60 protein-coding genes (1 of these 60 running past the window's edge) are annotated in these 54,222 nt (G+C 73.0%); 29 read left to right on the top strand and 31 right to left on the bottom strand.

Features of this window, described 5'->3' with window-relative positions:
• Positions 1 to 222: 222 nt before the first annotated feature.
• The 3 genes from HQQ78_RS12315 to HQQ78_RS12305 form a co-directional block, all read right to left on the bottom strand.
• Positions 223 to 1,080, bottom strand: a complete 858-nt coding sequence (locus HQQ78_RS12315) for an NAD-dependent epimerase/dehydratase family protein (protein WP_173153583.1) — start codon at positions 1,078 to 1,080, stop codon at positions 223 to 225.
• Positions 1,077 to 2,090 carry a prolyl aminopeptidase gene (gene pip / locus HQQ78_RS12310; protein ID WP_173153580.1) on the bottom strand — a complete coding sequence of 338 codons (1,014 nt, stop codon included), beginning with the start codon at positions 2,088 to 2,090 and terminating at the stop codon, positions 1,077 to 1,079. Before pip ends, HQQ78_RS12315 begins: the two co-directional genes overlap by 4 nt.
• A gap of 118 nt (positions 2,091 to 2,208) precedes the next feature.
• The gene (locus HQQ78_RS12305; protein ID WP_056043763.1) at positions 2,209 to 2,634 is read right to left on the bottom strand and encodes a DUF1810 domain-containing protein; all 426 of its coding nucleotides are present in this window, start codon (positions 2,632 to 2,634) and stop codon (positions 2,209 to 2,211) included.
• 126 nt (positions 2,635 to 2,760) lie between these two features.
• Here HQQ78_RS12305 and HQQ78_RS12300 point away from each other — a divergent pair, with 126 nt between their 5' ends.
• Positions 2,761 to 3,918: a GNAT family N-acetyltransferase gene (locus HQQ78_RS12300; RefSeq protein ID WP_173153577.1), complete on the top strand. Its 1,158-nt coding sequence runs from the start codon at positions 2,761 to 2,763 to the stop codon at positions 3,916 to 3,918.
• Between the two features lie 42 nt (positions 3,919 to 3,960).
• Here the strand turns inward: HQQ78_RS12300 and HQQ78_RS12295 are convergent, their stop codons facing one another.
• Positions 3,961 to 4,638, bottom strand: coding sequence for an SIMPL domain-containing protein (locus tag HQQ78_RS12295; RefSeq protein WP_173153574.1), 678 nt, complete (start codon positions 4,636 to 4,638; stop codon positions 3,961 to 3,963).
• 51 nt (positions 4,639 to 4,689) lie between these two features.
• A complete protein-coding gene (locus HQQ78_RS12290; RefSeq protein WP_173153571.1) occupies positions 4,690 to 5,403 on the bottom strand; it encodes an alpha/beta hydrolase in 714 nt (237 codons plus the stop codon).
• A gap of 98 nt (positions 5,404 to 5,501) precedes the next feature.
• Between HQQ78_RS12290 and HQQ78_RS12285 the strand changes: the two genes are divergently transcribed.
• A complete protein-coding gene (locus HQQ78_RS12285) occupies positions 5,502 to 6,050 on the top strand; it encodes an NUDIX hydrolase family protein (protein ID WP_056043756.1) in 549 nt (182 codons plus the stop codon).
• Positions 6,051 to 6,191: 141 nt separating this feature from the next.
• Entirely contained in the window at positions 6,192 to 7,115 is a 924-nt protein-coding gene (locus tag HQQ78_RS12280; RefSeq protein ID WP_173153568.1) for a hypothetical protein, read from the top strand.
• A 90-nt stretch (positions 7,116 to 7,205) separates the two neighbouring features.
• Here HQQ78_RS12280 and HQQ78_RS12275 read toward each other — a convergent pair whose 3' ends face one another.
• Both HQQ78_RS12275 and HQQ78_RS12270 read right to left on the bottom strand, forming a co-directional pair.
• Positions 7,206 to 9,083 carry a DEAD/DEAH box helicase gene (locus HQQ78_RS12275; RefSeq protein ID WP_216844333.1) on the bottom strand — a complete coding sequence of 626 codons (1,878 nt, stop codon included), beginning with the start codon at positions 9,081 to 9,083 and terminating at the stop codon, positions 7,206 to 7,208.
• A 444-nt stretch (positions 9,084 to 9,527) separates the two neighbouring features.
• A complete protein-coding gene (locus HQQ78_RS12270; protein ID WP_159827916.1) occupies positions 9,528 to 9,911 on the bottom strand; it encodes a hypothetical protein in 384 nt (127 codons plus the stop codon).
• 145 nt (positions 9,912 to 10,056) lie between these two features.
• Here HQQ78_RS12270 and HQQ78_RS12265 point away from each other — a divergent pair, with 145 nt between their 5' ends.
• Positions 10,057 to 10,389: a hypothetical protein gene (locus HQQ78_RS12265; protein WP_159827914.1), complete on the top strand. Its 333-nt coding sequence runs from the start codon at positions 10,057 to 10,059 to the stop codon at positions 10,387 to 10,389.
• An 84-nt stretch (positions 10,390 to 10,473) separates the two neighbouring features.
• Here HQQ78_RS12265 and HQQ78_RS12260 read toward each other — a convergent pair whose 3' ends face one another.
• Complete coding sequence (locus HQQ78_RS12260) at positions 10,474 to 11,073, bottom strand: DUF1684 domain-containing protein (protein ID WP_371740496.1); 600 nt, start codon at positions 11,071 to 11,073, stop codon at positions 10,474 to 10,476.
• A 251-nt stretch (positions 11,074 to 11,324) separates the two neighbouring features.
• Here HQQ78_RS12260 and HQQ78_RS12255 point away from each other — a divergent pair, with 251 nt between their 5' ends.
• The gene (locus tag HQQ78_RS12255) at positions 11,325 to 11,828 is read left to right on the top strand and encodes a nucleoside deaminase (protein WP_159827910.1); all 504 of its coding nucleotides are present in this window, start codon (positions 11,325 to 11,327) and stop codon (positions 11,826 to 11,828) included.
• Positions 11,829 to 11,937: 109 nt separating this feature from the next.
• Here the strand turns inward: HQQ78_RS12255 and HQQ78_RS12250 are convergent, their stop codons facing one another.
• Positions 11,938 to 12,426: a hypothetical protein gene (locus HQQ78_RS12250; protein ID WP_173153562.1), complete on the bottom strand. Its 489-nt coding sequence runs from the start codon at positions 12,424 to 12,426 to the stop codon at positions 11,938 to 11,940.
• An 87-nt stretch (positions 12,427 to 12,513) separates the two neighbouring features.
• Here HQQ78_RS12250 and HQQ78_RS12245 point away from each other — a divergent pair, with 87 nt between their 5' ends.
• On the top strand, positions 12,514 to 13,110 hold the full coding sequence (locus HQQ78_RS12245) for a hypothetical protein (RefSeq protein WP_173153560.1): 597 nt from the start codon (positions 12,514 to 12,516) through the stop codon (positions 13,108 to 13,110).
• A 48-nt stretch (positions 13,111 to 13,158) separates the two neighbouring features.
• On the top strand, positions 13,159 to 13,464 hold the full coding sequence (locus HQQ78_RS12240) for a DUF427 domain-containing protein (protein WP_123571331.1): 306 nt from the start codon (positions 13,159 to 13,161) through the stop codon (positions 13,462 to 13,464).
• Between the two features lie 228 nt (positions 13,465 to 13,692).
• Here HQQ78_RS12240 and HQQ78_RS12235 read toward each other — a convergent pair whose 3' ends face one another.
• The 8 genes from HQQ78_RS12235 to HQQ78_RS12200 form a co-directional block, all read right to left on the bottom strand.
• The gene (locus HQQ78_RS12235; protein WP_123571330.1) at positions 13,693 to 14,337 is read right to left on the bottom strand and encodes a CGNR zinc finger domain-containing protein; all 645 of its coding nucleotides are present in this window, start codon (positions 14,335 to 14,337) and stop codon (positions 13,693 to 13,695) included.
• Between the two features lie 73 nt (positions 14,338 to 14,410).
• A complete protein-coding gene (locus HQQ78_RS12230) occupies positions 14,411 to 14,866 on the bottom strand; it encodes a SprT-like domain-containing protein (protein ID WP_056043729.1) in 456 nt (151 codons plus the stop codon).
• Positions 14,867 to 14,887: 21 nt separating this feature from the next.
• Positions 14,888 to 16,144, bottom strand: a complete 1,257-nt coding sequence (locus HQQ78_RS12225) for a hypothetical protein (RefSeq protein WP_173153558.1) — start codon at positions 16,142 to 16,144, stop codon at positions 14,888 to 14,890.
• A 152-nt stretch (positions 16,145 to 16,296) separates the two neighbouring features.
• A complete protein-coding gene (locus tag HQQ78_RS12220) occupies positions 16,297 to 17,505 on the bottom strand; it encodes a sorbosone dehydrogenase family protein (protein ID WP_173153556.1) in 1,209 nt (402 codons plus the stop codon).
• 198 nt (positions 17,506 to 17,703) lie between these two features.
• Entirely contained in the window at positions 17,704 to 18,108 is a 405-nt protein-coding gene (locus HQQ78_RS12215; RefSeq protein ID WP_123571326.1) for a flagellar assembly protein FliW, read from the bottom strand.
• Positions 18,105 to 18,989: a flagellar hook-associated protein FlgL gene (flgL, locus tag HQQ78_RS12210; RefSeq protein WP_173153554.1), complete on the bottom strand. Its 885-nt coding sequence runs from the start codon at positions 18,987 to 18,989 to the stop codon at positions 18,105 to 18,107. Before flgL ends, HQQ78_RS12215 begins: the two co-directional genes overlap by 4 nt.
• A gap of 3 nt (positions 18,990 to 18,992) precedes the next feature.
• Entirely contained in the window at positions 18,993 to 20,417 is a 1,425-nt protein-coding gene (gene flgK, locus HQQ78_RS12205) for a flagellar hook-associated protein FlgK (protein WP_371740452.1), read from the bottom strand.
• 1 nt (position 20,418) lies between these two features.
• Positions 20,419 to 20,922: a flagellar protein FlgN gene (locus HQQ78_RS12200; protein WP_056043714.1), complete on the bottom strand. Its 504-nt coding sequence runs from the start codon at positions 20,920 to 20,922 to the stop codon at positions 20,419 to 20,421.
• A gap of 468 nt (positions 20,923 to 21,390) precedes the next feature.
• Here HQQ78_RS12200 and HQQ78_RS12195 point away from each other — a divergent pair, with 468 nt between their 5' ends.
• The 5 genes from HQQ78_RS12195 (at position 21,391) to HQQ78_RS12175 (ending at position 25,533) form a co-directional block, all read left to right on the top strand.
• Positions 21,391 to 22,212, top strand: a complete 822-nt coding sequence (locus HQQ78_RS12195) for a sigma-70 family RNA polymerase sigma factor (RefSeq protein ID WP_056043710.1) — start codon at positions 21,391 to 21,393, stop codon at positions 22,210 to 22,212.
• A 116-nt stretch (positions 22,213 to 22,328) separates the two neighbouring features.
• Positions 22,329 to 23,153, top strand: a complete 825-nt coding sequence (locus HQQ78_RS12190) for a flagellin (protein ID WP_274598573.1) — start codon at positions 22,329 to 22,331, stop codon at positions 23,151 to 23,153.
• A gap of 190 nt (positions 23,154 to 23,343) precedes the next feature.
• Positions 23,344 to 24,732: a flagellar filament capping protein FliD gene (gene fliD, locus HQQ78_RS12185; RefSeq protein ID WP_173153550.1), complete on the top strand. Its 1,389-nt coding sequence runs from the start codon at positions 23,344 to 23,346 to the stop codon at positions 24,730 to 24,732.
• Positions 24,732 to 25,208, top strand: coding sequence for a flagellar export chaperone FliS (fliS, locus tag HQQ78_RS12180; protein WP_173153547.1), 477 nt, complete (start codon positions 24,732 to 24,734; stop codon positions 25,206 to 25,208). Before fliD ends, fliS begins: the two co-directional genes overlap by 1 nt.
• On the top strand, positions 25,198 to 25,533 hold the full coding sequence (locus tag HQQ78_RS12175; RefSeq protein ID WP_173153544.1) for a hypothetical protein: 336 nt from the start codon (positions 25,198 to 25,200) through the stop codon (positions 25,531 to 25,533). The genes fliS and HQQ78_RS12175 overlap by 11 nt, the downstream gene beginning before the upstream one ends.
• A gap of 29 nt (positions 25,534 to 25,562) precedes the next feature.
• On the opposite strand, the gene HQQ78_RS12170 is transcribed toward HQQ78_RS12175, so the two are convergent.
• On the bottom strand, positions 25,563 to 27,092 hold the full coding sequence (locus tag HQQ78_RS12170; protein ID WP_123571320.1) for a CitMHS family transporter: 1,530 nt from the start codon (positions 27,090 to 27,092) through the stop codon (positions 25,563 to 25,565).
• Positions 27,093 to 27,382: 290 nt separating this feature from the next.
• Here HQQ78_RS12170 and HQQ78_RS12165 point away from each other — a divergent pair, with 290 nt between their 5' ends.
• Positions 27,383 to 29,374 (top strand): ATP-binding protein, encoded by a 1,992-nt coding sequence (locus HQQ78_RS12165; protein WP_371740453.1) that lies wholly within the window; start codon positions 27,383 to 27,385, stop codon positions 29,372 to 29,374.
• A complete protein-coding gene (locus HQQ78_RS12160; protein WP_173153541.1) occupies positions 29,371 to 30,102 on the top strand; it encodes a response regulator in 732 nt (243 codons plus the stop codon). The genes HQQ78_RS12165 and HQQ78_RS12160 overlap by 4 nt, the downstream gene beginning before the upstream one ends.
• A 7-nt stretch (positions 30,103 to 30,109) precedes the next feature.
• Here HQQ78_RS12160 and HQQ78_RS12155 read toward each other — a convergent pair whose 3' ends face one another.
• The 5 genes from HQQ78_RS12155 to HQQ78_RS12135 all read right to left on the bottom strand — a co-directional run bounded on the left by HQQ78_RS12155 (position 30,110) and on the right by HQQ78_RS12135 (position 33,800).
• A complete protein-coding gene (locus HQQ78_RS12155; RefSeq protein ID WP_173153538.1) occupies positions 30,110 to 30,652 on the bottom strand; it encodes a hypothetical protein in 543 nt (180 codons plus the stop codon).
• Between the two features lie 3 nt (positions 30,653 to 30,655).
• Positions 30,656 to 31,084, bottom strand: coding sequence for a hypothetical protein (locus HQQ78_RS12150; RefSeq protein WP_173153535.1), 429 nt, complete (start codon positions 31,082 to 31,084; stop codon positions 30,656 to 30,658).
• Positions 31,085 to 31,203: 119 nt separating this feature from the next.
• Positions 31,204 to 33,063, bottom strand: a complete 1,860-nt coding sequence (locus HQQ78_RS12145) for an alpha/beta hydrolase (RefSeq protein WP_173153532.1) — start codon at positions 33,061 to 33,063, stop codon at positions 31,204 to 31,206.
• On the bottom strand, positions 33,060 to 33,434 hold the full coding sequence (locus HQQ78_RS12140) for a DUF6507 family protein (protein ID WP_173153529.1): 375 nt from the start codon (positions 33,432 to 33,434) through the stop codon (positions 33,060 to 33,062). Before HQQ78_RS12140 ends, HQQ78_RS12145 begins: the two co-directional genes overlap by 4 nt.
• A 90-nt stretch (positions 33,435 to 33,524) precedes the next feature.
• Positions 33,525 to 33,800 (bottom strand): hypothetical protein, encoded by a 276-nt coding sequence (locus HQQ78_RS12135; RefSeq protein ID WP_173153526.1) that lies wholly within the window; start codon positions 33,798 to 33,800, stop codon positions 33,525 to 33,527.
• Between the two features lie 192 nt (positions 33,801 to 33,992).
• Here HQQ78_RS12135 and HQQ78_RS12130 point away from each other — a divergent pair, with 192 nt between their 5' ends.
• The 12 genes from HQQ78_RS12130 (at position 33,993) to HQQ78_RS12075 (ending at position 44,929) form a co-directional block, all read left to right on the top strand.
• Positions 33,993 to 34,337 (top strand): flagellar basal body protein, encoded by a 345-nt coding sequence (locus HQQ78_RS12130; protein ID WP_043596821.1) that lies wholly within the window; start codon positions 33,993 to 33,995, stop codon positions 34,335 to 34,337.
• Positions 34,337 to 34,732 (top strand): flagellar basal body rod protein FlgC, encoded by a 396-nt coding sequence (locus HQQ78_RS12125; protein ID WP_043596823.1) that lies wholly within the window; start codon positions 34,337 to 34,339, stop codon positions 34,730 to 34,732. The genes HQQ78_RS12130 and HQQ78_RS12125 overlap by 1 nt, the downstream gene beginning before the upstream one ends.
• Entirely contained in the window at positions 34,732 to 35,088 is a 357-nt protein-coding gene (gene fliE, locus HQQ78_RS12120; protein ID WP_123571316.1) for a flagellar hook-basal body complex protein FliE, read from the top strand. Before HQQ78_RS12125 ends, fliE begins: the two co-directional genes overlap by 1 nt.
• A complete protein-coding gene (fliF, locus tag HQQ78_RS12115; RefSeq protein WP_123571315.1) occupies positions 35,088 to 36,779 on the top strand; it encodes a flagellar basal-body MS-ring/collar protein FliF in 1,692 nt (563 codons plus the stop codon). The genes fliE and fliF overlap by 1 nt, the downstream gene beginning before the upstream one ends.
• Entirely contained in the window at positions 36,776 to 37,831 is a 1,056-nt protein-coding gene (fliG, locus tag HQQ78_RS12110; RefSeq protein ID WP_173153523.1) for a flagellar motor switch protein FliG, read from the top strand. The genes fliF and fliG overlap by 4 nt, the downstream gene beginning before the upstream one ends.
• Positions 37,832 to 37,971: 140 nt before the next feature.
• Entirely contained in the window at positions 37,972 to 38,709 is a 738-nt protein-coding gene (locus tag HQQ78_RS12105; protein ID WP_173153520.1) for a FliH/SctL family protein, read from the top strand.
• A gap of 62 nt (positions 38,710 to 38,771) precedes the next feature.
• Positions 38,772 to 40,130 carry a FliI/YscN family ATPase gene (locus tag HQQ78_RS12100; RefSeq protein ID WP_173154884.1) on the top strand — a complete coding sequence of 453 codons (1,359 nt, stop codon included), beginning with the start codon at positions 38,772 to 38,774 and terminating at the stop codon, positions 40,128 to 40,130.
• On the top strand, positions 40,130 to 40,588 hold the full coding sequence (locus tag HQQ78_RS12095) for a hypothetical protein (protein ID WP_192122984.1): 459 nt from the start codon (positions 40,130 to 40,132) through the stop codon (positions 40,586 to 40,588). Before HQQ78_RS12100 ends, HQQ78_RS12095 begins: the two co-directional genes overlap by 1 nt.
• Positions 40,585 to 41,355 carry a C40 family peptidase gene (locus HQQ78_RS12090; protein WP_371740454.1) on the top strand — a complete coding sequence of 257 codons (771 nt, stop codon included), beginning with the start codon at positions 40,585 to 40,587 and terminating at the stop codon, positions 41,353 to 41,355. The genes HQQ78_RS12095 and HQQ78_RS12090 overlap by 4 nt, the downstream gene beginning before the upstream one ends.
• Positions 41,352 to 43,154 carry a flagellar hook-length control protein FliK gene (locus HQQ78_RS12085; RefSeq protein WP_173153517.1) on the top strand — a complete coding sequence of 601 codons (1,803 nt, stop codon included), beginning with the start codon at positions 41,352 to 41,354 and terminating at the stop codon, positions 43,152 to 43,154. Before HQQ78_RS12090 ends, HQQ78_RS12085 begins: the two co-directional genes overlap by 4 nt.
• Before the next feature lie 12 nt (positions 43,155 to 43,166).
• Positions 43,167 to 43,613 (top strand): flagellar hook assembly protein FlgD, encoded by a 447-nt coding sequence (locus tag HQQ78_RS12080; protein WP_052505459.1) that lies wholly within the window; start codon positions 43,167 to 43,169, stop codon positions 43,611 to 43,613.
• Between the two features lie 146 nt (positions 43,614 to 43,759).
• Entirely contained in the window at positions 43,760 to 44,929 is a 1,170-nt protein-coding gene (locus tag HQQ78_RS12075; RefSeq protein WP_056043669.1) for a flagellar hook protein FlgE, read from the top strand.
• A gap of 173 nt (positions 44,930 to 45,102) precedes the next feature.
• Here the strand turns inward: HQQ78_RS12075 and HQQ78_RS16435 are convergent, their stop codons facing one another.
• The 8 genes from HQQ78_RS16435 to HQQ78_RS12035 form a co-directional block, all read right to left on the bottom strand.
• On the bottom strand, positions 45,103 to 46,473 hold the full coding sequence (locus HQQ78_RS16435; RefSeq protein WP_216844331.1) for a reverse transcriptase family protein: 1,371 nt from the start codon (positions 46,471 to 46,473) through the stop codon (positions 45,103 to 45,105).
• Between the two features lie 475 nt (positions 46,474 to 46,948).
• The gene (locus tag HQQ78_RS12065) at positions 46,949 to 47,218 is read right to left on the bottom strand and encodes a DUF4190 domain-containing protein (protein ID WP_054146307.1); all 270 of its coding nucleotides are present in this window, start codon (positions 47,216 to 47,218) and stop codon (positions 46,949 to 46,951) included.
• Positions 47,219 to 47,331: 113 nt separating this feature from the next.
• A complete protein-coding gene (locus tag HQQ78_RS12060) occupies positions 47,332 to 48,096 on the bottom strand; it encodes a YitT family protein (protein ID WP_173154875.1) in 765 nt (254 codons plus the stop codon).
• Positions 48,097 to 48,334: 238 nt separating this feature from the next.
• Positions 48,335 to 48,925 carry a hypothetical protein gene (locus HQQ78_RS12055; RefSeq protein WP_173153514.1) on the bottom strand — a complete coding sequence of 197 codons (591 nt, stop codon included), beginning with the start codon at positions 48,923 to 48,925 and terminating at the stop codon, positions 48,335 to 48,337.
• Between the two features lie 559 nt (positions 48,926 to 49,484).
• Positions 49,485 to 50,093 carry a hypothetical protein gene (locus HQQ78_RS12050; RefSeq protein WP_173153510.1) on the bottom strand — a complete coding sequence of 203 codons (609 nt, stop codon included), beginning with the start codon at positions 50,091 to 50,093 and terminating at the stop codon, positions 49,485 to 49,487.
• On the bottom strand, positions 50,090 to 50,812 hold the full coding sequence (locus tag HQQ78_RS12045; RefSeq protein ID WP_173153507.1) for a hypothetical protein: 723 nt from the start codon (positions 50,810 to 50,812) through the stop codon (positions 50,090 to 50,092). Before HQQ78_RS12045 ends, HQQ78_RS12050 begins: the two co-directional genes overlap by 4 nt.
• Positions 50,809 to 51,921 (bottom strand): hypothetical protein, encoded by a 1,113-nt coding sequence (locus HQQ78_RS12040; protein ID WP_173153504.1) that lies wholly within the window; start codon positions 51,919 to 51,921, stop codon positions 50,809 to 50,811. Before HQQ78_RS12040 ends, HQQ78_RS12045 begins: the two co-directional genes overlap by 4 nt.
• 137 nt (positions 51,922 to 52,058) lie before the next feature.
• Entirely contained in the window at positions 52,059 to 52,346 is a 288-nt protein-coding gene (locus tag HQQ78_RS12035) for a hypothetical protein (RefSeq protein WP_173153501.1), read from the bottom strand.
• A 241-nt stretch (positions 52,347 to 52,587) separates the two neighbouring features.
• Between HQQ78_RS12035 and HQQ78_RS16430 the strand changes: the two genes are divergently transcribed.
• The 3 genes in view from HQQ78_RS16430 to HQQ78_RS12020 are tightly spaced (at most 2 nt apart) and all read left to right on the top strand, a layout consistent with a single transcriptional unit that may run on beyond the window.
• The gene (locus HQQ78_RS16430) at positions 52,588 to 52,995 is read left to right on the top strand and encodes a flagellar FlbD family protein (protein WP_173153498.1); all 408 of its coding nucleotides are present in this window, start codon (positions 52,588 to 52,590) and stop codon (positions 52,993 to 52,995) included.
• Positions 52,996 to 52,997: 2 nt separating this feature from the next.
• Positions 52,998 to 53,843, top strand: coding sequence for a motility protein A (locus tag HQQ78_RS12025; protein WP_056043640.1), 846 nt, complete (start codon positions 52,998 to 53,000; stop codon positions 53,841 to 53,843).
• Positions 53,840 to 54,222 carry the start of a flagellar motor protein MotB gene (locus HQQ78_RS12020; protein WP_173153494.1) on the top strand. The gene runs 664 nt beyond the window's last position, so 383 of the gene's 1,047 nt are visible here — the first part of the coding sequence; it begins with the start codon at positions 53,840 to 53,842; the stop codon falls past the right edge of the window. The genes HQQ78_RS12025 and HQQ78_RS12020 overlap by 4 nt, the downstream gene beginning before the upstream one ends.

The raw sequence follows: 54,222 nt of genomic DNA, 5'->3' as shown, positions 1-54,222 counted from the left end.
CTCCGCCCTCGAGGACGCCGCCCAGCGAACGAGCCCCGCGACGCCACGCGGTGCCCCATTCGCTGGGCGGCGTTCTCGCGCGCGAGGCGGACGAGGCGGACGAGGTGACCCCGTCCCGCCCCAGTTCGCACCGGCGGGCGTGGGCCCACCTGGCCCGCACCTGCGGGCGTAGGTCCGACAAGCCCGCATCGCCTGGCCCGTCCGAGCCGGGCCGGGCCCGGCTCAGGGGTGCCGCACGCCCTCGCCCGCGATCACGGCCCGGTACCCCTCGCGGAAGGTCGGGTACTCGAAGGTGAACCCCGTGCCGCGCAGTCGTGCGTTCGACAACCGCTTGTCGCCGCCCGCCTGACGACCCCGAGGAGGCGCGCTCGGCGGCACGGGCGACCCCAGTTCGTCGGCCACGAACGTCAGCACGTCGTCGAGCCTCGACGGCTCGTCGTCGACCCCCACGTACAGGACGTCGGTCGGCGCCGAGGTGGTGGTGAGGTGCACGATCGCGGCCGCCGCGTCGTCACGGTGGATGCGGTTCGTGTGGGGAGAGCTGCCGGCCGGCTCGGCCAGCCGCGCGTCACCGTCGCGCACCTGGGTGATCAGTCGCTCCCGGCCCGGGCCGTAGATGCCGCCGAGGCGCAGGACGATGCCGTCGGGACGACGTGCGTGCAGCAGGGCCTCGGCCTCGAGGATGACCTCGGCCGTGGGGGAGGCCCCGGTCGCCGGGGTGGTCTCGTCGACGACGCTGCCGTCGTCGACGTCGTACACGGCGGTCGACGAGACGAACAGCACCCGGGCGTCGGCGGCCCCCGCCTCGTCGAGCGCGTCGAGGACGTTCCGCAGGCCGTCGACGTAGGACGCCCGGTAGGTGTCGACGTCGCGGGACCCGGCCGAGAGGGCGACGACGACGATCTCGGTGTCGGCGGGCAGCGTGGGCCGGGTGGCGCCGAGGTCGATCGACACGCCGTCGATCGACGCGGGCAGCTTCTCGGCCGAGCGACGAAGCCCGAGGACGTGGTGCCCCAGGGCGGCGAAGCGCAGGGCCGCCTCGGTGCCGAGGTCGCCGCAGCCGGCGAGGACGACGGTCATCGGCTCGCCTCGTCATGCGAGAGTGGCGACTCCGACTCGGACTCGGACTCGGACGCGAACCGGTCGGTCGCCGAGATGAGCGCGTCGAGGATGCCCGGCTCGTCGAACGCGTGGCCGGCGTCGTCGACCAGGACGAACTCGGCGCCGGGCAGGGCGGCGTGCAGGTCGAAGGCCGTCGTCGCCGGTGTGCACAGGTCGTAGCGCCCCTGCACGATCACCGTCGGGATGTGCGAGACGAGGTGTGCGTCGCGGATCAGCTGGCCCTCGTCGAGGAAGCCGCGATGGACGAAGTAGTGGTTCTCGATGCGGGCGAAGGCCAGTGCGAACGCCGGGTCGGAGTACCGCTCGACCAGGTCGGGGCGGGGCAGCAGGGTGATCGCCGAGGCCTCCCACGACGACCAGGCCACGGCGGCGGGCCCGTGGACGGCGGGGTCGGGATCGGCGAGGAGTCGCGCATAGGCCTCGATCAGCCCGCCGGGGCGCCGCTCGTCGGGGGGCACCGGGGCGAGGTAGCCCTGCCACCGGTCGGGCAGGACGTTCGACGCCGGGCCCTCGTAGAACCAGTCGAGCTCGCTCTGGCGCAGGGTGAAGATGCCGCGCAGCACGAGCTCGGTGACGCGGTCGGGGTGGGTCTCGGCGTAGGCGAGCGCGAGGGTCGAGCCCCACGAGCCGCCGAACACCTGCCAGCGGTCGATGCCCAGGTGCTCGCGCAGGGTCTCGAGGTCGGCCACGAGGTGGCGGGTCGTGTTCGTCGAGAGGTCGGTGCCGAACGTGCCGGCGTGGGGTGTGCTGCGACCCGCCCCACGTTGGTCGAGCAGCACGATGCGGTACCGGTCGGGGTCGAACAGGCGGCGGTGCGCGGGTGACGACCCGCTGCCGGGCCCGCCGTGCAGGAAGACCACCGGCTTGCCGTCGGGGTCGCCGCATTCTTCCCACCAGACCTGCTGGCCGTCGCCGACGTCGAGCAGGCCGGAGTCGTGGGGTTCGATCTCGGGGTAGAGCTGGCGCATGCGGACGAGCGTAGCCGGGGGAGCCGACACCGGCAGGGGAGGCGCGGCGCCTGGGGGCGACGACCCGCGCCTCCTCGTCCGGGGAGGAACCGTCGCCGACGGACGGTCGCGGACGGGCTCAGAGGCGGGCGACGGTCAGGTCGTCCTCGACGCCGTCGAACCATCGATCGAGCACGGCCCGGAACTCGGGTTCGGCCGGGTCGGCCCGCGCGAACAGGGTCATCGACGAGCGCAGCTTGAGGGCGTCGATCCCGCCCATCAGCTCGCCGGCGCTCGCGGCGTCCGCCCGGGCCGCGACGCCCGCCGCCTCGCGCAGGCGCGGGCCGAGCAGGGGATGGGCGAGGTAGGCCCGCGCCTCGTCGAGCGATCGGATCGCGTAGGTGCGGTCCATGCCGCTGCGGCCGAGGCCGGCGATCTGCGGGAAGACGAACCACATCCAGTGCGAGGTCTTCCGCCCGCGGCGCAGCTCGGCCAGGGCCTGGTCGTGGGTGCCGCCGGCGTCCTGCGCGTCGACGTACCGTCCGAGGTCGAAGGGATCGCTCATCGCCCCGTTCTACGCGCCGCGGATCGAGCCGTCTCCCCCCTGGCGCGGAGGCCGAGGACGGCGCTACCCTGGTCGGCTGCCCTGCCGGGCGGCGGACCACGTCCCCGCCACGACCCCGGAGCCCCCGTGACCGACATCGTGATCGATGAGATCGTCGTGCCCGACACCCTCGAGCCCCGCTCCGACGCCGGAGCCGACGCCGATGCCGGCCACGACGCCGACGCCGACCGCGCCGACCGCGCCGACCGCGCCGCACGCGTCGCCGCCTACGTCGAGGCCATCGGCCTCGAGAACGCCGTCCAGGCCGAGGTGCTCGGCTTCGGCGACCTCGACTTCGGCCCGGCCGAACAGCTGCCGCAGTGGCACGACCGGTTCACGCCGCGGCGGCTGTTCGTGGTGCGGTCCGGTGGTCGCATCGTCGGCCAGGCCACCTACGAGACGCTCGCCGACCCGGCCGTCACGACCTGCTGGCTCTGGGTCGCCGTCGACCCCGAGCACCGCCGCCGGGGGCTCGGCACGGCACTGCTCGACCACGTCGAGGCCGTCGCCCGTGCGGCGGGCAGGACCGACGCGATCTCATTCGTCGCGTCCGGCCAGGGCTCGCGCCCCGACCCGGGCGACCGCCTCGAGGCCTCGACCGGTCACGGGTGGGTGCCCCGCGCCTCCTCGGAGGTCCGGTTCGCGCTCTCGCGCGGCTACGCGCTCGGCCAGGTCGAGCGCATCAGCCGCCTGCCCCTGCCGGTCGACGAGGAGGCGCTGGCCGCGATCCGCTCCGAGGCGCTCGCCGCGGCGGGTGACGAGTACCGCGTCCACACCTGGTCCGGCCCCACGCCTCCGCGCTGGCGGTCCGACGTCGCGGCGATGGCGACCGCGTTGAGCACCGACGCACCGATGGGCGACGTGCCGGAGCCCGAGGACGTCTGGACCGTCGATCGCCTGGTCGAGGCCGAGCAGCGACGCGCCGCGAGCGGGCGGGCCTCGCTGACCGCGGCGGCCGAGCACGTGCCGACCGGCCGACTCGTCGCGTGCTCCGACCTCGCGGTGCCCGACGACGCGTCGCGGCCCGCGATGCAGCAGATGACCCTCGTGCGGCGTGAGCACCGCGGGCACCGGCTGGGCTGGCTCGTCAAGGTCGCCAACCTGGACCGACTCGTCGTCGAGAAGCCGGGACGCCCGTCCGTGCTGACCTTCAACGCCGAGGAGAACCGGCCCATGCTCGCGGTCAACGAGGCCGTCGGGTTCGTGCCGATCGGCGTCGAGGGAGTGTGGCACCGGCTGCTGTGAGGCGGGAGGCGGGCCTGCCGGTCGGTCGTGCCCGGAGACGGGTCAGGCGACGAAGTCGGCGCTGACCTCGGCGGTGACCTCGATGTCGTCCGGGTGCAGGTCGAACGTCACGGGGCCGCCCGACGAGAACGTCGCGACGGCACGGGCCAGGCCGAACGGGCTGCCCACACCGGGAGCGCCGGGCCGCAACCCCGGCTCGAAGACCGACTGCAGCGTCGGCCGACCGAGCCCGAGCGCCTCGGCGTAGTCGCCGGCCCGGGTGACCGCGTCGGCGATCGCGGCGACCCGCACGGCCTTCTCGACCTCGGGCCGACGGTCGTGGCTGAGCGACCACTCGATCCATTCGACGGTGACGCCCGGCTCGACGGCGACCTCGCCCACCCACGACGCCAACGCGTCGAAGTCGCTGAACCGCACGTCGACGGCGGCCCGGGTGCGGAACCGCACCACCGAGGAGGCGCGGGTCGCGTCGGCCCCGTCGCCCCGGTCGGCCGTCGCCTCGGTCTCGATCGCGACCGTGACGCTCTGTGCGCTCCACCAGGTGGCGGCCTCCTGGCGGCGCCAGGCCGTGGCCTGTTCGGTGAGGCGGGAGTGCACCGCCGCGGTGTCGCGGACGACCGCCTCGCGGTCGTCGCCGTCGAAGCCCACGGTGAGGTGGACGACGCCGCGCTCGGCACGGTGGCGGTGGGTGGCGGAACCGGACACCGAGAGCGTGGCCATCGCGCGCCTCCTTCGTTCGTCGGGTGGTGCGGGGCCGGGGGGGCCCGGTGGTCAGTCGGCGGAGGCGGCCTCGTCGGCCACCACGGAGGCACCGCCGTCGCCCACCGGCACGGCGGTGACGCGACCGATGAACGCGTTGAGGTCGTCGAGTTCTTCTTGCGAGATGCCGTGGGCCAGCCCGGGGTAGACGGTCTGCTCGGCGTCGGCGTGCGTCTCGAGCCAGGCGGACGTGCGCTCGACGGCGTCGGCGGGGATGACCTGGTCGACGTCACCGCGACCGTAGAAGACGGCGGGGCGGGCGGCCGTGACGGCGTCGTCGCGTGCGGCCGCGCGCTCGAGCGTGGCGTCGTCGCCCGCGGCGGGGACCACGAACCCGGCGAGCACGGCCGCGAACGCGAACCGCTCGGGCGCGTGACGGAGCAGCTGCAGCGAGAGCGACCCGCCCTGCGAGAACCCGAGCAGGCTGACGAACGGATGGTGCGCCCCGAGCGAGTCGAGCCAGGCGAGCACGGCCTCGGCCGCGTCGTCGACGGCGCCCGGATCGGGTGCGCCGGGAGTCGACAGCGGGTACCACGAGAACCCGTCGCCGTGGGGCAGCGGTGCCCGCAGCGACGCGACCACGAACTGCTGCGGCAGGTAGGGGGCGAGCGCGATCAGGTCGCCCTCGTGCGAGCCCACGCCGTGCAGCAACACGAGCAGGGGACGCCCGTCACGCTCGGCCTCGACGGCGGACCACTGGACGAGGGACGGGTCGATCTGCACCATGGGCCGAGCCTAGCGACGGGTGCCGACATCGGGGCCGGTGCTGTTCGCCCGTAGCGTCACGTCACGCGATCGGGCCCCCGAGCCGGTAAGAATGGCCCATGAGCTCCGTGCGGACACCCGACCCCGACCCCAATCCCGGCTGGCTCTCGGAGGACGAGCTCTTCCAGGCGCGGCAGCACCTGCCGATCCTCTACGTCGAGGCCGTGCCCGTGCGGACCGACGGCCTGGGGGTCGTGACCGAGGTCGGGGTGCTGCTCCGCGCCTCCGACGAGGGGTCGATCTCGCGCATGCTCGTGTCGGGCCGGGTGATGTACGGCGAGAGCCTGCGCACCGCTCTGTTCCGCCACCTCGAGAAAGACCTCGGGCCGATGGCCTTCCCCCAGCTGCCGCCGTCTCCGGTGCCGTTCCAGGTCGCCGAGTACTTCCCGCTGCCCGGTTCGTCGGTCTACACCGACCCGCGTCAGCACGCGGTGTCGCTCGCGTACGTGGTGCCCGTCACGGGCACGTGCGACCCGCGGCAGGACGCCCTCGAGCTCACCTGGCTGACGCCGCACCAGGCCGCCTCCGACGAGGTCGCCGCCGAGATGGAGGGCGGGCGCGGCACCCTGCTGCGCAGCGCCCTCGCCTCCGTCGGCGCCCTGCACTAGCGGCGCTCGCAACACCCCCGACGCGGCGTGACACCCTCGGATCGCGGGGTGTCTCGCCGGTTCGGGGGTGTCGCTCAGCGCCTCTCCACAGGCGAGGAGGTGCGGGCCGCGTCCCTGACGGCGCTCGGCCAGGCTGGACCGATGCGCGACACGTCAGGCCTGCTCATCCGTCGGTCCCGGCTCGTCGACGACGGCCTGGATGCCTCGTCCATCGAGCGGGACGCGCGACGTGGCCTCGCGGTGAGGCTCGCCGCCGGCGTGTACGTCCGGACGGACGACTGGCGGTCGCTCGGCCCGGCGTCGCAGCACACCGCCCGCGTGCACGCGGTGCTGCCCCGGCTCGGACCGGACGCCGTCGTCTCCCACGAGTCCGCCCTCGCCGTCCGGGGGTTTCCGCTGCTGGGCGAGTGGCCTCGGAGGGTGCACGTCGTGGCACGTCAGCGCGCTCGCGACAAGGTGACCGGGTCCGTCCACCAGCACGCGGCGCCCCTCGGCGACGGCGAGATCGACACGGTCGACGGGCTGCCCGTGGTGGGTGCCGCCCGCGCGGCCGTCGACAGCGTGCGCCGGCGCGACCTGCGCGGGGCGACCGTCGTGCTCGACCACGGGCTGCACGCGGGTGCGTACGACCGGTCCGCACTCGAGGCCGCCCTGGCCGCACGGCCCGGGGTGCCCGGGCGTCGTCGGGCAGCGGTCGCCGTCGCCTTCGCCGATGAGCGGTCCGAGTCGCCGGGTGAGTCGCTGAGTCGGGCGGGCATGAGGGCCGCCGGGCTCACGGGGCCCGAGTTGCAGGCCCGGTTCCCGGTGACGGGCCCCCTCATCGGCTTCGTGGACTTCTGGTGGCCGCAGTTCGGCATCATCGGTGAGTTCGACGGCGAGGTGAAGTACCGCGACGAACGGATGCGGGCCGGGCGCAGCCCCGAGCAGGTCGTGATCGACGAGAAGCGGCGCGAGGACGATCTGCGAGCGCTGCCCGGCGTGCGCACGGTCGTCCGATGGACCTGGGGCGACGCCCTGCGCACCGAGCCCATGGTGCGGGCCCTCGCGCGCGCCGGGGTGCGCTGAGGGGGCTGGCAGCGCAACACCGCCGAACCGGCGTGACACCCTCGGATCAGAGGGTGTCACGCCGGTTCGGGGGTGTGGCAGCGGGTCGGGTCAGCGACCGCCGCGCTGGCCGCCGCCGGTGCGGGCCTTGCCGCCGACGAGGCCGCCGACCTTGAGCGAGCCGGGACGGCCGCCCTCGGACGAGGCGCGGCGTCCGCCGCTGCGCTGGCCGTCACGCTGGCCGCCCTCGCGCGAGCCGCCGAGCGACGCGGCGAACTCGGCCTGGTCGTTGCGGACGGCGTTGGTGCGGCTCTGGCCGCCGTCGCTCTGGGTGCCGCTGCTCTGGACGCGGCGACCGGTCTGACGGGTACCACGGGTCTCGTCGCGAGCACCGTCGCGCGTCCCACGGGCGTCGTCGCGGACGGGCGTGGACGAACCGCGGCCCGACTCGGTCGAGTAGAAGGTCGAGGCGCCACCGCGGGGAGCGGCGTCGCGGCGGGCGCCGTCGCGGCCACCCTGGCGGCCGCCGTCACGCGAGCCACCCGAACGACCGGCACCGGCACCGGCGCGACCGGCGTCGGAACCGCGACCCGCGCCTCCTTGGCTGGGGCGACCCGAACGGTCCTGGCGGGCGATGGGGTTGCCCTGCGAGTCCTGACGGGCGGCGCGCTTGCGCTGGGCGTTCACGCCCTGCGAGCGTCCGCCGCCACCCTGCTGCTGCTGGACGGCAGCCTTGGGCGAGGGCTTGACGTAGGCGGCGACCTGGCCGACGAGGGCGTCGACCTCGGCCGAGTTCGGCGTCACGGCGGTGATGGTCGGGCGGATGTCCGCCTTCTTCATCAGCTGGGCGACGTCGCGCTTCTGGCTGGGGATGACGAGGGTGACGACGTCGCCCTCGGCTCCGGCGCGGGCGGTGCGGCCCGAGCGGTGCAGGTACGCCTTGTGCTCGGTCGGCGGGTCGACGTGGATGACCAGCTCGATGTCGTCGACGTGCACGCCACGGGCGGCGACGTCGGTGGCGACGAGCACGCGGGCCGAACCGTCCTGGAAGGCGGCGAGGTTGCGGTCGCGCTGCGGCTGCGACAGGTTGCCGTGCAGGTCGACCGAGGGGATGCCCGACTCGGTGAGCTTCTTGGCGAGCTTCTTCGCGTGGTGCTTGGTGCGCATGAAGAGGATGCGACGGCCCTGGCCGCTCGCGAGCTTCTGGATGAGCGCGTTCTTGCTGTCGACGTCGGGCGTCTCGAAGACGTGGTGGGTCATCTTGGCGACGGGCGAGTTGGCCTCGTCGACCGAGTGCAGCACCTCGTTGTGGAGGAACTGCTTGACCAGCTTGTCCACGCCGTTGTCGAGGGTGGCGCTGAAGAGGAGGCGCTGGCCGTCGTTCGGGGTGGCCTTCAGGATGCGCGTGACGCCGGGCAGGAAGCCCAGGTCGGCCATGTGGTCGGCCTCGTCGAGCACGGTGATCTCGATGGCGTCGAGCTTGACGAAGCCCTGCTTCATGAGGTCTTCGAGGCGGCCGGGGCAGGCGATGATGATGTCGACGCCGGCCTTGAGGGCCTGCACCTGACGGTTCTGCGAGACGCCGCCGAAGATCGTGGTGGTGCGCATGCCGTAGGCCTCGGCGAGCGGGGCGAGGACGGCGTCGATCTGCGTGGCGAGCTCGCGGGTGGGGGCGAGGACGAGGCCGAGGGGGCGTCCGGCGCGGCGGTTGCCGCCGGCCAGCTTGCCGCCGAGGCGTGCGGCCATGGGGATGGAGAAGGCGAGGGTCTTGCCCGAGCCGGTCTTGCCGCGGCCGAGGACGTCGCGACCGCCGAGGGTGTCGGGCAGGGTGTCGACCTGGATCGGGAACGCGGTGGTCTTGCCTTCGGCGGCGAGGGACTTCACGATCGGGGCGGGCACGCCCAGCGAGCTGAAGGTGACGGCGTCGGCCGTCTCGTCGACGCTCGTGGCGCCGGTGGTGTTCTCGGTGTCGAGGGTGTTCGTTGACATGTGGTGCACCTTTCGGGGCATCGGTGTCGAGCCGGGCCGAGGCTGCCTGGCCGCCTGCTGGTGAGGGGGCACGTCGGGGACGTGCTCGCACGAGGGCGGGGCAGTGCCGGGAGGACGGCTGTCGTAGCCGGGCTCGAGGTGTGGCGACGGTGCAGGTGTGCACGATCGTTTCGCCGCAGAGTGAGCTTCGCGCGCCTGCTGGTCTGCCTGGGTGTGTGCCAGGACGGAGAGGCGGTGAGGGGCGTGCTACGACGCAGGGAGCCGATCGGGCCGGCTCGCAAGTGACCCCAGCCTAGCGGCTGGCGCCGGAAAACGCGACGGGTGTGGTGTGCACGGCCGTGCGGGGCGCCGCGTGGCGGTGCCGGGGACGAGCCGAGGAGGCGCGGGTCGGCCCCTCGGGACGCCTCGCCCCCACCGCGCCTCCTGACGTCCGACCTGCCTCCGCTACGAGAACAGGCGCCGGATGGCCTTGCCCAGCGCCGTGCGTCGGCGGTGCCAGCCGTGGGCTTCGAGGGTGCGCTTGACCGGGCCGACGACCTTCGCCGAGTTGAACGTGTACGAGCCGCTGACCGAGCCGCGCTGCCGCTCGACGCCGATCTCGGACCTCTTGTACTCGGAGGTCTCCGGGATGAGCGTGATGCGCAGCCGGTACGACTGCTCCCGGCTGCCGAACGGCCCGGACGCCTTGTCGTAGACCCAGGTGAAGACGATGCGTCCGCCCTCGATGCTCGTGGTGAAGGGATGCTCGGGTCGCGAGCCGAGGTCGAGCAGCGCCTGCGTCACGACCTGTGGGCTCGACGGGGTGGTGGGCGGCGTCGTCGGGGTCATGATCCGACGCTAGTCGACGTGTCCGCGAGGATCGACCTGTCGTTCTACCGGCCGGACGACGTGGTTGGCTACACGTCGGGGCGCGAGGGCCGCGGCTCCGGGGGCACGCACCGCGGTCCCCTCCTCGTCCGGAAGGTCTGCAGCCATGCGCACATCGACAGTCGTCTCGAGCGTGATCACCGCCTCCGTCCTGGCGACGGCCCTGGCCGGCTGCACCGCTTCGGCCTCGATCGACCGGACCGTGTCGTCCAGCGCCTTCGCCACCACGGTCGCCGACGCCCTCGAGAAGGAGGTCGGCACCCGCCCCGACGTCGACTGCGGCGACGACGCGGTCTCCGTCGTCGACCAGGCGGAGGTGCACTGCGACGTCAGGACCCCGGGCTCCGACGTCGTCTACGACTCGGTCTCGGTGATCAGCACGGACGGCGGTGACGACTACGGCGTCGCGGTGGAGGTCGACTCCGAGCCGAAGGGCTAGGCGCGCGTCCCCCTGCAGGGTTCGAGCGGTGCGCGCCTCCGCCGCGGGGTTCGAGCGGTGCGCGCGTCCGTCTGCGGGCCCCGATCAGTGCGCGCGCCCGTACCGTTCGCCGACGGGGATCTCGACGGCGACCGTGTTGCCGGGCTGGGCGAGCGGGCAGGCCCAGGCGGGGTCGTAGGCGCAGCTGGGGTTGTACGCGAAGTTGAAGTCGAGCACGATCGTGCCGGGTTCGCCGCCGGCGCCGAGGTCGGCGCCCTTGACCGAGTCGATCAGGTAGCGCCCTCCGCCGTAGGTGCCGCCGGGCTTGCCCGCCAGCGCGTCCTTGATGGGGATGAACAGGCCGCCGGCGTACTGCGCCAGCTTCCACACGTCGAGGCTGCCGACGCCGGGCACGTCGGCCACGCCGACGAGGTCGAAGAGCACGTCGCCGTCGGTGCCGGTCTCGACCACCATGCGTCGCGGTTCGGCCGGCTCGACCGACACCTCGAAACGCCAGGCCGGGTCGTACGGCTTCGTCGGCAGGCCGGTGAAGTCGGGACGGTCCTCGGGCAGCAGCGGGGTCGAGGGGTGCGTCGAGAACAGCTCGTCGCGGGTGCGTCGCCACAGGTCGTGCGCCGCCGCCAGGTCGTTCGCCTCGCGCACGTCGCGGTAGAGCCCGTGGATCGTCCGCCGCCACGAGGCGATGTCGAGCGCTCCCTGGGCGGGCGTCGGGGAGGTGCTGTCGGCGGCGTCGGCGGTGGCCTCGGCAGAGGCGTCGACGCCGGTGTCGGCGGTGGTCTCACCGGTGGACGAGGAGGCGCGGGTCGGGTCGGTCACCTCTGCCACCGTACGCAGGCGGTGGCCCCGCCGCCCGTGGCTCCCTCACAGGCAGGTCGGCCGTCCACAGCTCGCCGTCCCGGCCGCGGCGGACGGCGCTCCCTGGCTACGCTCGCCCCATGACGACCGACACCACGACTCCCGACCCCACCGTCACCCCGGCCGACCTGGCGCGGTTGCACCGCGCCATCGAGGTCGCGCAGCAGGCTCGCGACCACGGCAACCATCCCTTCGGTTCCCTCGTCCTCACGGCCGACGGAGACGTGGTCGAGGCCGAGAACACGGTCGTCACCGAGGGCGACCCGACGGGCCACGCCGAGACGAACCTCGTCCGGCTCGTCGCGCAGCGCTTCGACAAGCCGACGCTCAAGGCCGCGACCCTCTACACGAGCACCGAACCGTGCGCGATGTGTGCCGGAGCGATCCACTGGGCCGGCATCGGCCGGGTCGTCTACGCGCTCGCCGAGCAACAGTTGCTCGGCATGGTCACCGAGCAGGAGGGCGAGTCGACGCTCGACCTGCCCTGCCGCGAGGTCTTCGCTCGTGGGGGAGGCGCGGTGTCGGTGTCGGGGCCGGCCCTCCTCGACGAGGCCTCGGCCGTGCACGCCGGCTTCTGGGGCTGACGCGGAACGGTCGACCTGCCACGGCCGACCCGCGACGGCCAGCCCGGCACGGTCGACCTGCGAAGGCCGACCCGCGACGGCCAAGAGCCGCTGCGGACGGCGGCGCGGGTCAGACGTGCTTCGGGTGTGTCGACGCCCCGCGCCAGGTCGGGGCGAGGGCCTTCATCCGCAGGGCGCGCCACTGCCAGGTCGCCCAGAGCCCGGGCCAGAGCACGAGGCCCAACGGCCCGGCGTGGAACTCGAGCCGGTCGCGCAGCAGCGTGTGGCCCGGACCGTCCGGCACGACGGCCATCCGGTGGTTGATGCGCATCCGGGCGAACTGGCCGCTCGTGCCCCGTCCGGTGTCGCGCTGGATCCACGCACCGTCGCGCTCGTGCCAATCGAGGTCGACGTGCGTGCTGCCGAGCGGCAGGACGCCGAGGATGCTCGCCGACACCGGGTGCGCCTCCTCGGTCCAGCGGTCGGGGAAGCCCGACGGCGACTCGGACCGGTAGACCACCAGCGGCTTCGTCACGGCGACCATGACCCGAGGGTCGCGCAGGGCGTCGGTCGCGACATCGACGGGGCAGGCGAGGCGGAGCTTGAGCTGCACGTGCATGCTCCGATCCAACTCCCGCCGCCTGATCGCACGTCACGTCGCGTCACGCACGGGCGACGTCCGAGCGCGGCTGCCTACGCTGGTCGGATGAGTCCGCACGGCCAGCAGAAGTACCAGGTGAGGTTCGACCACGGCGTGGCCGGAGCCGCCCGCATCGCCCCGGGCGCGCACGTCGTCGTCGTGGTCGACGTGCTCGACGGGCACGGCACGCTGACGCGGGACGAGACCGTGCGCGTCGTCGCCGGTCTGCCCGAGGTCGCGAGCGGGGCCGACGTCCTGGTCGTCACCGGCGCCGGGGCGGCACCCGAGGTGGCCCGGCACGTGGTCGAGCGTCAGGCCCGACGGGGCGACCGTGCCCTCGTGGCGATCGTCGCCGCGGGGGCGGTCGAGGCGGACGGGTTCCGGCCCGCCGTCGAGGACCAGCTCGCCGCCGGAGCGGTGGTCGACGCGCTCGCCGCGGTCGGCATCGACTTCTCGTCACCCGAGGCCGCCGTCGCCTGCGCCGCCTCCGGGGCGCTCGCCCGGGCCTCGTCGCACCTGCTGACGGCCTCGGCCTCGGCGGCCGAGCTGGTCGCCACCGACCGGGGCGACGTGGTCGACGCGGCCCGCGCCTCCTCGTCCTCCGTTGCCCTCGCCGTCGTGGCCCCGTCGGGCTCCCGAGGGGAATTCACCCCCTCGGCGTAGCGTTGCGGCCAGAGCGACCCGAACGTCGCCCCGACCGCAGGAGGAACCATGAAGGCAGTGCTCACCGACGGAACCGTCGTCGCCGAGGCCCCGAGGGACGAGCTGATCTCGATCGAGGGCAACTGGTACTTCCCGCCCTCGAGCGTGAACTCCGACCTGCTGACCGAGAGCCCCACCCAGTACCACTGCCCGTGGAAGGGCGACACGCAGTACTTCAGCGTCACGTCGGGCGACGACCTGCTGCAGGACCGTGCCTGGAGCTACCCGACCCCGATCCCGACCTCGTTCGACCGCGTCGGCAAGGACTACTCGGGCTACGTCGCCTTCTGGAAGGACGTCTCGGTCGTCGACTGACCGACCGTCGCCTCCGTGTTCGGTGCGGCCCCAAGGCGGGGCCGCATCGCTCACGCCGCCACGTACTCGACAACCCGCCACCGAATCGCGTGGCGGGTTGTTCCGTTCGTGGCGGGGCGAGGGGCAGGGAGCGATCGTGGGCGGCAGGTCGGGGCGGCAAGCCGAAGCGGTGGCCGAGCGGGGCGGCCCGGCGACCGGAGCGCACGAAAGGCCTGCGCGGCTCCCTGCTCAGGCGCGGGCGGCGCGGGCCCGGTGCGCCCGGACCTTGGCCCGGTTGCCGCACCGCTGCATCGAGCACCAGCGGCGGCTGCCCGCGCGCGACTCGTCGAAGAAGACGAGCCCGCACGCTTCGTTCGTGCAGCGACGGAGGCGCGAGTCCGGTCCGCCGACGAAGCCGACGGCCGTGAAGAGGGTCACCGCGTCGCGCGCGACCGATGCCATCGCCTGCCCGAGCCGCAGGCGCCCGGCCCCGGCCTGGCGTCGGCCGCCCTCGAGCGACGGCGGGACGTCGGGCAGGGCCGCGAACAGGTTGAGGGTGTCGACGTCGTCGGGGTCGGTCGAGGTGCCGTCGGCCGCGGCGACCGCGAGCCGGGCGACCGCGTCGCGCAGGCCCCGGGCGTCGGCGAGCTCGCGGTCGCCGGCCGAGCCCGCGATGCCGTCGAAGCGCTCGCCGATCCAGTCGTCGAGGTCGGCGGGCAGCAGGAGGCCGTCCCAGGGGGTCGACCCGTCGGCGGGCAGGTCGAGGCCCGACTCCGGGCCGAACCGCGACCCGGCACGGAACCCGCCGAGGTACGCGAAGTCGAGGCTGAGCGCGCCCGAGTCGAAGAACCACCGGGTGTCGGTGTCTGATCTGAGCCACTGTCCGGTCTGCACCTGACCACCCTAACCGGTTACGCGCCTCCTGACGGCCCTCGTCCCGCCCGGACCGGGCCCGGGAGGCGCGGTGTCAGACCGCGCGCTTCGTCCAGGTGATGAGGTGGGCCGGGTCGTACCGCCGCGAGCACTTCCCGCAGGCGAGTGGTCGCGCCGGTTGACGGTAGCGGTAGTGCTCGTGCCCCGCCGGACAGACCCCAACCCACGGGGCGAGCTCGCTGGCGATGGCTCCGTCGTGCAGGCGCGAGCCGACGTAGCCCAGGTCGGTGGCGACGGCCTTCCACCGGGGACCGTGACCGGCGCGGGAGCCGGCGAGGGCGTGGGCGACCTCGTGGAGCAGCACCTGGTGGATCTCGTCGTCGTCGTAGCGGCCGGCGAGGTGCCGCGAGACCGTGATGCGCTTGGTCGTGTAGTTGCACAGGCCCGCGCGCGTCTTGGCGTTGTCGAAGCCGAAGGTCCACACGGCGGGGTCGAGGTGCAGGTCGATGAGCGCGGCGGCCCAGCGCCGCACCCGGTCGAGGTCGGCCACGTCGAGGTCAGGAGGTGCGGGTCAGCGCCGCGGGAACGGCCAGGTGGTGGGCTCGTCGTCGCGCGGGAGGCCGTCGACCACGCCGGTCACGCCGGTGCCGCCCGTGCGGGGCCGGTCCCCGGTGCGGCCCTCGTCGGCGCCGCGCCGCTCGGCGTCGCCCCGCCGCTCGGCGTCGAACTCGTCGGAGTCGCGGTCGCGGTGACCTGCGGCACGCTCGGCGAGGTGGCTGATCTTGCCCCAGAGCCCACCGTCGCGTGGTGCGGCCGGAGCCGTCGCGGCGACCTTCTCGGCGCGGGCGGCGGCGGCCTCGGCCACCGGCGACGCGGCGGCCTCGTCGGGCATGGACTCGGGGTCGAAGCTGATCGCGGCGGTGCGCGCCGCGTCCATGGGCTGGCGGGCGGGGACGGCCTCGACCCCTGCGTCCTCGCCGGAGGCCGCGGACGCGGTGCCCGCGGGCACCTCCGGAGCAGAAGCCGGGGCGGGAGCGGACGCCGGCGCGGACGCGGGCGCACCACCGTAGAGCGCGGCGATGCCGTCGAAGCGGGGCACCTGGGTCCGGCCCTGGGGTCGGGCCGGGGCCGGGGCCGACGTCGGCGACGCGGTCAGGGGCTGGAGCGGCACCGGGTTCGTGTCACCCACGGCCGGGGCCTCGAGTCGTGGCTGCGGGCCGGTGTCGCTGAGGTAGGCGCGCATGACGCCCTCGATCGCGACACGGAGGCCGTTCGTCCGGTCGCGCGGGGCACCGGACGCCTCGTACGCCTCGAGCGCCTTGGCCAGGGTCTCGCGCGCTTCTTCGTTGCGGCCCAGGTCGTAGAGCGTGTAGCCCTCCAGCTCGGCGGCGGCGGCCTCGAGCTCGCGCCATTCTTCGGTGGCGGCCGTGATGCGGCTGGTGTGCAGGTCGTTCAGCGCACGGTCGAGCTTGCCCTGCTCGCGGAAGATGTGGGCCCGTCGGATGCGGGCCGCCGTCGAGTCGGCCCGGTCGCCGGTGAAGTGCGCCAGACGGAACGCCTCTTCGGCGATGGCCAGGGCTTCGTCGAGGCGGCCGAGCAGGCGCAGCAGGTCGGCGCGCTCGCCGAGGGCGGCGGTGCTGCGGCTCTGGCCCAGGGCGGCGAGGCGGGCCTCGGCGACGGGCACGTCGACGGCCGTGCGCAGGCTGACGGGGTCGAAGCCGCCGGCACCACCGGTCCCGCGCACGACGGGCGCGGCGAACCCCGGCGGCACGGTCTGGGGGCGGGCGCTGCCGGGTGCTGTCGTGTCGGGTCGGTCGTGCTGGCTCATCGAGTACGAGGGTAACCGCCCGGCCCCCGAACAGGCCGCGCGGCGCGCAGCGTGTGAGCGAGTGTCGGGGCCGGTGTGCGGAACCCGACCCGCGCCTCCTGGGGCCGGTGTGCGGAACCCGACCCGCGCCTCCTCCGGTGGCGCCCGCCGGGTCAGGGGGCCGGGGTGAGGGGGACGCTGACGATGCGGTCGTCGCCGGCGCTCGGCGTGCCACGCCCGTCGGTGTTGTTCGTCACGAGCCAGAGGGTGCCGTCGGGACCGGGCAGGACGTCGCGGATGCGGCCGAGCGACCGGTCGCCGGCGAAGAGTTCGGTCGGCACGGCCTCGGAGCCGGGAGCCACCTGGATCTCGAACAGCTTCTCGCCGCCGAGCCCGGCCAGGTAGAGCGTCGTGCCGACCGCCGTGAGGCCGCTCGGGCTGGCGTCGTCGGTCGACCACTGCAGCACCGGGTCCGTGAAGCCCGCGACGTCGCCGCGCCCCTCGACGTCCGGCCAGCCGTAGTTCGCCCCGGGCTCGAGGGCGTTGAGCTCGTCGTAGGTGTTCTGCCCGAACTCGGCCGCCCAGGCGGCGCCGGTGGCGTCCCAGGCGATGCCCTGCGGGTTGCGGTGGCCGAGAGAGTAGACGAGCGACCCGGGTTCGGGGTTGTCGTCGGGCACGCCGCCGATCGCGGTCGCGCGCAGCACCTTTCCGCCGAGCGAGCCGGGGTCCTGGGCGTTCGGCCGCTGGTTCGCGTCGCCCGTCGTCACGTACAGGGCCCCGTCCGGGCCGAACGCGATGCGGCCGCCGTCGTGGTTGCTCGCCCTGGGGATGCCCGTGATCACCGTCTCCTGCTCGCCCAGGCCGTACGAGCCGACCTCGCCCGTGATCGGCGCGCGCACCACGCGGTTGTCGTCGGCGGTGGTGGCGTAGGCGTAGAGGTACGACGGCGATCCCGCGAGCACGGCCAGGCCGAGCAACCCGCCCTCGCCCTCGTGCACGACCCCGCCGATGGTGCCGGCCTCGCGCGTGCTGCCGTCGGCGAGCAGTTCGAGCACGGTGCCGGTGTCGCGCAGGCTGACGAACGACGACCCGGTGTCGAGTCGCACGACCGACCAGGGGGCGGCCAGGTCCGTGGCGACGTCGGTCGTCACGGCGTCGGCCGCGACGGTGACGGCGGTCGCGTCGGCGGTCGGCGCGACCGGACCGGGTCCGGCGGCGGCCGTCGGGTCGGTCGGGGTCTCGGACGCCGGACGCGTGGCGGCCGGACCGCCCGAACCCGGGGCGTCGTCCCCGGTGGTGCAACCGACGAGCAGGACGGCGGTGACCGCCGCCATCGTGCCGACGGCGAACCGGTGCCGTGTGGTGCGGGGTGTCGTGATCATGATCGCGCCTCCTGCGTCCCAGGCAAGCCGATGGGCGCGACGGCCGCATCGGTCGTCACCACACCGTGACCGCCTTCGCAGCCCGTGCCCAGCCGAGGGGCGACCCGGTGCCCGGCCGACGGGCGAGCCGGTGCCCAGCCGAGGGGCGAACCCGTACCCAGCCGACGGGCGACCCGGTGCCCTACCACCGGCAGGCGACTACGCGCGGGGGCTCAGCTCGGCGCGCAGCGGCCAGTCCTGGCCTTCGAGGATCAACTGGGCGCCCGCTCCGGTGCGCACGTTGACCACGATCGGCGCGAGCAGGTTGACCGTCATGCCGGTGGACGCGGGTGTCGCGACGACGAGCAGCAGGGCGTCGGCGGCGTCCTGCAGGTCGAGGGTGGCGGACTGGTCGTCCGACACGACGGGCGAGTAGTCGGGCAGGTGCACCGACGCGTCGAGCACGAACAGTCGCACCTCGGACCCGCTCGCCCGCAGGGCGAAGAGCCCGTGGGCGCCGTCGATGCGCTCGAGCGAGAAGTCGGTGAGCGGCTCGAGACCGAACGGAGGCGCGACGAACGTGACGACGGAGCCCGCGACCTCGCGGGCGGCGTTCGCGCTCATCGGAGGAAGTCCATCAGCGTGGGCTGCAGCACCTTGGCGGTGACCGCGAGGGCCGCCTGGTACGAGGTGTTCTGCATCTGCAGGTCGAGCACGGCCTCGCCGAGATCGAGGTCCATGATGCCGGCGCGCTGCGCCTCCAGCGTGGTCTTGGTGTCCAAGAGGGTGTCCTCGGCTCTCAGGATCTGGGACTGTCGTGCCCCGATGTCGGACTGTACGCCGCGCACGGCCGTCAACCGGGCGTCGACCTCGGTGAGCCGCGTGCCGACGTTGACGCCGGCCCGCAGGTCGGTGGCGATGCGGTCGAGCATGCTGAAGACCGAGTCGGCGCCGGTGCCGAAGGCGGCGGCTCCGTCGGCGTCGACGCGCACGTCGGTCTCGACGCCGATCTGGCGGGTGACCGACGAGCCCGGGGTGCCGGTGTAGCTGAAGTCGGGGCGGAAGGCGACGCCCGCGTCCGACGTGCCGGCGAAGACGCTGCGGCCGTTGTACGAGGTGTTCGCCACGGCGAGCAGGTCGGCCTTGAGACCGTCGATCTCGGTCGCGATGGCGTCGAGGGCGGGTTGCGACAGCGCGCCGGTGTTGGCGCCCTGCACCGTGAGGTCGCGCACCTTCTTGAGCACGTCGTCGGTGGACGACAGCGCCGAGTCGGCCAGCGAGAGCCACCCGTTGCCGTCGCCGACGTTGCGGGAGAACTGCACGTTGGCCGCCTGCTCGGCCTTGACCCGCAGGGCGTCCGCCGTGCCGGCCGGATCGTCCGACGGCTTCGAGATGCGGTCGAGGCTCGCGGCCCGCTGCTGGGCCTGGTCGACCCGGTACGAGCTGGTCTGCAGGTCGCGCTGCGCGGTGAGCATCGCCATCTGGTTCGTGGTGCGGGTGATCATCGGTTACCTCCCGACCCGTCCCATGCCGTTGATCAACGTGTCGAGCATCTCGTCGATCGCGGTCATGACGCGGGCCGCGCCCTGGTAGGCGTGCTGATAGGTGAGCAGGTTGACGTTCTCCTCGTCGAGGCTGACCCCGGCGGTCGAGAGCTGGCGCCCCTTGGCGGACGTCGCCGCGAGGTCGGTGAGGGTCGAGCGGTCGGCCTCGGTGCGGGCCGTGGCCCCGATCGTGCTGACGATCGAGCCCCAGGCGCGGTCGGGCGATCCGGTCGAGAGTCCGATCCGGCCGACGGCGCGGGCGATCGACCCGTCGAGGGCGCCTCCCGTGCCGTTGCCCGACGCGATGGTCGAGGCGCCGGTCGGCAGCACGGTGAGGCCGCGCGCGGCGGGGACCCCGGCGGTGAGGGCGAAGAAGTCGTGGCCCGTGGTGCCGTCGGCGGTCGTGCCGGTCGCGTGCACGGCGTTCACCTGGGTGGCGAGCTGGGTCGCGAGGGCGTCGTAGCTCGCGGCGGCCTCGGCCAGCACCCCGCCGGTGCCGCCGGGCGCGGCCGGGGCGAGCACCGACAGCGAACCGGCGATGCTGCCGCCGTCGAGCGAGATCGGGTCGCCGGCGCGGTGGGTCCACTCGAGCGAGACCCCCGAGGAGGCGGTGGCCAGCGTGTAGTCGCCGGTCACCTTCACCTGGCGGGCCGAGTCGCCCGACACCAGGGCGTTGCCGCCGACCAGGACGTCGACCGTGCCGTCCGCGTTGTCGCGCACCGTACCTCCGGCGAGCGTCGCGATCTTCTCGGTCAATGCCGAACGGGCGTCCACCAGTTCGTTGGTGCTGACGCCCTGCTGGGTCGCGGTGCGGATGCGCACGTTGAGGTCGGCCACCTGGGTCGCGGCCGAGTTGAGCTGCGAGGCGAGGCCGTCGAGCTGCTGACGCTGCGAGGTCCACTGGTCGTCGACGGCCTTGTAGCCGGTCGAGAGGGTCTGGGCGATCGTGTTCGCCTGGCCGAGCAGGACGGCCGCGGGGGCCGCCGCCGAGGGGTCGTTCGACACGTCCTGCCAGGCGGACCAGAACTTCGTCAGCTGCGAGGCGATGCCGGTCGTGCTGGGCTCGTTCAGGGACGACTCCAGGGCGGCCGTGACCGACGCCCGCACGCCCTGGTAGCCGGCTGCCCCGGCGGCGCCGCGGACCTGGGCGTCGGCGAACCGGTCGCCGATGCGGGCGATGCCGTCGACCGACACGCCCTGTCCGGGCTGGACGCCGTTCGAGAACACGCCCACGCGGGCGGCCGCCTCGATCGAGGACTGCGTGACCCGTTGCCGCGTGTAGCCCTCGGTGTTGACGTTGGCGATGTTCTGGCCGACCACGTCGAGCCCGGCACGGGCCGCGGTCAGCCCGCGGTAGGCGGTGGCCAGGCTGCCGAAGGTGCTCACCACGTCAGAGCCGCCCGTCGAAGAGGTGACCGCCGGAGGCGCTGGCCGAGCTCGCGTGACCGGTCTGGCCCGTCGCGTCGTACGTCGCGGTCGCGGGGCCCGTGGACGCGGTGGCCAGGGTCTCCTGCGTGGCGCGGGCGGCGGCCCGCAGGAAGCGTTCGTTCTCGTCGCGCAGCTGGGCGATGCGCCCGGTCAGCTCGGTCATGGCGCGGAGGTGGGCGGTGAAGATCTCGCCCCACGGGCCCGACGGTGCCGCGGAGATGATCTCGCGCAGGGGGGCCTCCTCGTCGGTGCCCCACTCGCGGGCGACGGCCGACACCTCGACGCTCCGCTCGAGCCCCGCGGAACGGAGGCGACCGAGCACCTGCTCGACCTCGCGCGTGGCGTGGTCGACCCAGCGGCTGCGGCCCGCGGTGAGCAGCAGTTGCTCCTCCTCGAGCTTGAAGGTCAGCAGCTCGAGCAGCTCGCGCTCTCGCCAGAGCAGCGCGGAGAGTTCGTTCGCGCCCATGGGGGCCTCCTCGGTCGGTCGCATCGGGGTGTCGGGTTCGTCGTCCGTCGGCGAGGAGTGCCCGGCGTCCTCTGCACCGGTGACTATCGGCGGAGGCGCGGGGCCCGTTAGTCATCGGCCCGAACCCTGCACCTAGCCTTAAAGCACCGCTCGGAGGAAGGGGCGTTCCGACCCAGTACGGGGGTGAGGGCACGAGGTGTGTCCCCCGAAGAGATGACGGTCGTTCCCCCGCACTGGGGGCAGTCCCGGCCTGCCGCCGCCCCCCTCCGGCTCGGTAGCGTTGCAGAGCAGCGACGGGCCCCCGACGGGTCGGTCGCCACGCATCATCTGCGGTCCGGACGACGTCTCGTCCGGTGCACCGCGCCTCCTCGGCGAACCCTGTCGACGTGCCCTGATCAGAGGGCCGTTCGTCGCGCCCGGAGTCACGATCACCGGACCACGAGGTCCCCTATCGCACTGGGAGTCGCGATGAACCGCACCGAACGGAACGCCATGGTGGTGGAGAACCTGCCACTGGTCGGCTACCTCGTCTCGGAGGTCTGCGCCCGCGCCACCCACCTGTCGCGTGACGACCTCGCCTCGGTCGGGGCCGTCGCCCTCGTCCAGGCCGCCGACGCCTTCGACCCCACGCTCGGCATCCCGTTCGGCGCCTACGCCCGCACCCGCATCGTCGGCGCGTTCGCCGACGACATGCGCTCGGGGGACTGGGCCAGCCGCGGCACCCGCAAGCGCATCAAGGAGACGCTGGCCGTTCAGGAGGCGCTCACCGCGACCCTGGGACGCGCCCCGAGCGTCGACGAGATCGCCGGAGCCCTCGGCGTCGACCGCCAGACGGCGGCCGGTGCCCTGACCGACGCGGCCCGCACGGTCTCGGCCCTCGACGACACCGTCGCGGACCACCTCGCGGCCGACCTGCCGCTGCCCGAGGAGAACCTGCTCGTCTCGGAGCGCAGCCGCTACGTCGCCGCCGCGGTCGAGGCCCTGCCCGAGCGCATGCGCCTGATCGTCGAGGGCGTCTACTTCGGCGACCGCACGGTCACCGAGATCGCCGACGAGCTCGGCATCACCCACAGCGCCGTCTCGCAGCAGCGCACCGAGGCGGTCCGCCTGCTGCGCGACGCCCTCGAGTCGCACTACGCCGACGACCCCGACGCCGAGTTCACGCCGGTCTCGAAGACCGCGCCGGCCCGCCGCAGCGCCTACCTGTCGCGCGTCGCGACGAACGCCGCCGTCGGCATCGCCCGCGCCATGCGCGAGCCCGACGCCGCCGGCATCAGCACGGCGGTCTGAGATCGCCCGAAAAAACTTCTGCGGCTGACTTACAGCCGCGGTCGACCGGCCGACAGTAGCCGGTGTCAGCCCACGGATGGGCCGACGAACACCACCCAGTCACGGAGGAGAACACCATGGGTATGCAGATCAACACCAACCTCGCGGCCAACAACACCTACCGCAACCTCAACAGCACGCAGAACGACCTGTCGAAGAGCCTCGAGAAGCTCTCCAGCGGTCTTCGCATCAACCGTGCCGCTGACGACGCGGCGGGTCTCGCGATCTCCGAGGGCCTGCGCTCGCAGGTCGGCGGACTCACGGTGGCCGCACGTAACGCCCAGGACGGCATCTCGGTCGTCCAGACCGCGGAAGGCGGCCTGACGGAGGTCCACTCGATCCTCCAGCGTGTCCGCGACCTCGCTGTCCAGTCGGGCAACGACTCGAACAACGCCGACGCTCGTACGGCGATCCAGACCGAGGTCACGGCCCTCGGCGACGAACTGACCCGCATCGGCAACTCGACCAACTTCAACGGAATCGACCTGCTCAACAGTGCCGGCTCGCTGACGTTCCAGGTCGGAGCCGGCTCGACGGCTGCGAACGACCAGATCTCGGTGAACCTCACCGACATCACGGCCGTCGCGACCGCCGTCAAGGCGCTCACGTTCGACTCGTCGGCCAACGCCCTCACCTCGATCGCCGCCATCGACACGCAGATCAAGGACGTGTCGTCGGCCCGTTCCGAGCTCGGTGCCGTGCAGAACCGCTTCGAGCACTCCATCGCGTCGACCAACGTCGCGAAGGAGAACCTCACGGCGGCTCAGTCGCGCATCCGCGACGTGGACATGGCCGAGGAAATGGTCAAGTACACCCGCTCGAACGTGCTCAGCCAGGCCGGCACCGCGATGCTGGCCCAGGCGAACCAGAGCAGCCAGGGCGTGCTGTCGCTCCTCCGCTAGTCGTAGCCGAGGAGGGTCCCGAGCTCCCAGCCCGGGCCTGACCCACCACCTCACCGCGGTTCGAGACCGGGTGGCGTCGACGGTGCAGCTGATCCTGCGCCGTCGGGCCACCCGGTCTCAGCGCTCCCCCCCCCCACTTCGATCTGCCCCACGGTCCGACCCGGACACCCCACCTCGACAGGAGCACCTGATGGCCTCGCTCGGCATCGACGGCCTCGTCAGCGGGCTCGACACGACCACGCTCATCAACACGTTGATGCAGTCCGAGGCCGTGCCCCAGACGATCCTGAAGAACAAGGCCACCGTCGGCCAGACGCTCGTCACGGCCCTGCAGGGGCTCAACACGAAGATCGCCGACCTGGCGACCCTCGCGACCTCGACCGCCAAGGCGGGCTCGCTCTCCCTCTTCACCCCGACCAGCAGTTCGACGGCGGTGACGGCCACCACCGCTCCCGGTGCCGTCTCCGGCTCGGTCGACCTCGTGGTCGGGGCCACCGCGTCGTCCAAGACCGCGGTGACCGCGGCGATGACGGCGTGGCCCGACTCGCCCGCGACGCTCACCTTCGTCTCGGCCGCGGGAACGACGACCGAGGTGACCGCCGCCTCCTCGTCGCTCGACGACGTCGTGACGGCGATCAACGCCTCCGCCGCCGGCGTCTCGGCCGTCAAGGTCGCCTCGGGCAAGGACGCCTCGGGTGCCGTCCAGTACCGTCTCCAGCTGTCGAGCCAGAAGAGCGGAGCCGAGGGTGGCTTCGACGTCTTCCGCGGCACCACCGCCGACGTGGCCGCCGGCACCGCCCCCGACCTCATCGCCCAGCCCGGCGCCGCCGTGATCTCGCAGGCGCGCGACGCCTCGATCACCCTCTGGGCGGGCACGGCGGCCGAACAGGTCGTCACGAGCAGCAGCAGCACCTTCACCGACGTCCTGCCCGGCGTCTCGGTCACGGTCTCGGCCACGACGACCGAGCCGGTGCACCTCGCGATCGCCCGGGACGCGACCGCCGCCACCAAGGTCGCCACCGACCTGGTCGCCGGCGTCAATGCCGCGTTGAGCCTGATCAGCACCAGGAGCGCGGCCACCACCACGACCAACGCGTCCGGCGTGACCACGGTCACCGCGGGCGTCTTCGGTGGCAACTCCACCACCCGTGGCATCACACAACGCTTGACCGACTCCGTGCTCAGCCCCGTCGACGGGCAGTCGCCGAGCGTCATCGGCATCTCGATCGACGCCAAGACCGGCCAGTTCGCCGTCGACGCCACGAAGTTCGCCGCCGCCCTCGCCGCCGACCCGGCCAAGGTGCAGGCGACGATGAGCGCCATCGCGGCCCGGGTCGCCTCGACGGCCAAGGCCGTCTCGGACAAGTTCGACGGTTCGCTGACGAAGACCATCACGGGGCAGCAGTCGGTCGTGAAGGACCTCAACAACCGCGTCAGCGACTGGGACGACCGTCTCTCCGCTCGCCGCGCGAGCCTCCAGAAGACCTACTCGGCCCTCGAGACCTCGCTCAGCGCCCTAACCGCGCAGCAGAAGTACATCTCGAGCCAGCTCGCCAGCCTCTCGACGAGCAGCAGCTGATGGACGCCACCTCGTTCGCCGCCTTCGCCGCGGCCTCGGCCGGCCCCTCGGCCGTCGTGCAGAAGCAGCGCGCCCAGTACACGAGCGACGCCGTGCTGTCGGCGACGCCCGTCCAGCTCGTCACGATGCTCTACGACCGGCTCATGCTCGACCTGTCGCGTGCCGAGGCCGCGCAGGTCGCCGCGAACTGGGCCGCCGCCTCCGAGCAGTTGCTGCACGCCCAGGCGATCATCGCCGAGCTGTCGTCGTCGCTCAAGATCGACGTCTGGGACGGCGGCGAGGGCCTGCTCGCCTTGTACACCTACACGTCGACCGCCCTGGTCAACGCCAACGTGCACCGTGACGTCGCGCAGACCCGGGAGGTCGCCGGGCTGCTCGAGCCCCTGCGCCAGGCGTGGCACGAGGCCGCGGCCTCGCTGCAGGCCGGCGCCGCCTCGGCGGTCCCCGGCCTGGCCGGAGGCGTCGGTGTCGCCTAGGACCGAACGGACGCACGCCGCCTGGCGCGCGGCCCTCGACGAGCTGGAGGCGCTGGTCATCGAGGCGGACGCCTCCCTTCCCGCCGGTGACGGCGACCCCACCGCGCTGCCGACTCCGGCCCGTCGGTGGACGCCGCCCGTGGGATTGGGGCCGTTGCCGCAGGAGTTGGCGACCCGCGCCTCCTCGTTGGCCGAGCGCCAGCGCGACGTCCTCGGCCGCCTCGAGGCCGCCCGGGTCGCCGTGCTGCAGCACCTCGGAGCCGTCCGCACCGTCGAGGCGTCGCACGAGCCGTCGCGCCCGGTCTACCTCGACGCCACCGGCTGACCCCGCCCGGCTGACCCGCCCGGGTGGCCTCAGCCGAAGGGGATGACCCCGACGACGACGGCGACCACGAGCATGACGACCGAGACGACGGCCGCCCGCCAGAGCACCTTCTTGTGGTGGTCGCCGAGGTTGACGTTCGCCAGGCTGACCAGCAGCAGGATCGCCGGCACGAGCGGGCTCTGCAGGTGCACGGGCTGGCCGATCACCGAGGCGCGCGCCATCTCGACCGGTTCGATGCCGAACGCCGCGGCGCTCTGGGCGAGCACGGGCAGGATGCCGAAGTAGAAGGCGTCGTTGCTCATGAAGAAGGTGAGCGGCAGGCTGAGCAGTCCCGTGATGACGGCCAGGTACGGACCCAGTTCGTTCGGGATCACCTGCACGAGCCACTGCGCCATCGCGTCGACCATGCCCGTGCCGTTGAGCACGCCGATCAGCACGCCGGCGGCGAAGACCATCGAGACGACGCCGACGATGCTCGGCGCGTGGGCGACGATCTCGGCCGACTGCTGCTTGACCTTCGGGAAGTTGATCAGCAGCGCGACCGCGACGCCCACCATGAACACGTAGGCCAGGGGGAAGAGGTCGAGCACGAGCAGCACCATCACCACGACGGTCAGCGCGAAGTTGAACCAGATCAGCCCGGGGCGCAGGGTCTCGCGGGTGGGGTCGAGCATCGTGTCGGCCATCGTGCCGGTCAGGGGCGTGCCGTTCTCGCTGGCGCCGCTGCCGCCGGGGTTGTCGACCGCGCGCTCGCCGGGGGCGTCCGCGCGGCTGCCGTCGGCGCGACCGCCGCGCAGGCCCAGGGCGACCGTGGGGCTGGTGAACATCGAGACGCCGACGCCCGCCTTGCCCGGTCCGCCCCCGCGGGCGGCCGTGGCCAGCTCGCGCGACAGGGGGGACATCTTCTCGGCCGCGGCGGCGAGCACCGAGCCGCCGAGCTCGACGGTGCCGAGGCGGCGGCGCTCGCGCAGGCCCATCAGCCAGGCGAAGGCGAACACGATGACCAGGCCGACGATGAGCGACGGCACGAGGGGCACGAAGATGTCGGACGGTGCGACGTTGAGCGCCGCGGCGGCCCGTACCGTCGGCCCGCCCCACGGGACGATGTTGAGCGTGCCGTTGGCGAGGCCGGCCACGCAGGTCAGCACGACCGGGCTCATGCCGAGCTTCAGGTAGATCGGCAGCATGGCGGCGGTCGTCACGATGAAGGTGGTCGACCCGTCGCCGTCGAGCGAGACGGCCCCGGCCAGCAGGGCCGTGCCGAGCACGATCTTCGCGGGGTCGTTGCCGGTGACGCGGAGGATGAACCGCACGAGCGGGTCGAACAGCCCGACGTCGATCATGAGCCCGAAGTACATGATCGCGAACATCAGCAGCGCCGCGGTCGGGGCCAGGTCGCCGATCGCCTCGATCACCATGTCGCCGATGCCGAGGCCGGCCCCCGCGAACAGGCCGAAGATGGTCGGCACCATGATCAGGGCGAGCATCGGCGAGAGCCGCTTGGTCATGATCAGCACCATGAAGGTGGCGATCATCAGATAACCGAGGATGACGAGCATCTGGACTCCTTCGTCCGGTTCGTGTGTCCGGGCACGCTAGCCGCGCCTCCCGAGCCGCGTCGCGCTTGTGCGCATTGGCCGACTATCGCGCGTTGGCACCGTTCTGCGCGTTCTGCTCACGCCCGGCCTGCCCCCCCCGACCCCACCCCGGCTTGGCACCGCGTCTCGTGCACCGCACCGTGCCTAGACGAGGTGCGATGCACGGGACGCGGTGCGGCGCGTGCGCGAGGGCTGGGCGGGGCCGCGAGGAGGCGCGGGTCGCGTCGGCCGCGCCGGGTACCCTGGCGGGCGTGACCGACGACAGCTCACCACGGGGACGCCGCACGCCGGCGAGCCGTCGGGCGGGTGCGCGAGGCGGGTCGGGGCAGGGGGCGGCGCCGCGCCTCCGGAAGCGGCGTTTCGCCACCGAGGTGCTGTTGCTCCAGCTCGCCGTCGTCACCGCCATCGTGCTGCTGACCAGTGCCGTCTTCGCGACCATCGCCGTCCAGCGCCTGGCGCGCGAGGCCGAGTCGACCGCGCTCGCCGTGGCGCAGAGCGTCGCGAGCGACACCGACGTCCGGGAGCAGGTCGCCCTGCTGAGCGTCGACGGCACCGAGATCGACCAGGAGGCGCTGGCCCGGGGAGCCCTGCAGCGCACCGCGGTCGCGGCCCAGCAGCGCACCGGGGCGCTCTTCGTCGTCGTGACCGACGATCGCGGGGTGCGGCTGGCGCACCCGGACCCCTCCCGCATCGGCGAGCGCGTCAGCACCAGCCCCGACGCCGCCCTGCGAGGGGAGGAGGTCGTCGCCTGGGAGCGCGGCACGCTCGGCGACTCGGCCCGCGCGAAGGTGCCGATCTACGCTCCGGGCGTCTCGGTCGGCGCGGCGTCGGTGGCCTCCGGCTCGGCGGCGGACGTCGTCGGCGAGGTCAGCGTCGGGTACGCGCCGACCCGGGTCTACGACACCCTCGTGCAGGACGCCCTGCCCGTCGTCGGGGTGGCCGTGCTCGCCCTCGCGCTCGGCGTCGTCGCGTCGGTGCTGATCCGTCGGCGGCTCGACCGCGCCACCCTCGGGCTGCAGCCCGAGGAGCTGTCGAGCCTCGTCCAGAACCAGCAGGCCGTGCTCGGCGGGGTCGGCGAGGGGGTGCTCGCGGTGTCCGGCGACGGCGTCGTGACGGTGTGCAACGACCAGGCCGCGCGACTGCTGGGGGTCGACGCGGCGACCGCCGTGGGGAGGCCGCTCGCCGGGCTCGGCCTGCCCGACGGGCTCGTCGCGCTGCTCGGGCCGAGCGGGCCGCGCGGGCCGCGCGACACCGTCGACCAGGCGTCGGCCGGCACCTCGGCGGGCACCCCGGCCGACACCACGCTCGTGGTCGGCCACCACGTGCTGCTCGTCGACGTGCGTCCGGTGTCGCGCGACGGGGTCGACCTCGGCCGGGTCGCGGTGGTGCGCGACCGCACGGCCGTCGAGGCCCTGACCCGCCGGCTCGACGCCGTCGGCGCGATGACCACGGCCCTCCGCGCGCAGCGACACGAGTTCGCCAACCGGCTGCACGCCCTGTCGGGGATGCTCGAGCTCGGTCGTGCCGAGCAGGCCCGCGCCTACCTCGCCGACGTCCTCGACCACGGGCCGTTGCGCTACCCGGTGGCCCACGCCGACCGGTTGACCGAGCCGTACCTGCAGGCGTTCCTCGGGGCGAAGGGCGTCGAGGCGGCCGAGCGGGGCGTCCTGCTGAAGCTCGGGCCCGAGACGCTCGTGACGGGGTCGGTCGTCGAGCCCGGCGACGTGACGACCGTCCTCGGCAACCTGGTCGACAACGCGGTCCGGGCGGCCGTCGCCGGACGGGTCACGCCCGCCTGGATCGAGGTCGAGGTGCTCGACGACGACACCGACCTGCACCTGTCGGTGATGGACTCGGGCGACGGCGTCGCCGACGTGGACCAGCTGTTCGACCGTGGGCCGCACGGTGCCGACGACGAGCCCGACCCCGCACGCGTGCACGGCCTGGGGTTCGGGCTGCCGCTCTCCCGGGACATCGCCCGACGCCGCGGCGGCGACGTCTGGCTCGGCTCGCCGGGCGGTGACGGGCACGGCGCCGTGTTCTGCGCGAGGCTCGTGGGCGCGGTCTCGCGCGAGGCGGCGGCGACGAGCGAGGCGGTGGTGACGGGCGCGTCCGGGCCGGCCCGCGCCTCCTCGTCCCATGGCGGCGACGACCCGCGATCGCCCGGCGTCGGCACGTCCGCCGGCAGCACCCCCGCCCCCGGACCGCCCGCCCCCGACACCCCCGAGAGGACCACCCCGTGACGACCGAACTCACCGTGCTCGTGGTCGACGACGACTTCTACGTCGCCGACCTGCACCGCCGTCAGGTCGAGCAGCTGCCCGGCCTGCGGGCGCTGCCGGCCGTCGGCACGGTCGCCGAGGTGCGCCGCGTCCTCGCCGAACGGCACGTCGACCTGTTGCTGCTCGACGTCCACCTGCCCGACGGCAGCGGGCTCGACCTGCTGCGCGAGGTCGACGTCGACGCGTTCGTGCTCAGCGCCGCGTCGGACGCCACGACCGTGCGGCGTGCCCTGCGGCGCGGGGCGCTGGGCTACCTGATCAAACCGTTCGCGTCGGGCACGCTGGTCGACCGGCTGCGCGCCTACCAGCGGTACCGCAACGTGCTCGACGAGCGGACGGCCGTCGACCAGGAGGCGCTCGAACGGGCCCTGCGCATCCTCCATTCCGGCGACGCGGCGAAGGCGGCCTCGCCGTCGCGGTCGGCCACCGAGCAGGCGGTGCTCGAGCAGTTCGGCGCCGAGGCGGATGCGGCCGCCGCGGACGCGGACGCGGACGCGGACGCCGGAGCCGGGGCCGGGGCCGGGGTCGGACCGCTCGAACTGTCGGCGGCCGACGTCGCCGCCCGGGTCGGGGTCTCGCGGGCCACGGCGCAGCGGTACCTCGCGGCGCTCGCCGCCGACGGTCTCGTCACGATGAAGCTCAGCTACGGCACCACCGGCCGCCCCGAGCACCGCTACTCGCGCCCCTGACCCGGGCTCAGTCCGCCGGTGCGGTCTCGACGACAGGACCGTTCACCTGCACGTCGATGAGGCGGCTGAGGGAACTGTCGGGTCCGCCCTGGAGGGTCACGGTGTATGGCTCGTCCGCACCCTCACCGGGTCCGGTCACGATCCGCCGTGAGCCGCTCGGCGTGGTGTCGTCCTCGAAGACGGTGAAGCCGTCGGCGACGAGAGCGTCGACCAGCGCTGCCGTCGTCGCGTCCCGTGAGGCACCCGGGACGAGCACGACGGAATGCGCGACGGTCCATTGTCGAATGCTGCTGTCCGGGTCGTTCGGCGTGCCGGCCACACCGGCGTCGCCGTCCTCGAACACCTCGACGCTCTCGACGACGGCCGGGTCGACGAGCGCGACCACCCGGTCGACGAGGTCGTCGGCACGTCGGCCGGTCTCTCCGACGGACATGGTCGGCACGGGCGTCGACGTCGCGTCCGTCGTCGGCCGGGTCGTGCTGCACGCTGCCAGGGCGGTGACCAGGGCGATCGCGAGCGACGCGGAGACCCACGACCTCTCGTCAGTCACGACTCACGGTGCGGTCTCGACCGTCGGCCCGACGACGCCGAGCAGGACGTAGTTCTGCCCGGGCGACGCCCCGTTGTCCCCGGCCTGCACGGTCAGCTCGAAGCCGTCGTAGCGGTCCTCGCTCGAGGTCAACGTGACCCAGCGGCCTCCCGCGTTCGACGTCTCACGGTCGAGACCCACCGTCCAGCCGTCCGCGACGCGGGCATCGATCACGGACTCGGCGACGTCGAGCTGGGGTGCGTCCGGCACGAGGTTCACGTACCGCAGCACCCGCCACTCCTGGATGCTGCCGTCGGCGTCGTCCGCCGATCCGCCGATCGCCGCCGCGCCGTCCTCCTGGGCCTCGACGCTCGCCACGAGCGTCGGGTCGACCTGGGCCTGGAGGCCGTCGATCAGTTCCGTGGCGACCGTGCCGGTCTCTTCGATGGTCATGGTGCTCTCCTCGGTGTCACCGTTCGGGGTGTCCGCGGTCGCGGAGCACCCCACCAACGCCGCCGCGCACAATGCGATGGCCACAGCTGCTGTCGTCCTGGTGGGCATGTCGGTCCTCGTCATCGGACGGGGCGGGGCTCGTAGTCGTCCGCCATGATGGGCAGGTTGCGATCCGTCAGGTACATGTTGTGCCATCGCCCGTCATCGGCATAGGCGACGAGTGGGCCGTCGGTCAGGACGTTGAAGACCTGTTGGTACATGCTCGACGTCCCCTTGCCCGTCCAGACCTGATGGCCCGTCAGTGCTCCGCTGTCCTGGCCACGAGCCTCGTCGACGTAGCCCGTCTCCAGGCGTGTGACACCCGCGGCGCCCAGAGGGCTGGTCCCGTGGCCCTGCTGACCGCCGAGCAGATCTCCTTGCACCCCCTGGATCAGTCCGACGGTGTAGTCGCCGGGCGCCAGGGTCGCGTAGTGGGGGACGTCCTTCGTCTCCGGGAACTCGTCGATGCCCTCGATGCCGTGGCCGAGGCCCGCTCCCGACACGTACATGACCCGGTCGGCGGACATGCCTGCCGACTCCGCCAGACCCACCACGGCGCTGCCGTAGCTGTACCCGACCACCGTGGTGCTCGTGGTCTCGACCGTGGGGAGGGCGTCGACCGCAGCAGCCAGCCGCGGTGCCAGGTCCTGGCTCGGGGCCGCGTCCACCGCTTCGAGGTCCTGCGGGAAGTGTCCGCCCTGCCACACGAACATCCCCAAGGACCCCCGTGGGTTGGCCTTGTCGGCGAGGTTCTGGGCGATGCGCGTGTTCTCGGAGAAGCTCTCGAGCTTGCTGTTCGTTCCCGGGACGAACGTCCCCACGTCGACGGTGCTCGCGGGTATGCGTCCGTCGGCGTCCAGGTATCCGACGTACTCGGCGATCGCCTCCCGTGAGGGATCGAACACGATCACGTGATGACCTTTCTGTGTCTGCACGTCGTCGCCGGCACGGTAGGTCACCTCGTCGTCGAGGAGGTTCTCGTAGCTCTCAAGCTGTTTCTCCCATCGCCGGACCTCGTCGGCGTCGGCGTCGTCGTCCCCGTCGGCCGCGGCGATGAGCCGTCGCAGGCGCTCGCTCTCGGACCGCAGGCCGTTGTGGTTCGCCTCGATGCGGCGGTTCCACGGCACCCCGTCCAGGTTGCCGACCAGGAGGGAGGCGCTGGACACCATCAGCGCCTGCGTGGCGGGGTCGACGCCGTTCCACCAGGCCTCGGTGGCCTCGGCCGACGGCGGTGCGTCGATGAGCTGGTGCATGCGCTCCTCGTTGTCGGCGACCCAGGCGTCGAGCTCGTCGCGGTCCATGGCCGCGAGCCGCTCGAGCGTCGTCATCGCCGCGGCGTCGACCTTCGCGTCGAACGTGGTCACCACCGTCTGCCAGGCGCCCGGGCGAGCGATCGCTGCCGCCTGGGCGTCGTCCACCGCGCCCAGCCCGCTGCCCGTGCCTCCGGACACGGCCCCGATCGCGCCGGCGCAGTCGCGTTCGGCGTCGAGGATGGCCGACGTGATGCCGGACGCCGCCCGGCGCAGGGACTGGTCGCGGGCCACGAACTCGGGGTTCGACGTCCACGACTCGGACCCGTTGCCGTCCTCGCCGTGCCAGGTCGCGACCTCGATGCCGAACTCTCCGACGTCGGTGTACAGCCGGTCGCGCAGGACCTCGAGCGGGGCGAGCGCCTCGGCGTAGGCGGTGAGGGCGTCGGCGATCTGCTCGATGGACGTCGCCAGGTCGTCGCCCGCGACGCGCACCGGAGCGACCGCCCCGAACAGCACGCCCTGTTCGGGCGCCTCGTAGACGCCACCGAGACCCTGCCAGTGCGCCTCGACGTCCGCGCCCGCCGACCGCAGCGGCTCGGCGGTCGCCCGCAGGGACGTCGCCGCCGATTCGACGGCGGCGGGGTCGTCGGCCATCGGTTCGACGTCGGCCGTCGTGATGTAGCTCATCGGACCCTCCAGACACCGTGATCGACGCCTGCAGGAGGCGCGCTCCGGTTCCACGCGTCGACGGAGGAGGCGCGGGTGGTCGCGTTCGCCGCCATCTCCTCGTCGCCGTCGAGGTAGGCGGTCGTGGCGTCGCTCGCCCCACCGATCGCCCGGCGGACGGTCGCGGCCATGCGGTCGGCGACGTCCTCGCGCTCGTCCACGGCGGATCGCAGCGCCGCCGAGACGGTCGGTGCGGACACGGTGGCCACGGCCGACGCCGAGGCGACGTCGAACGCCGACCCCGCCGCGGTCAGGGCTTCCCCGTCGGTCGCGACCGAGGCGAGAACCGCCCGTACCCCGTCGACCGAGATGCTCCACGACGTCATCGTCATCCCCCTGGATGCTCTGTTGTCCGCCCACTGCCCCGAGCGCTGCTCGTTCATCGTGCCACAGAGCCCCGGCGGACGACACCGAGGGGAGCGTCAGTCCACGAACCACCAGAGCGACGCGATCTCGGCGGGCTGCCGCTGGAGGCCGATCCACAGACCGACCGGCCACAAGAGCAGGGGCAGCACGACCCCGACCGCGACCACCGCGACCACGAGGCCGAGGAACACGAGTCCGACCGCGGCACCGACCGACCGGCGACGCAGAGCGGCCTCCGCGGCCGCCTCGTCGTCGTCCACGACGATCTCCTCGTCCGGGTCGGGGGCGTGCTCGTCCCCGAGGCCCCACAGCCGTCGACCGTCCTCGTCCATGCGCGCGCCTCCGTCCCCCCGGTCTTGGGCGCGACGCTAGCAGCAGGGGCCGCCCGCCCCCAGTACGGGGCAGCCGCCTGCGCACCGCTTACGTCGCCCCGCGCCCCGCCGATAGAGCGCCGTGAGCACGGATCGCTCGTACACCGGCCACGGATCGGCCCCTCGCACTCCATCGACCCCACCGGGACAGGCATGCCACTCGAATCCGTGACGCAAGCGGCGCTGCAGAGCGCCCTCGACGGTCTCTCGCTGCGTCAGAAGACGATCGCCGCGAACATCGCGAACGTCAACACCCCGAACTACACCGCCAAGCGGGTGCAGTTCGAGGAGGCGCTGGGCCGGTCGGTCGCGTCCGGCAGCGGTGCGGTCCAGGCGTCCACGTCGCGCAGCCTCGAGCCGACGCGTCTCGACGGCAACAACGTGAACCTCGACACCGAGACCCTGTCGAACGTCGACACCGTGCTGCGGTACCAGTTCGCCACGCAGGCCATGAACTCCGAGCTGACGGCCGTCCGCGCCGCGTTCCGGACGAACTGATGACCGCCTTCGACGCGATCGGCATCGCGAGCACCGGCCTGACCGTGCACCGCAAGTGGCTCGACGCCGTGTCGGACAACATCGCCAACGTCAACACCGTGAAGTCGATGGACGACACCGCCTTCCAGGCCCGCTACGTCGAGGTGCAGGAGGGCGCCGGCACGTCCGGCGTCTTCGTCAAGGCCGACCGCTACGGCAGCGAGGCCGGCCGCGTCACGTACCTCCCCGACCACCCGCTGGCCGACGCCGAGGGGTACGTGCGCATGCCCGACATCGACCTCGGCGCCCAGATGGGCGACCTGATCATGGCGCAGCGTGGCTACCAGGCCAACGCCGCCGTGGTCGACCGTGCCAAGACGGCCTACGAGGCCGCACTCCAGATCGGACGTGGCTGATGCCCATCGCAGGAATCCAGGCCCTCGGGGCCGTGCAACAGACCGGCTTCGCCGACGTGGGCTCGCTCATGGGGGCCGGCGGTGCGTCCGACGTGACGGGCGTGGCCGGCGCGACCGGCGCCTCCTCGGCCTCGGGCGCGACCTTCGGCGCGACCATGACCGGAGCCGTCGAGGGGCTGCAGCAGCTGCAGTCCGAGGCGAAGACCCTCGCGGTCAAGGCCGTCACCGGTGACCTGACCGACATCCACGACGCGACCATCGCGGCGACGCGTGCCCAGGTCACGCTCGAGCTGGTCAGCGCCGTCCGCAACAAGGGCGTCGACGCCTTCAACGAGATCATGAGGATGCAGGCCTGATGCCGAACGCCGTCAAGGGCCAGCTCGCCAAGCTCGGTGCCGCCCTCCAGAGCTTCACGGTCGCGCAGCGCACGATCGCCGTCATCCTGGTCGCCGCCCTCGTGCTCGGCGTCGTCGCGCTCGTCAGCTGGCTGGGCAAGCCCACCTACACGCCTCTGTTCAGCGGCATCGACCCGACCGACGCGAGCGCCATCGTCGAACTGCTGCAGACCGACGGCGTGCCGTACGAGCTGACCGCGGGCGGCGGCACGATCCTCGTGCCCGAGAACGTCGTCTACGACGAGCGCCTCAAGGCCGCGGCCGCGGGGCTGCCCGCCGCGAGCTCGGGCGGCGGCTACTCGCTGCTCGACACCATGGGCGTCACCTCGTCCGAGTTCCAGCAGAACGTCACCTACAAGCGTGCGATCGAGGGCGAGCTCGCCAACACGATCAAGGCGATGGACGGCGTCAAGAACGCCAGCGTGCAGCTCGCGATCCCCGAGGAGTCGGTGTTCGTCGCCGAGCAGCGCGACCCGACCGCCTCGGTGTTCGTCGAGACCCAGGCCGGTGCGACGCTGGACTCCAAGCAGGTGCAGGCCATCGTCAACCTGACCAGCGCCTCCGTCGACGGCATGAAGGCGACCGACGTCGCCGTCACCGACGCCTCGGGCACGGTGCTCTCGGCCGTCGGCAGCGGAGCGGTCGGAGGCGCGGACGGCGACGCGAGCGACTACGAGTCCAAGGTCCAGGCCTCGGTCCAGGCCATGCTCGACAAGATGGTCGGCCCCGGCAACTCGTCCGTCGTGGTGGCCGCCGACCTCGACCAGAGCTCGGGCACCAAGGTGACCGAGTCGTTCTCGCAGCCGACCTCGGGGCCGATCGCCCTGAACGAGTCGGGCACCACCGAGCAGTACGGCTCCGGGGCGAACGGGGCGAACGGCACCGGTGCGACCGGCGTGCTCGGCCCCGACAACATCGCGGTGCCCAACGGCACGGCGGCCGACGGCACGACCACCGCGGGCACCGGCGCCGACGGGGGCTACACCAACGAGTCGACCACCAAGAACAACGCCGTCGACAAGGTCACCGAGAGCCTCAACGTCCCCGCCGGCGAGGTCAGCCGCCAGACGGTGTCGGTCGCGCTGAACTCGGCCGCGGCCAACGGGGTCAACATGCAGAGCGTCCGCGACCTCGTCGGTGCCGCCGCCGGCATCGACGCCGCCCGCGGCGACACCGTCCAGGTCGCGCAGGTCGACTTCGACACCTCGGCCGCGGACGCCGCCGCCGAGGCGCTCAAGGCCGCCGACGCGGCGAGTGCGAGCGAGGCCATGTGGGGCACCATCCGCACGGTCGGCATCGTCGCGGCCATCGCGATCGCCGCCATCGTGGGGCTCATCGTCTTCGCCCGTCGCAGCCGCCGCCAGGACCGCGAGGACGTCGACCTCGGCGAGCTCTCCCCGCAGAACGGCGCCCAGACCTGGGACGCCACGATGCCGCTGTCGCTCGACGACGCCGTCGCCACCTCGCGCCTGACCCTGCCCGGCATGGGCGAGCCGAAGACCGAGCTGCTCGAGGTCGACGCCCCGACGCCGTCGCCCGAGTTCGTCTCGGCCGAGCGCCGCCGGGCCGAGATCGACGCGATGGCCGAGCGAGACCCGGGCAAGACCGCCGAACTGCTCCGCGGCCTGATGGACGACCGGCAGCCCGCATGAGCCTCGTCCCCACCACCTTCGGCGCCCCCGCGGTCCCCGGGGTCGGCAAGCCGTTGACCGGCGCCCAGAAGGTCGCGGTCATCCTGATGCAGATGGACCAGGCCCGCGCGGCCGCGGTCATGAAGGAGTTCAGCGAGGTCGAGGCCGAGGAGATCGCGGCCGAGATCGTCCGCCTGCGTCGCGTCGACCCCGCGCTCGCCGAGGCCACCGTGGCCGAGTTCCACGACCTCAGCGTCAGCGGCCGCTACCAGCGCCGCGGCGGCCACGACGTCGCCGTCGGTCTGCTCGAGGCGTCGTTCGGTTCCGAGCGTGCCGCCGGCGTCATGGAGCGCATGGCCTCCAACATGGCCGGCAAGTCGTTCGAGTTCCTCGACGAGGCCGAGGCCGGTCAGGTCGTGGCGCTCCTCGACGGCGAGCTGCCGCAGACCATCGCCCTGGTGCTCGCGCACCTCAGGCCCCAGCAAGGTTCCGCCGTGATGTCGGGCCTCGACGTCGAGCTGCGCGCCGACGTGGCCCAGGCCATCGCGACGATGGGCACGGCCACCCCCGAGTCGGTCGGCATCGTCGCGGCCACCCTCAAGGTGCGGGCCGGCGCCGTCGTCGCCCCGCGGGACCAGGTCGAGGTCGTCGGGGGCATCCAGCCGCTGATCGAGATCCTCAACCGCAGCGACGTGGCGACCGAGAAGGCGCTGCTCGAGGGCCTCGACGAACGCGACCCCGAGCTGGCCGAGGAGGTGCGCTCGCGCATGCTCACCTTCGAGGACATCGTCAAGCTCGAGTCGCGCGACATCCAGCAGGTGCTGCGCGGCATCGACGCGGCGATCCTCGCCACGGCGATGAAGGGCGCACCGGCGGCCGTCACCGAGGTCATCCGCGGCAACGTCTCCGAGCGCAACCGCGAACTGCTGGACGACGAGCTGCAGTCGATGGGTCCGGTCCGCAAGTCGCAGATCGAGGAGGCGCGGGCGTCGGTCGTGCGCGCCATCCGCGAACTCGAGGCGATGGGCGCGATCACCATGCACCGCTCGGACGACGACGCCCTCGTCGAGTAGCCCGGCCCCCCTTCGGGGCAAGGGCTAACGCCGTCCCGGCCGAGGTCGAGAGTCGCCGGTGAGCACGGATCGCTCACCCACCCCAGGCCACGGATCGGCCGTCACCCCCAACGCCGAACGGCCCTGTGATGCTCGATTCCGTGATGACCCCCGAGGGCGCCGCCCCGGCCTTCGCGCGCGTCAGCTACCCGTCCGTCACGCTGCCGGGGTCCGACGCCGCCACCACGCGACAGGCGCACGACGCCCGGGCCGAGGCCCGGGGGCACGCCGCCGGGTACGCCGCCGGCCTCCGCGCGGCCGAGCTCGAACTCGCCGCCCGCCGGGCCGTCCTCGAGGCCGAGCACTCCGACCTGCTGCACCGCCTCCAGGCCGCCACCGTCTCGGCCGTCGAGGCCCTCGCCTCGTCGGCCCGCGCGCTCGACGCCCGCGTCGCGCCCGTCCTGGACGACGCCGAGGAGGCGCTGGTCGCGACCGCCTTCGAGCTCGCTGAGGCGGTCCTCGGCTACGAACTGCGCGCCTCCGAATCCGTCGACGGCGGCTCGTACGGGGCCGACGCCACCGCCCGGGGCGCCGCCGACACGGTCGACCCCCGCGAAGGACGGACCGCCCGTGCGGCCGTCGCCCGCGCCCTCGCCGTGACCGACCCCGGCGACGTCGTGACGGTCCGCCTCCACCCCGCCGACCTCGCCCAGCTCGACGCGGCGACCCGCGACTCCGTGGCCGCCGAGGTGGCCTTCGTCGCCGACGCGACCCTGGCCCGCGGCGACGCCGAGGCCGAGCGTCGCATCGGCCAGGTCGACGCCCGCCTCGGCACCGCGCTCGACCGGGCACGGACGGCGTTGCTCGGCGACCCGGCGTCGGACGGGGGCGCCTCGTGACCCTCACCGCGCCTCCTGCCGTCGTCGCGACGGGTGCCGTCGTCGACGGCGGGCGTCCGCGCGTGCCGGCCGTCCTCGCGCCCCGTCTCGCCGCCGCCCGCGTCGCGGCCCGTCCTCAGCGCGTGGGCCGGGTCAGCTCGGCCGTGGGCCTCGGCCTCACCGTGCAGGGCCTCGACGCGGCCGTCGGCGAGATCGTCGCCGTCGGCGACGCGACCGCGACGTCCGGCGGCACCGCCGCCGGTTCGGACCTCGCCGAGGTCGTCGCGACCACGCCCGACGGCGTGCGCTGCATGCCGCTCGGCCGTCTGACCGGCATCACGACCGGCACGCCCGTCCGGTCGACCGGACGTCCGCTGCTCGTCCCGACCGGCACGGGCCTGTTCGGGCGCGTGCTCGACGGCCTCGGCCGACCGATCGACGGCAAGGGGCCGCTCGTCGGTGCCGACGGGGGTCGCGTCGACCTCGTGCCGCTCGACCACGAGACCCCGTCCGCCATGCACCGCGCGCGCATCGACACGCCCCTGCAGCTCGGCGTGCGCGTGCTCGACACCCTGACCACGGTCGGCAAGGGACAGCGCGTCGGCCTGTTCGCCGGCTCGGGCGTCGGCAAGTCGTCCCTGCTGTCGATGATCGCCCGCGGCTCGGACGCCCAGGTCAGCGTGATCGCCCTGGTCGGCGAGCGCGGCCGCGAGGTGCGGGAGTTCCTCGAGGACGACCTCGGGCCCGAGGGCCTCGCCCGCTCGATCGTCGTCGTCTCGACCAGCGACGAGCCCGCCCTGATGCGCCTCCGGGCCGCCTTCGTCGCGACCCGCATCGCCGAGTCGTTCCGCGACCAGGGCGCCGACGTCGTGCTGATGATGGACTCGCTCACGCGCGTGGCGATGGCCCAGCGCGAGATCGGCCTGTCGGTCGGCGAACCGCCCGCGACCCGCGGCTACCCGCCGTCGACGTTCTCGGTGCTGGCCGGCCTGCTCGAACGAGCGGGGACCGACCGCATCGGCTCGGTCACCGGGCTCTACACGGTGCTGGTCGACGGCGACGACCACAACGAGCCCATCGCCGACGCGGCCCGCAGCATCCTCGACGGGCACGTCGTGCTCGACCGCAAGCTGGCCGTGACCGGGCACTTCCCGTCGGTCGACGCGCTCGGCTCGGTCTCGCGCGTCGCCTCGAAGGTGACCAGCCCGCCGCAGCGCGCCGCCGCGACGACGCTGCGCAAGGTCATGGCCGCGCGCCGGGCTGCGCAGGACCTGCTCGACGTCGGTGCGTACCAGCGCGGCACGAACCCGCTCGTCGACGCGGCGGTCGACCACCAGGGCGCCATCGACGCGTTCCTGCAGCAGGGCATGGACGACCGGGCGGCCTCGGCCGACTCGTGGAACGCCCTGGCCTCGCTCACCTCGCGGTTCGGAGCGATCTGATGGCGCGCCCGTTCTCGCTGCTCGGCCTGCTGCGGCTGCGCCACGCCCAGCAGGACCAGGCCGGTGCCGTCCTCGCCGAGGCCAACGACCGTCTGCGCGAGGCCGCCGACGAGCGCGTGCGCGCCAAGCGCACCCTGGCCGACGAGCCGTCCGAGGTCACCGACGCCGCCATGCTGAGCGCACTGGCGGCCTCGCGGGCCTCGTCGCGCGGCATGCTCGCCGAGCTCGACGCCGTCACCCAGCGCCGTCAGGCCGACGCCGACGCCGCCCAGGCCGCCTTCAACGAGGCCCGTCGCGCGGCGATCGGCCTCGAGAAGCTCGAGCACAAGCACGCGGTGGCCGAGGCGGCCGCCGACCTGCGCGACGAGCAGATCGCCCTCGACGAGATCGCCTCGCGCCCCCGCGCCGACGGCTCGCCGTCCGGCACCGACCCCGAGAACCCAGGAGGCGCGGCGTGAGTCCCGTGACCGAGGTCCTGTCCCGCATCCAGGACATCCAGGCGACCATCGCCCAGCTGCGCGCCGGCACCACCGGTGCGACGTCCGCGACGGCCACCGCCGCGTCCGCGACGTCGGCCACGGCCTTCGCCGACGCGCTCGCCGGCACGTCCGGCACGGGGGCGACGGCGAGCAGCCCCTCCGTGGACGCCGTGGCCGGGTCGGTCGCGAGCGGCAGCGGAGCCGACGGCTCGGACGTGGTCGAGTCCGCGAAGAAGTACCTCGGCGTGCCGTACGTGTTCGGCGGCGAGGACCGGACCGGCATGGACTGCTCGGGCCTCGTGCAGACCGTGTTCGGGGACCTCGGCGTCAGCATGCCGCGGGTCGTGCCCGACCAGGCGAAGATGGGCGCCGAGGTGCCCTCGCTCGCCGAGGCGAAGCCCGGCGACCTGCTCGTGCCGAAGGGCGAGGGCCACATCGTGATCTACCTCGGCGACGGCAAGGTGCTGCACGCACCCCGCCCGGGCAAGGACGTCCAGATCGTCGACAACTGGTACAAGGACTCCGACCTCAGCACGATCCGGCGCATCGTCCCGGCCGAGGGCGCGACGGGTGCCGCCTCGGCGTCGTCCGCCTCGTCCGCGTTGTCGAGCCTGTCCGGCCTGTCCGGCCTGTCGGGCCTATCGGGTCTCTCCGGTGCCGCCGGTGCGTCGGGCGCGTCCTCGTCGGGGACCGACCTGATGACCGCGGCCCTGCAGAAGCTGATGAGCGCGGGGGTGGCCTCGTGACCCTGTCCCGCACCCTGCCGTTCGCGCCTCCTTCCCTGTCCGATGCGTCGTCGCTCCGCCCTTCCGCGGGGTCGCGGGGCCCGGGGGCCGGCACCGCCCGTGACGCCGACCGCGCGGCCACCGGTTTCGGTGCCGCCATGCGCGACGAGGGCTCCTCGACGCGAGGTGCCGACCGGAACGACCCTGTCGCGTCTCCTCCTGCCCCCACCCCGGCTCCGGCGTCCGCCTCGGCCGTGGCCGGGTCGTCGTCGCTCGACGCCCCGTCCGTCGTCCCATGGCGCTGGCCCCTCGCCGAGGCGACCTCGGCACCGACCGCCCCGGTCGACGAGTCCGACACCGCGACCACCACGACCGAGAAGGCTTCGACGACCGACGGCACCTCCGCCGTGCCGAGCGACGCGTCGGTGGCCGGGGGCTCCGTACCGGTCGAGGTCGCGACGTCGGCCGCCCCGGCCGAGACGGTCGCCGCCGCCCTCGCCGCTCTGCTGCGCCCCTCCGCCCTCACCGCTCCGGTGCGCGTCGCGTCGCCGGCCGCCGGTGGCGCCGGGGCCGAGCCGCTCGACCCCGCGCGCGACGGATCGGCGCCCGATCCGTCCGCTGCCTCCGCCGCCGCTCTCGCTCCGACGGTACCGGCTGTGCCGGCGGCACCGGCGGCACCGGCGGTGCAGGCAGCCGCAGCTCCCGCCGCGGCCGCCCCCGCCGCAGCCCCCGCCGCGACCGCCGTCTCGACCGTGCAGCCCGCGTCCGCTCCTGCCCCGGGTCCCGCCGGCACGTCCGCCACCGCGGCGAGCCCCGCGGCCGCCGGCGCGGGTGTGCCCGTCGCACCCGGCGAGCCGACGCCGTCCGCTCCGGGTGGTGCGGTCCGCGCCGAGTCGGCCGCCGGTCCCGACACGGTCGCCGCAGTCGGCGACTCGGCCCGGAACGGATCGCCGATGCGGGCGCCCGCTCCCACCCCCGTCCCGGCAGCGGTCGACCGCGCCCTCGCGCCGGCCGCCCTCGTGCTACCCGGCACGCCCGGTCCGTCGAGCGCGACGACCGGCGCACCGTCCGCGCCGTCAGCGACGCCCGCCGCGGCCTCCCCGGCCGGAGCCTCCGCCCCCGCGGCCTCCACGGCGACGGCTGCAGCCTCCACGGCGACGCCCGCGGCGTCCACCTCCGCACCCGTCCCGGCTCCCGCGACCACCGACCCGATCGTGTTCGCCGCCCCCGCGGTCGGCGCGACGTTCCCCGTCGCCGCGACCGCCGCCTCCTCGTCCGCGACCCCGTCGCCGGTCTCCACCCCGCCGGCGCCGTTGACCTCGCAGCTCTCCCGGCCCCTGTTCACGCTCGCCGCGGCGGGCCCCGGGGTGCACGTCGTCACGGTCGCCGTCGCCCCCGAGGCGCTCGGCCCGGTCACCGTCCGGGCCCACGTCTCGGCGCACGGCACGCACGTCGAGATGTTCGCCGCGTCGGACGCCGGCCGTGACGCCGTGCGGGCGATCCTCGGCGACCTGCGCCGCGACCTCGCGACGGCCGCCTCCACGACCGCGGGAGGCGCGGGTCACCAGACCAGCGTCGACCTCTCGTCCCAGGACCAGCCGTCCGACGGCCGGGGTGACCGCTCAGGTCAGCTCGGCTCGCCCGGGGCGCAGGCCGGTGCCGACGGAGGCGCCGGGCGACAGGCCCGTGACGCCGCCGAGGCGCGCGGCGCCACCGGCCGCGCGCCGCGCGACGGAACCGACCCCCTCGACGCGACGGGCGCGGTCGACCGTGCCCGCGCCTCCTCGTCCCTCTCGACGTCCCTCGACGTCCTGGCCTGAACCGGAGACCCCATGCCCTCGATCGACCAGATATCGGGAACCGTCGACGTCGCGACCCAGATCGCCGCCGCCAACGCCGCGAAGAGCGGCTCGAGCCGTGCGACGGCGAACACGATGGACAGCGAGATGTTCATGAAGCTGCTCGTCACCCAGCTGAAGAACCAGGACCCGTCGACCCCGATGGACACCAACGCCATGATGTCGCAGACCACCCAGCTGGCGATGATGGAGCAGGTCACCGCGCAGACGACGACGGCCAACGAGAACTTCTCGCTGCAGATGCGCATCGCCGCGTCGAACCTGGTCGGCCGCGAGGTCAGCTACACGGGACCCGACGGCGTCGAGGTGAAGGGCACCGCGACGAGCGTGTCGTTCGCCGAGGCCGTCCCCAAGGTCTCGGTCGGTGGGAAGGAGGTCGCGTTGGATCTCATCTCGGGCATCGCCACCACGAAGGCGTGACACGCGTCCCCGACGCACACCCCGCAGCACCAGCACCACCCGCACGACCCGCACCACCCCTCGAACCACACCGGGAGCAGGACGCGACCGGCACCACCCGCGCAGGACGCGCCTCCAGATCTCTCCCCAGCTGAAAGGCAGCACCCATGCTCCGCTCCCTCTACTCCGGCATCTCGGGCCTCCGCTCGCACCAGACGATGCTCGACGTCACCGGCAACAACATCGCCAACGTCAACACCGCCGGCTTCAAGTCGTCGACCACCCAGTTCCAGGACACGCTGTCGCAGATCACGCAGGGCGCCGGCGGCCCGCAGACCGGCATCGGCGGCACGAACCCCGCCCAGATCGGCCTCGGCGTGCAGGTCGCCGGCATCTCGACGAACTTCGCCCAGGGGTCGGCGCAGGCCACGGGCAAGGCGACCGACCTGATGATCTCGGGCGACGGCTTCTTCGTCACCCGCCTCGGCAACGACACCGTCTACACCCGCTCGGGCGCCTTCGACTTCGACGCCGACGGCCGTCTCGTGTCGTCCGACGGCAAGATCGTGCAGGGCTACTCGGCCACGAACGGCGTCATCAACGACGGAGGCGCGCTCGGCGACATCACGCTGCCCCTGAACGCGGCGGCCCCCGCGACGGCGACCTCGAGCGCCACGGTCGGCGGCAACCTGCCGAGCGAGTCGGCGGTCGGCGACAAGATCGTCCGCGACACCAAGGTGTTCGACGCCAACGGCCTCGAGCGCACCCTGACGCTCACCTTCACCCGCACGACGGCCGGCTGGGACGCCTCCGCGACCGACGGCAACGGGGGCGCCACGGCCTCGCTGGCCTTCGCCGACGGCAAGCAGGCGGGCGCGGCGTCGCTGCGACTCAACGGCGTCACCGTCGACCTGTCGGGCATCACCGGGTTCGCGGCGCTCAACACGACGTCGATCACCGAGCAGAACGGCCGTGCCGCCGGCACGCTGCAGGGCTTCTCGCTGTCGAAGGACGGCACGCTCATGGGCCAGTTCAGCAACGGTTCGACGGTCGGCCTCGGCCGCGTCGTCCTCGCGACCTTCACGAACCCCGGCGGCCTCGAGAAGGAGGGCAACTCGGGCTACCGCGCCACCGCCAACTCGGGTGCCGCGACCGTCGGAGCCCCCGGCTCGCCCGGCATCGGCTCGCTGTCCAGCGGCTCGCTCGAGATGTCGAACGTCGACCTGTCGCAGGAGTTCACCAACCTGATCGTCGCCCAGCGCGGCTTCCAGGCCAACGCCCGCATCATCACCACCTCGGACGAGGTGCTGCAGGAGCTCACCAACCTCAAGCGGTAGTCGGCCGGCGGCAGCCCGCCGCTGGCTGCTGGTCGCCAGCGGCTGGCGGCAGCCCGCCGCACCCTCCGCACCGCGTTCCGTGCACCACACCCGATCTCGTCGCGGTGCGGTGCACGGAATGCGGTGCGTTCGTCGTCCGGAGGCGCGGCGCGGGTCAGGAGGCGCGGCGCCGGTCACCGGGGGACGCGCGCGAAGGCGGCGCGCAGCCGGGCCCCGCGCCCGGGGTTCAGCTGCTCGACCCAGCCGATGCGCCCCCAGAGCTGGGCCGCGAAGTCCGGGTGTCCGGCCCGGTTCTGTGCCTCGAGCCCGGTGGTGGCGGCGTTGTGCAGCACGGCCCGCAGCCCGTCGTACTCGGAGCGCACCGTGTTCGTGCCCGCGTTGACCACCACGCCGGTGACGACCTGTCGCGTGGCCGCTCCACGCACCCGGGTCTTCGTCGGGTTCAGCAGGTGTCCCTCGTCGCCGACGATGCGTCCGACGCCCCGCACGAACGCGTCGGCCCGCCCCGCCAGCGTGCCGTCGCCGCTGAACGCCAGGTCGTCGGCGTACCGCGTGTAGGTCGCTCCCGCGGCCCGGGCGTAGCCGGCGAGCCGCGAGTCGAGCCTCCGGACCGCGACGTTCGCGAGGGTCGGCGAGGTCGGGGCTCCCTGGGCGAGGTGGGCGGCCGAGAGTGCGTGACGCAGGGCGAACCGCTGCTCGGGGCTGCCGCCCGGCGGCATGCGCGACAGCACGCCCGGCGGCACGGAGGTCGTGCAGAGCCCGGTGAGCACGTGGGCGACGGCGTCCGGCAGGCCCTCGCGGCGCAGCGCGCCGAACACCTGCCCGGCGGTGACCCGGGCGAAGAACGAGGTCAGGTCGAGGGCGATGACGACCTCTCGGCCGACGTGCCTTCGCGCGCCGGTGACGGCGCTGCGCCCCGGGACGAAGCCGTGAGCCGCGTCGTGCAGCGGCACCGCCGCCAGCACCTCGTCGAGCACGACGCGGTGCAGGTCGCGCAGGCGGAACCCTGGCACCTCGAGCAGCCGCGGCGTGCGTCCGGGCCGTGCCCGCCACTCGTACCGGTGGTGCTGCAGCGGACCTCGCTCGATCCGGCGGTTCCACCGGCCGGGGTCGGCGAACCAGTCGAGCTCGCCCACGGTCAGGTGCAGCAGTCGGGCGACGTCGGCCACGGTGCCCAGACGCAGGAGGCGCGGGTCGGCCGAGCGCGCCTCCTGCGTCACGGGCACGTGGTGGACGATGCGCAGGGGCCGGCCGCGCCTCCTGGCCTCGGTCACCGCCTCGGTGAAGGCCGGATCGCGGCGGATGAGGGCGACGAGCGTGCGGGGGTCGTCGTGCGGTGCCCGGGGCAGGGCGCGGACGAGGCCGCGGGCGAGCGGACGCCAGAACCTGGCCGGTCCGTCGACGGCCTCGCCTGCGGCGGCGGCCAGTGCGCCCACGGTCCACTCGGCCGTGAGCAGGGCGTCGGCGAGGGCGGTCGCGACGGCATCGGGACCCGGGTCGGGCTTGCGGGCGCCCACGGCGGACGCGGGGGAGTGGGCGGTCACCCGGTGGTCGTCCGACCGCCGGCCGCGCGGGTCGCGGTCGGGTGCCGCCGGGGCGGGTGCGGGGTCCGTGTCGGGGGTGACCCGCCTGCGTCCGCGGCGGGTGCGGTGGGGTGGCTGCGGCGGTGCCTCGGCGACTCGTGCATCGGTGCGGGCCGCGAGCCGCGCGGAGCGCGGTCACCGGCCTGCGGAGCGGTGCCGTGGTCGATCTGCGTGCCCCGGGGTAGCCCCGGAGAGGACGGCACAGCGCGTGTGCCCTCCACCTCGCCGAGACACCGTCGCATGCCCACACGCTAACGGCGACCCCCGACGACCGCGATCCCCCGCAGGGCTGAGCCCCCGCAGGGCTGAACCTCGCGCTGGGCTGAGCCCCGTGCGTGGTGGGGCCTACGGGCCCGCGACGCGAAGGAGGCGCGGTGCCTGCTCTGCAGACACCGCGCCTCCTGTGCTCCCCGGCTCGTGCGCCGGGTCGATCGACCTAGTAGGTCTGGACCTGTGCCATGCCGGCGCTGAACGCCGAGATGCCGATGATGATGCCGCCGACGAGGAAGACGGCGCTGAGGATCACGCCGGCCAGGGCGAGGCCGTGGCCGCGCTCGCCGGTCTTCTTGATCTGCGACAGGGCGATCAGGCTGACGATGAGGCCGGCGAGGCTGAAGACGAAGGCCAGGATGAACCCGACGATCGCGAGGACGTTGTAGCCCGCGGCGGTGCCGGCGGACTGGGGCATGGCGGTGTTGTTGGACATGGGACTCCTAGGTGGTGTGACGTCCGGGGACGTGCAAGAAGAAAGTGACCGCTTCGAGACGAGAATGCCTCAAACAGACCGGTCGTGCACGGAAGTCTGGCAGAAAGGTGTGATCACGTGTGTCCGACGTACCGGCCGGCCTTGTGGTTCATCGCCAGCACGAGGTTCAACACGACGGCGCCGAGGGCCGAGAGCAGCACGATCCACGGTGAGACGACGGTCAGCGAGGTCAGCACGATGACCACGTCGAAGCCCATCTGGACGTAACCGGCGCGCAGCCCGGCGCGTTCCTGCAGCACCAGGGCGAGGATGTTGATCCCGCCGAGGCTGGCCCCGTGCCGGAACAGGATGAGCAGGCCGACGCCGACGAGCAGGTTGCCGGCGAGGGTGCCGTAGATCGGGTTGATCCCGTCGATGTCGAACATCAGCGGGTGCAGGTACGAGAAGGCGGACAGCATGACGACGGTCAGGATCGTCCGCAGGGTGAAGGGCCAGCCCTTCTTCCACACGGCGAGCGCGAAGAACGGCACGTTGACGAGGACGAACAGCACGCCGAAGGTCCAGCCCGTGGCGTAGCTCGTCAGCAGGGCGAGACCGGCCGTGCCGCCCGACACGGCCCCGCTGGTCTTGAGCAGGAAGAGCCCGAACGAGGCGAGGAAGACACCGGTCACGACGCCCATCACGTTCTCGGCGAGCGTGTGTTTGTTGACGTCGACGGTCTCGATCGAGCCGGTCAGGGCCGGGTCGTCGATGCCGTGACGGGCGGGGGCTGCGGCGTCCGGGGTCGCGGCGTCCGGCAGGCCTGCCGGGGAGGACTCGAGGGCGGGCCCGTCGTCGCTGCCGACGGCGTTCCGCTCGGAGCTCGCGGCGCGGGACATGCTCGCGGTCGGGGTGGGGGAGGAGGTGCGGGTGACGTCGTCGGCGCGGGCGGCGGGGGTGGTGCCGGGGCGCGACTCGTCGAGGGGTTCGTGGGTCACCGGCACATCCTGCCAGCCCCCTGTTTCGCGCACGTGACGCGCCGCGCGCCCGCTTGTCAGCCCGCCGCACCGTCGAGTGGACGTGACGCCGCCGCATGCCGCGGTGTCTCGTCCACACGGCGGTGTCCTCCCGGAGCGATCAGGCCGCGCCGGCCGTCACCATGGCGATCGGCACGACGACGGCGATCAGACCTGCGAGCGCCACGAGGGCGCAGAGCACCGGACGTCGGGTCGTCAGCGGGACGACCCCGGGCACGATGGCGGCGGCCTTCTTGCCCGAGAAGACCTGATCGGCCGGCATGATCGTGAGTCGTGCGTGCTGGGCGATCTCGAGCAGTTGTCCTCCGGGCCAGTTGGCCTCGGTGAGGACGAGTCGGCGGCCCTTGCCGTCCCGGACAGCTAGGTAGGCGAGGCTCTGCACACCCAGGTTGAGCGTGCAGAGGATGCCGCGTTGTGAGCCGTCGAGTTCGACGGTCGTCGTGCGTCCGCACCCACGTCTGGTCACCGCGGTGTCGGACACGGTGATGCTCGTCGTCCGGAGGTAGATCCACAGACCGGCCGCCAGAATGACCAACAGGACGACAAGGTACGGGACGACGGTCATTCCCATGCGATTCCAGCCGATCAGGAAGGCGAGGGGTATCAGGACGAGTCGGCCTTTGGCCTTCGCCCAGAAGTGCGGCCACGTCGGTCGGTAGGTGATGGCGGGCGGGAGGGGGCTGCTGGTCATGGTTCTTCTTCCTCTGGGGTGGTGTCTGACGGAGGGTCGTTCGTGAGATGCCACGAAAGACCTTCCGCGAGCTCGTCCATGAGGCGGACGACCTCGGAGAATGGGTGGGGAAAGGGAGCTTCCGCGATCAAGATGACGCGGGTCGACGTGTCCTCCTGCAACCACGTCCAGGTCACCTGGCCCATGGCGGCGGGGCGCGAGAGTCCCTGCAGAGGCACAAGGCGGATGGCCTGGATTCGGTGGGCGCTTCCGAGGTGCGTTCCGAGGGTTGCGACGGATGGTGGCGCCAGGCATGTCGAGCTCGCGATGAGGGACTCCCTCAGCAGGCCTTCTCTTATCGGATGGTCGTCTTCGGCGACGTAGAGGGCGGCCCAGGCGACCGGGCCCGAGTCCTGACGCCCGGAGGCCACGAACGCGGCTATCGCGCCTTGTTCCTCCAAGGTCGTCCGCAGTCCGGCAAGCGGATGCGAGTCATCGGGAGGCCCCTGGCCCGCCACGCCGAAGAGTGGTCGCCAGAAGGATGAGTGATGGATGGTCAATTCCAGGTCTCGGTCGGGTCTCATGCACTCGCCGCCGCGACGACAGGGGGAGCCCAGAGCGACCAGATGATGATGCCAAGAAGGACCGCGGCGATCATGGTCAGGGAAACGGCGATGACGAGGGTCGCCCAAGGGTGTCGTTGTGGGGGCGACAGCATGCCTGGTGCGAGGGCGTCTGCTTCTGCTGGGCTCAGCAGGCCATTGCCGTTGGAGTACCTGAGGGGAAAGTGGCGCGCGATCCGTTCCAGGTCAGGGGTGGCCCAGTAGGCACCCGTCAGCCGCACGATTGGCTGCTTGCCCCGTCCCAGGATGAGACGAAGAACGGGTCGAGGACCATCCACAGTGGCGAAGATTCCGGCCGTCGGACGAGTCCTAGGGACATGTCGAGTCAAGAAGAAGCGCGAGTAGCTCAACCCGTCGTCGTGCAAGACGACGCGGGTGGTCACCATGTAGAGGCCGATGCCGCCGAGAACGAACACCAGGACGACTGCGGCAAGAGCCCAGCCCACCGCCGAGTCCCGGACGGTGAACGGGATGAGGCTCGTCGACCCGCCCGAGATGACGGCGTTTCGTGCGTAGTGGCGCCATCGTGGCCGTAGGACGAATGGCGTCGACATCGCCCGGCTCACGAGCCGGCCTTACTTTCAGCTGAGGTCGACGAAGGTCGGGTTCTGGCCGGCATTGTCCAGCGGAAAGCACGCACGATGTCATCGGCGTGGGCGAGTTGCGGCGAGAGAAAGACTCCACCCGTCGCGATGAAGGTCATGAGGAGGACACAGTCGCGCCGCTCGGGAACGTCAACGATGTAATGAACTCGTGCCGTTTCGAGGGGCTCCTCGAGCGCTTGGCGTTGCTCGGATGCAAGGTCTGTCGTGCTGGCGATTCCCCGGCGTGCAAGCGCGAGTTCAGCCGTCCTGGCCCACTGTGCGGCGCTTTCCGTCCATCGATCCAGGACTCGTGCGACGTCGCCCTGGCTGGTGCTCATGGTGCTGACCAGGCTCGTTGGCCCGGCGAGGGAACGAGCGACCTCGACATTCAGCGAGACGCCTGAGCGAGCCTCGTTTGTCACCACGGGCACGACGGACAAGCACATAGGGCCCATCGATGGCCCGGCGGTCGACGAGAAGACGAAGAGGTCGAGGACGCCGTCCTGCTTTGCCTGCGAACAAATCGCCAGATAGGTGTTCTTTGCACGCCGACGGGCCAGAACCGTGTTTCGCGCGTCTCGTTGGCGACTCAGCGATGTCACCCCGTCGAGGAATCGCTCGATCTCGCTGTCGAGATCGATTGCGAGGTTCAGGCGACCCCACCCGTGCGGAAACGTGAAGGCATACCCCGCGGACGTCACAGCGACCCCACATGGATTTTCGTCTTCTCGGTCCAGTAGGTGCCCGCCGCGATGTCGGCTGCGTCCTGCCCGGCCGACACCAGCGACTTGACGTTTTGACCTGCACCCAGCAAACCGTTCGTGAGGGCTGAAACGACGCCGGGAGCAAACAGTTCGCGTGCCTTCGGCCCACCCGCGGCCAGGCGGCGCATCGCGAACATCTCGGCGGCCCCACCCAGGAGCAGATTGTCGAGGCTGGTGACAAGGGGGTTCCTCGCCACCGCGTCGAGTCGCTCGGCAACGGCTTGCCGCTCCGCGAGCCGGGCCTGTTTTGCGGCCTTGGTGGGAACCCCGGCAAGTGCGCGAGCGCTGACCGAGTCGATGATCGATCGTCGCATCCCCGATGTGGCCACCAGTGCTCCCTTGGCAGCCCCCAAGCCGACGATCGAGAGGCCGACGCCGAGGAGTTCGGTCCCGACGTCCGCAGGGGTTGCGTCGCCCGCACTGGCCTGAGCAAGGGTGATGACGAGGAGGAGCACGGCAGCCGCTATTCCGATGCCCAGAGCGAAGGGGCCGATTATCGGTACGAAGCTCAAGACGGCCAGCACCGGCCCGAGCGCGTTCAGGACGTCCTTGATCGCCCCCAGCACCCCGCGGGCGTCGTGCACCACCTGCTTCACCCCGTCCCACCACGTGTCGCGCAGCTCGTCGTCACCCGCCAGGCGGATGGCCGCGATCGCTTGGTCGTTGAGGGCGCCGTACTCGCCGTCCGTGTCGCCCCCGGTGCCGACCACGCGGGTGATGACCGCCTTCGCGTCGGCGAGGTCGGTGTCGGCGAGGTCGACGGCCCGCGTCCGGGCGGCCTCTTGCCGGTCGATCTCGAACGGGTCGGTCTCGCCGGGGACGACGTACTTGTCGGCCGTGCGCCGCGCCTCCTTCGTCTCGTCGGCGTCGAGGCGCGCGGCGTCCGCCTGGCGCTGGAGCTCTTCGAGGCCGTCCGCGTAGGTGTCCAGCGCCGTGGCGAGGTCGAGGTAGCGCTGCTTCGCCTTGTCGATCGCGTCGGCGAGCGGTTCCGCCGACGTCGTGAAGGTGCGGCCCGACTCGGAGTCCCACCCCTCGGCCTTCGCCAATCGACGCAGCCGCCTCGACTGGGTCTCGATCGAGGTGCCCGTGGCCCGCGCCGAGGTGGCCGACGACCGGATCTCGGTCGGATCACCGGGCACGGGGTCGGACGCCAGGTCGAGCGGGCTCCAGTCCCACGGGCGGCTCATGCCGCACCCGCCGTGTCGGTCGGGGTCAGCGCCGCAGCCAGCTCGTCCTCGGCCTGCGTGAAGCTCTTCGCCGCGCCCTCGGCCATGGCGCCGACCGCCGCGATCGACTCGAGCATCCGCTCGCGCGCGATCGCCCAGTCGTCGGCGAACGCCGTGACGGCCTGTTGCAGGCGTGGCGAGCCGACGCCGTCACCGGAGGCGCCGGCGCTGCCCGACGACAGGTCGGTGTGCAGGGTCTGGAGGTCGCGCGCCAACGTGGCCAGCGCCTCCAGATCGATGTCCATGTACTGCGCCACGGCGGTTTCCCCTCGTCGATATGAGCAATGTCACACACCATACCGACTGTTCGGCCCACCGCGACCTGCCTGTGGAGAACCCTGTGCCCCCTGAGATGGGCGGATCGGCCCGCGACCCGCACCTAACGCCCCGCCACCCCCGGCCGATAGTCACCCGTAGCCGCTCAGGACGAGCAGCGACACCTGCCCCCACGGACGGAGGCAGGAGACACAGACCTAGGACGGGCCGATGATCGTCGTCACGCGACTCAACGACAGCAGATTCGCTGTCAACCCTGACCTCATCGAGCGCATCCACGAGACGCCCGACACGGTCCTGATCATGGTCGACGGCGCCAAGTACGTCGTGACCGAGCCGATGGCCGAGGTCATCGAGATGATCGCCCGTTACCGGGCCCGCATCGTCTCGCTCGCCTACGACGAGCCGTCCGCCACCGCGCCGACGGCCCAGGCGCTCGGCAACCGCACCTCCACCGGTCCGCAGCTCGGCATCGTCCGAGGCTCGTCGGGTGCAGGAGGCGCGGGTCGCGTCACCGAGTTCCGTCCCGCCGTGCAGGCTCCCGCCGTCCACGCGCCGACCGCGCCGTCCGTGCCGGCTGCGCCGGCCGCATCGGCCGACACCACGCAGGGACGCTGACCGTGGATCCCGCAACGATCATCGGCATCGTCCTCGCCCTGGGTGCCCTCTTCGGCATGATCCAGCTCGAGGGCGTCAGCATCGCCGGGCTGCTGTTGCCCGCCCCGATCATCCTCGTCTTCGGCGCCACCATCGGCGTCGGCATCGCCGGCACGACGATCAAGGACGCGATCCTCAGCTTCAAGAAGATCTCCCGCGCCTTCACCGGCAAGGTCGTCCCTCCGCAGTCGGTCATCGACGGCGTCGTGTCGCTCGCCGAGAAGGCCCGCAGCGAGGGCCTGCTCTCGCTCGAGCAGGAGGCCGAGAAGCTCGACGACCCGTTCATGAAGGGCGCCCTGCAGAACATCGCCGACGGCACCGACGGCGAGGAGCTGCGCATCCTGCTCGAGGACGAGATGGAGTCCCGTCTCGCCGCCGACCGCACGGCCAGCAAGTTCTTCATGAGCCTCGGCGGGTACGCCCCGACGGTCGGCATCGTGGGCACGGTCGTCAGCCTCACCCACGTGCTCGAGAACCTCGCCGAGCCCGACGAGCTCGGCCACATGATCGCCGCGGCGTTCGTCGCGACCCTGTGGGGCCTGCTCACGGCGAACTTCCTCTGGCTGCCGCTCGGCGCGCGCCTCAAGAAGCTGGCCGACCTCGACGAGCTGCGCATGACGCTGCTGATGGAGGGGGTGCTGGCGGTCCAGGCCGGAAGCCAGCCGCGCCTACTCGGCGAACGCCTCAAGGCCATGGTGCCGACGCACGCGCTCGACGGCGGCGACGGCAAGGGCGGCAAGGGTGGCAAGGGCGCCAAGGCCAAGGCCGGCGCCAAGACCGGTGGCGACGACCAGGGGCTGGCCGCATGAGCGGGGCACGCGGCGGTCGCAAGAAGAAGGGGCACGCCGAGGACGAGCACCCCGACGAGCGCTGGATGGCCTCGTACATGGACATGATCACCGTGTTGATGTGCATGTTCATCGTGCTGTTCGCCATGTCGAACGTCGACCAGGACAAGTACATCGCCCTGCGCAACTCGCTCGCGACCGGCTTCGGCCAGACCGACGTGGGCAAGGTCGACACGGCCTCGGGCACCGTCGTGAACGCCGCCGACGTGACGAAAGAGGGCAAAGGCTACTCGTCGGGCGACGAGACCGACCTGAGCAAGGCCGCCGCCTCGGGGGAGGCCCAGACCGCCGAGCAGGCCGCCGCCGCCACGGTCGCGGCCCAGGGCGAACTGGACGACCT

This window comes from Frigoribacterium sp. VKM Ac-2859 (assembly GCF_013204925.1).
In the GTDB taxonomy this organism is placed as follows: Bacteria; Actinomycetota; Actinomycetes; order Actinomycetales; family Microbacteriaceae; genus Frigoribacterium.
The sequence above is the reverse complement of the archived record's forward strand: the minus strand, read 5'-3'. Positions and strand labels throughout refer to the sequence as shown.

Bases quoted from the DNA above. Each gene is read 5' to 3' on its own strand.
- HQQ78_RS12315 (WP_173153583.1), bottom strand. From the start codon at position 1,080: ATGACCGTCGTCCTCGCCGGCTGCGGCGACCTCGGCACCGAGGCGGCC.
- pip (WP_173153580.1), bottom strand. From the start codon at position 2,090: ATGCGCCAGCTCTACCCCGAGATCGAACCCCACGACTCCGGCCTGCTC.
- HQQ78_RS12305 (WP_056043763.1), bottom strand. From the start codon at position 2,634: ATGAGCGATCCCTTCGACCTCGGACGGTACGTCGACGCGCAGGACGCC.
- HQQ78_RS12295 (WP_173153574.1), bottom strand. From the start codon at position 4,638: ATGGCCACGCTCTCGGTGTCCGGTTCCGCCACCCACCGCCACCGTGCC.
- HQQ78_RS12290 (WP_173153571.1), bottom strand. From the start codon at position 5,403: ATGGTGCAGATCGACCCGTCCCTCGTCCAGTGGTCCGCCGTCGAGGCC.
- HQQ78_RS12285 (WP_056043756.1), top strand. From the start codon at position 5,502: ATGAGCTCCGTGCGGACACCCGACCCCGACCCCAATCCCGGCTGGCTC.
- HQQ78_RS12280 (WP_173153568.1), top strand. From the start codon at position 6,192: ATGCGCGACACGTCAGGCCTGCTCATCCGTCGGTCCCGGCTCGTCGAC.
- HQQ78_RS12275 (WP_216844333.1), bottom strand. From the start codon at position 9,083: ATGTCAACGAACACCCTCGACACCGAGAACACCACCGGCGCCACGAGC.
- HQQ78_RS12270 (WP_159827916.1), bottom strand. From the start codon at position 9,911: ATGACCCCGACGACGCCGCCCACCACCCCGTCGAGCCCACAGGTCGTG.
- HQQ78_RS12265 (WP_159827914.1), top strand. From the start codon at position 10,057: ATGCGCACATCGACAGTCGTCTCGAGCGTGATCACCGCCTCCGTCCTG.
- HQQ78_RS12255 (WP_159827910.1), top strand. From the start codon at position 11,325: ATGACGACCGACACCACGACTCCCGACCCCACCGTCACCCCGGCCGAC.
- HQQ78_RS12250 (WP_173153562.1), bottom strand. From the start codon at position 12,426: ATGCACGTGCAGCTCAAGCTCCGCCTCGCCTGCCCCGTCGATGTCGCG.
- HQQ78_RS12245 (WP_173153560.1), top strand. From the start codon at position 12,514: ATGAGTCCGCACGGCCAGCAGAAGTACCAGGTGAGGTTCGACCACGGC.
- HQQ78_RS12240 (WP_123571331.1), top strand. From the start codon at position 13,159: ATGAAGGCAGTGCTCACCGACGGAACCGTCGTCGCCGAGGCCCCGAGG.
- HQQ78_RS12225 (WP_173153558.1), bottom strand. From the start codon at position 16,144: ATGAGCCAGCACGACCGACCCGACACGACAGCACCCGGCAGCGCCCGC.
- HQQ78_RS12220 (WP_173153556.1), bottom strand. From the start codon at position 17,505: ATGATCACGACACCCCGCACCACACGGCACCGGTTCGCCGTCGGCACG.
- HQQ78_RS12215 (WP_123571326.1), bottom strand. From the start codon at position 18,108: ATGAGCGCGAACGCCGCCCGCGAGGTCGCGGGCTCCGTCGTCACGTTC.
- flgL (WP_173153554.1), bottom strand. From the start codon at position 18,989: ATGATCACCCGCACCACGAACCAGATGGCGATGCTCACCGCGCAGCGC.
- HQQ78_RS12200 (WP_056043714.1), bottom strand. From the start codon at position 20,922: ATGGGCGCGAACGAACTCTCCGCGCTGCTCTGGCGAGAGCGCGAGCTG.
- HQQ78_RS12195 (WP_056043710.1), top strand. From the start codon at position 21,391: ATGAACCGCACCGAACGGAACGCCATGGTGGTGGAGAACCTGCCACTG.
- HQQ78_RS12190 (WP_274598573.1), top strand. From the start codon at position 22,329: ATGGGTATGCAGATCAACACCAACCTCGCGGCCAACAACACCTACCGC.
- fliD (WP_173153550.1), top strand. From the start codon at position 23,344: ATGGCCTCGCTCGGCATCGACGGCCTCGTCAGCGGGCTCGACACGACC.
- fliS (WP_173153547.1), top strand. From the start codon at position 24,732: ATGGACGCCACCTCGTTCGCCGCCTTCGCCGCGGCCTCGGCCGGCCCC.
- HQQ78_RS12170 (WP_123571320.1), bottom strand. From the start codon at position 27,092: ATGCTCGTCATCCTCGGTTATCTGATGATCGCCACCTTCATGGTGCTG.
- HQQ78_RS12150 (WP_173153535.1), bottom strand. From the start codon at position 31,084: ATGACCATCGAAGAGACCGGCACGGTCGCCACGGAACTGATCGACGGC.
- HQQ78_RS12145 (WP_173153532.1), bottom strand. From the start codon at position 33,063: ATGAGCTACATCACGACGGCCGACGTCGAACCGATGGCCGACGACCCC.
- HQQ78_RS12140 (WP_173153529.1), bottom strand. From the start codon at position 33,434: ATGACGATGACGTCGTGGAGCATCTCGGTCGACGGGGTACGGGCGGTT.
- HQQ78_RS12135 (WP_173153526.1), bottom strand. From the start codon at position 33,800: ATGGACGAGGACGGTCGACGGCTGTGGGGCCTCGGGGACGAGCACGCC.
- HQQ78_RS12130 (WP_043596821.1), top strand. From the start codon at position 33,993: ATGCCACTCGAATCCGTGACGCAAGCGGCGCTGCAGAGCGCCCTCGAC.
- HQQ78_RS12125 (WP_043596823.1), top strand. From the start codon at position 34,337: ATGACCGCCTTCGACGCGATCGGCATCGCGAGCACCGGCCTGACCGTG.
- fliE (WP_123571316.1), top strand. From the start codon at position 34,732: ATGCCCATCGCAGGAATCCAGGCCCTCGGGGCCGTGCAACAGACCGGC.
- fliF (WP_123571315.1), top strand. From the start codon at position 35,088: ATGCCGAACGCCGTCAAGGGCCAGCTCGCCAAGCTCGGTGCCGCCCTC.
- fliG (WP_173153523.1), top strand. From the start codon at position 36,776: ATGAGCCTCGTCCCCACCACCTTCGGCGCCCCCGCGGTCCCCGGGGTC.
- HQQ78_RS12095 (WP_192122984.1), top strand. From the start codon at position 40,130: ATGGCGCGCCCGTTCTCGCTGCTCGGCCTGCTGCGGCTGCGCCACGCC.
- HQQ78_RS12080 (WP_052505459.1), top strand. From the start codon at position 43,167: ATGCCCTCGATCGACCAGATATCGGGAACCGTCGACGTCGCGACCCAG.
- HQQ78_RS12075 (WP_056043669.1), top strand. From the start codon at position 43,760: ATGCTCCGCTCCCTCTACTCCGGCATCTCGGGCCTCCGCTCGCACCAG.
- HQQ78_RS12065 (WP_054146307.1), bottom strand. From the start codon at position 47,218: ATGTCCAACAACACCGCCATGCCCCAGTCCGCCGGCACCGCCGCGGGC.
- HQQ78_RS12060 (WP_173154875.1), bottom strand. From the start codon at position 48,096: ATGTCCCGCGCCGCGAGCTCCGAGCGGAACGCCGTCGGCAGCGACGAC.
- HQQ78_RS12055 (WP_173153514.1), bottom strand. From the start codon at position 48,925: ATGACCAGCAGCCCCCTCCCGCCCGCCATCACCTACCGACCGACGTGG.
- HQQ78_RS12035 (WP_173153501.1), bottom strand. From the start codon at position 52,346: ATGGACATCGATCTGGAGGCGCTGGCCACGTTGGCGCGCGACCTCCAG.
- HQQ78_RS16430 (WP_173153498.1), top strand. From the start codon at position 52,588: ATGATCGTCGTCACGCGACTCAACGACAGCAGATTCGCTGTCAACCCT.